Consider the following 55,787-nt stretch of genomic DNA (forward strand, 5'->3'; position numbering starts at 1 on the left):
CGCCGCCACCACCGGCACCCGCCGACCGCTACACTGAACCCCGCCCAAGGTGGGGAAAATCAGTGAGCATCACTGAGGAACTTCGACGAGCCTCGTCAACGGCCTATGGGCGCTTCGCGACGGGACGTTCTATGTCATTGAAGCGAAGAGTGGGGCCGACCCCGGACATCCCGTGTACAAGAAGGATGCCGAGCAACTCTCGAACGCCATGGACTGGTTCCGGCAGCAGTACCCCAACAGTGAGGCGACGCCACTGCTGATCCATCCGGAGGAAAGGTTCGACTCACATGCCGCGATACCGACCGGCTGTCGCGTCGTCACGACGAAGCGGCTTGCCCGGCTCCGAGAGTCCGTGTCGGCCTTCGCGACGGGTCTGGTGGCCAACGACGCCTTCCGCGATCCCGCTCGCGTCACCAGCCTCCTAAACGATCACGGACTGAGCGCGGCCAACTTCGTACGTCGCTTCTCGGTGCCAGGGCGGCACTAACCCGGCGACCTCGCTCCGTCGAGCCGACGATGGACCATAGAAACCATGGTCAGCACATCCAGCAGCTCATCGTCGCTGATCGAACGACTGAGGCGGGGGTCGTGAGCGGTGGGGTTGCGGTAGAGCCCGCCGAGCCCCTTGACCAGGTTCGCGAGGCCAGTCTGCTCGTCTCTTTCGGTTTGGGTTTGCAGAGAGTTGATCGCCAGCGCCGGAGTGCCGCTCTTGCCCAGGGAGAGTGCGGCGTCCACCAGCGTCGCGCCGTCGCCCGATACGCCCGTCATGGTTCTGAGCCTGTCGAAGATGCTCTTTGTCGCTTCCAGGCAGGCGTGGAAATGCGCGCGCTTCAGGACCTCCACCGAGCAGTACCGCAGCACCTCGGAGTGCGTCTTGCGGCGCTGGAGTTCATCACGGATCGAGGTCGCGATGCGCGTCGACTCATCGAGTGTCTGCGCGCGAGCACCTCGCGCCACCTGGCCCTTGTCGTTGACGTGTAGCCCGACAAAGGCGAGTCGCTCGTTGAGGCGGTCCTGGCGCAGCGTGAACAGTTCAGGGCGGTCGCGGTAGCGCACAGGCTCCATCGCGTGCGTGATGAACGTGATAATGCGCTTGGGGCTACGGTCCGTGTTCTGGCGGGCGATGAACGCCTCGGTCAGGCGGTCGCGCTTCGTGGCTCCGGCGAGCGGGTCGGTCATTCTCAGACGGGCAAGCAGGTCTCCGATCTCGCGGCCAGTCAGGCCATGGTCGGTGTCCGCCAGCACGGCAGCGACTTCCCTCAGCACGCCGTGGGACCAAGCCGCCTGGCCGCTCCCGGCGTCCCTGCCGTTCATCCTCTACCGCTTCTTTGCGCGGTCTTCGACCTGCTCGCGACGTGGGTGTTGTAGTCGGCAACAGCCTGATCCACATTGAGACCGTCGACTACGGCGTTCTTTGCGCGCTCCAGCGCGATGTTGCTCAGACCCTGGAACTGAACGTGACCGTTGGCCGTCCGCTTCTCCCTGTAGCACTTGGGGTCAGACCGAAGATCGAGCGCATGGATGACTGCGAGGCCCTGGTGGCGGGTCAGCCCAAGTTTCTCGCCCAGCTTGCTGAGCTTGAGTGAGTAGCGGTCGAACGTGTCCACTTCGCGGTAGGCGATGGCATCCTCACCGTCGTGCGCAGGACGTGCAGCCAGGTCGCCGTGCTTCGGGTCGATCTTCAGGCTGATCTCCTGGACCTGATCCGACGGGCGCGGGCCTCCGACAAGCCGCAGCCCTACGACGCCCGGAAAGACGGTCTCCCACTTGCCCTTCTCCTTCACCGCCCGAAGGGCTCGGTTGATCTCTGCTTCGGTGGGCGGCTCGGCCTCGCTGCGAACCGCGCGGTCCAGGGCCATGAGCGGGAGCAGTCGAGCCCTCGCCTCGGCGCTACGCCTCCTGCCGGGGCGCAGGAGGTCCGCGATCTGCTCGAACTCCTTCCCTACGACCAGACCCACGTCGGTGGGCGGACTGGCGGAGACCGGGAGGACCCGTCCAGGCATCACGTCGGTCAGGTCCTGCCCCGTCAGTCCGAGCAGCACCTTCCGGAAGATGGTCACCGCAGACCGCAGGTGCAGCCACAGCACGTCATCGCTCATAGCGATCACGTCATGAGTGGCGGCGTCGCGGTCCTCCTTCAGCCTGGATCCGCCGATGTGATTGGTGATCAAGCCGGGTCGTAACGCACGAATGCCCCTGTGACCTGGGACGATGGGACTTGCGACAGTTCGATCGACCAGATAACAGGAGCACCCGATAGTGCGAGTCTGCCACAGCATCTCCGCCGTCTTCGATGACCCGAACCTGATCGGCACGGCGGGCTTGGTCCCGGTGATGGCGCTGGCCGAGCAGGCCGGGCTGGCGGACCTGGTGGCCGAGCACGTCACCGTGGCCGGCTCGGCCGGCGCCAACGCTGAGCTGAAGATCGGATCGTTGGTCGCGGGCATGATCGCTGGCGCGGACAGCTTCGAGGACATGGAAGTCGTCCGGCACGGCGGGATGGACAAGCTGTTCGCCGGGTCGCGGGCGCCGACCACGCTGGGCACCCACCTGCGCGCCTACACCTTCGGCCACGTGCGCCAGCTGGACGCGGTCGGCTCCGGTGTCCTGGTGAACCTGGCCGGGCTCGTCCCGGGCCTGCTGGCCGGTGCCGATCAGGTCGCCTACCTGGATGTCGATGACACGATCCGCGCCACCCACGGGTACGCCAAGCAGGGCAGCGGGTACGGCTACACCGGCGTCAAGGGTCTGAACGTGCAGGTCGCGACCCTGTCCACGCCCACGAGCGCACCGGTGCTCGCAGCCACGAGGCTGCGCAAGGGCAACGCCGCCTCGAGCCACGGCGCGGCCCGGTTGATCGCCGACGCCGTGGCCACCGCCCGCCGGGCCGGCGCGACGGGCACCCTGACCGTGCGCGCCGACTCGGCCTACTACAACCACGACGTCGTCGCCGCGACCCGCCGGGCCAGGGCGAGGTTCTCCCTGACCGCCCGACTGGACCCGGCCGTGACCGCGGCGATCTCCCGGATCCCCGAGGGCGACTGGGTGTCCATCAGGTACCCGAACGCGATCTGGGACGAGCACGAGGGCCGGTGGGTCTCCGACGCCCAGGTCGCGCAGACCACCTACACCGCGTTCACCTCCCGCACGAAGTCCGAGCACGTCACCGCCCGGCTGATCGTGCGCCGCGTCAAGCGCCTCAACCCCACGGCGACCAGGACCGGGCAGGACGAGCTGTTCGCGACCTACCGCCACCACGCCGTGTTCACCGACTCACCCCTGACGATGCTCGAGGCTGAGGCGTCCCACCGCGACCACGCGATCGTCGAGCAGGTCATCGCAGACCTCAAGGCAGGCCCGCTCGCCCACGCACCATCAGGGTCCTTCTGCGCCAACGGTGCGTGGACGGTGCTGGCCGCGATCGCGTTCAACCTGACCCGCGCCGCCGGCGTCCTGGCCTCGGCCCGGCACGCCCGAGCCCGGCCCGCGACGATCCGGGACCAGCTGATCAAGATCCCCGCCCGCATCGCCAACCGCGCCAGGCGACTCCACCTGCACCTGCCCACCAACTGGCCCTGGCAGGACGCCTGGCAAGGCCTCTTCGACGCCGCCTACGCCCCCTCCTGACCCCACTCCCTGCCCCTTCGAGGAACGACCCACGTGGAAAAGCCGGGCAGACCGGCGGGATCCCCCTGCCCAGAACCTCGATCCACCTCTCGGAGAACTCAGCTTCATTCCGGACGACGTTCACCAAATCCGCTCGGCGGATCGAGGTTCAGCGCGAGCAGCACCACACGGTCCCCGGCGTCGATAATGCCCAGCGAGGTCTCGGCAACGGAGACGCACTTGCCGAAGTCGAACGAGCGGTCGCTCCCCGAGAACTGAACCTTACGCCGTTCCTCGTAGATCGCGGCCTTCAGCAGCATCTCGAAGGCGTGCGCCGCCATCATCACGGTGGCATGCTCGCGGCCCGCCGGGCTCGGGCGGTTGAACAGTTCAATGGCAATCGTCAGCGACTCGACAGCGGCGGTGACGTACTGGCGCGTCTTGCGGGCTGGCATGCGACCAAAGCCGCGACTAGGGGACGCCAGCGCGTCTGAGCGCCGCAGCGTCCGGGGCCGAATCGTCCTTCACATCTCAAGGCTACTGTCGCCGTGACGCAGTCACCCGGAGGCGCGCGAGCGCCGGCCTGTGACAGTGCTGGAGTAGAGCCGACCTATAAGGCTGCTCTCTCGGCCCGGCGCCGCGGCACCGTGGTCGCCTAATCGGCAGTCGCTGCTGCGCAGGCTGAAACCAGCCTCTTCCGCCAAACAAATTGCTACCCCGGCATATCCAGAAACCTCGCCGGTGGCGGATAGCCCAGCCAGTGTGACCGTAACGCGTTGGGATGACGGCCCCAATCATGAACGCCATCGACTTACCGTGCGGAGGTTTGGAGTCCCCGTGAGGCTAGGAGCTCATGCGCCTTGTGCGCGATATGGTACGCAGCCATGTAAGAATTAGAGAACAGTCCGAAGTCTCCACCGCTGATGAATGTCGCGCGGCCGGAGGAGTCCGCCGGACCATCTTGTGTCATTCCTGATCGACCAATGACTGCGTGCAAGAGTCCGTGCGCCGCGCCCGAACCAGACCTCCACTCCGCCACGACCTCTTTAGCAATATTCTTGTCTCCGAATGTGTCTACCGCAGCCTCCCGGATAACTCTCGTCGTCTCGAATTTGGCTCTGTCGCCGTCGGCTTCCCGCTTTTCCGCGAGTTCTCGTTGACGCATCTCTACGTGGCTGGCCACCAAATCAGTACCGTGGTGCTCGGCCAGTTCTTGGAGCGCACGCAGGTACTTGAGATGCTCGCCTTGCATGTACGTCACGATGTTCCGTGCCCGAGCGATTCGCACCTCCCGCTCCTCCGGTGATAGGACCCATACCGCGCTCGTGGCGCCCACCAACGCCGTGCGCGCCAGCGTTTGGTGAGCGAACGCGTACAGATTGGGCCGGTTCGGGGGACGAACGTCGATATGGGCCCGGATCGCCTGAAGGTGTTCGGCCGCGACGGTGAATCCTGCCCACGCCACCTGCGAGACGCCGAAGGGAGGCCAATCTTCGTCGTCTATCGCTAGGTCACTCCCAGGAACGGGGATGAACGGCCCGCGGACCTTCCGCCAGTCGTCGAGCGCAGAGAATGTGCTTCTGACGACGGCTTCATCGTCTACACCGCCGTCTGAACCGGGGCGGTCTTCGGCGGGTGGATGAGAACCTGCACTCGTGCGGTCTGCCATAACGCAAGACTCCTTCATCCGCCCGGGAGCCGCCTGAAGCCTGTGGGCGTCGGACGGACAGTGCGCAACGCTACCGCTTACTACGTGGCCGTGGAGAGAGCATCCGAGCAGACGCATGAACGCTCTGGCACAGCAGGCGCACCCCTCAGCTCGGATCTCACCGGGCGCGCGTCGGCAACCCGCGCGCTCGCGGTGGTGACCTCCCACCCGCCGGCGACGGCGGATGAGGCCGAAGCTCCCGAACCTCGTGGTCGAGATCATCATCAGTATCTATCCCGCCGGCCGTATGACGTAGAGACCGGGTAGCGCGGTGAAGCTGATCGCAGACGGGGAAATCGAGAAATTGGTGCCGGAGTTGAGGTTGGCGACGTCTGCAACCGCATTCTGGGTTGGCTGGTTCCGGACCAGGAGGCGGTGTGCCCTTTACGCGTCCCGACGAACAGTTCGTGCAACCAACCGGAGTCGTCTATTGCTTCGAGGCAGAAGTCTTGTTCTCTCGCCTGGCGTCGACGAGGACGAGTTTGATCTTGATGCCTTTTTCCTTCGCCAGAGTGGCGATCGTGTCCTCGACGCGCTTGATGCGCGCGGGCGCGAAGTCCTCGTCGTAGTGTCCGATACATAGGTACACGCCGTGGCTGATCTGCTCGGTCTTCATGTATTGGGGCAGCTGGGTCGCGGCACCCTTGAAGAAGCCGCTGCTGCGGATCACTTTGACTTCGAGGAGGGCGCGATCTTCCCAGCCCTTGGAGAATTTGAAGTCGACGGGGCCGCGGCCGCGGTTGACCTCTTGGCTGATGTCAACCTGTGCGGCGCGGCAGGCTTCTGTCCACATCGCGCCGGCGATGGCCTGGATGACCTCTTCTTTTTGCGGGTTGCCGGCGGCCCACAGTGCCCGCCACAGATCAGTGTTCTCGACTGCGTGCTGGAAGCGTGTCGCGAGGAGTTCGACGAACGCCGGGAACTCCCGCTGCTGGGAAGGAACCTCGGCTGAGGTGATGGGCGAGGCTTTACCCACGGCCTCTCCGGTCTCCCGCCAGAAGACCAGGCCTTTCGGGTCCATCTCGACGTCGTAGGGCAGGTGGGGCATCTGTGCTACCAGTCGCAAGTAGTCGGCTGCCTTGTCTGGATACTTGCGGGCGAAGCGTCGTGCCAGCACGCGGCGGTCTGCCTGGTTGAGGCCCTGTGCAATCTCGTAGCTGAAGTCCTGTCGCAGAAGATGAGCTTCGTGGACCTCGGCCCACTTCCAGAACTCGTCCGGGGTCACCGTCGGGATTTCCTTCAAGAACCGCTCGGGTGCGAGCAGTACTCCACCGTCACCGAAGGGCGACTTAGGTAGTTCGATCTTGGCGTCGGGAAGCCACCTGGATCGCTGCCGGTCCCAGCCGAGGTGCTTGACGGTCACTGGCTCCATCAGGATGCCGAGTTTCTTGGACACCTTCTGGGTGTATCGGATGAACCGGTGCTTGAGGATGTTGCAGAGGATGTCGCTGATCCGATCCAGACCGATCCCGCTGGCGAAGAGGTTGAAGCCCGCGATGGACGCGAGGTCTTCAATATGCCCGTACTGGCGTGCGAGGTCGAGGACGCCTGCCATCTCGCGGGCGAACTTGGGGCCCGTCCCGGACCCGTGCGGGGCTCCCATGCTCAGGCCGAGGCAGAACTCGTTGGGTTCGGGGAACCTCAGCAGTTCGAGCGCCTTCTTGTATGCGAGCGAGCTCTGGTTGCCCTTGGATTGCTCGATGAGACGTGCTGCGGCGTCGAAGAAGTCCGTAACTTCCTGCTTGGCACCCGCCCACAGGGGCTTGTTGTCGTCGAACACCAGGAACGGGTCGACGTACAGCGGCGTGTCTTGGTCAAGCAGGGGATTGAACCACGGGCTCTTCTTGCCGTGGGTGACACCGAAGGCGCTGCTGAACCTCATCTCATGCTCCCCTCACCGTGGACCTTTGCTCCGCTGGTCGGCTGCGCGATGGGAGTGCGCTGCCGCACACCGTGCCCGTCCCGCGCGCACAAGTCCGGCATCGGGTCCTCCATCAGGCTGAACCCGCGTGCTCAGTTGGAGCGGGAAGGAGTCGCATTGGTTCTCCCAGGGATCGAGGTGGGCTCAGGGTGTGGGGCCGACGGCTAGGCGCAGCCGGGGCTTGGTCTCGCTGCCGGCCGCGACGATGTCGTCGATCTGCTCGACGGTGAAGCGGCTCGCTCTTGCCAGGTCATCGGTTGTGGTTCCTGCTTGGTTGAGCAAATCGACGGCAGCGCCGAGCAGATACGGGGACTCAGGAGGACCGAGCGGACCGGGTTCGGGGTAACCCTGGCTGCGCAGGTGCTGGTTCGCGCGGCGGTAGCTGTGTTCGCCCCATAGTCCGATGGCGTGGCATCGGTAGGCGAGAGCAGCCAGACTGATGCCCCACTTGGTCTTCGCTTGCAGTAGCGCGTCCCAGTCGACCTTGCGTGGCAGGTCCGGCTCTAGCTCTGGTGTCGGTGCTAGGAACTCCGCAGCGAACTGATGTGCGTGAGTCTCGATGATCTTGGAGCCGGGCTCGACGTCTTGGTGCATCACGAGGTGGCCGAGTTCGTGGGCGGCGTCGAAACGGCTTCGTGCTCGGTCGTCCTTGAGCGGAGAGAGCAGCACCAGGGGTCGGTGGCCGGCTTCAGTGGAGAACGCGTCGACGCGGGGGTCGATCTCCGGTGGCAGGCGCAGGGCGATAATGCCGTGAGCCTCAAGGAGACGAACGACGTGTGGGACTGGCCCCGGTTCCACGCCGAGTCGGGAACGGGTATCGGCGGCGATGGAGGCGATCAGGGCCGGGGAGGGCTCGTCGTCGACTGGCTCGATGATGTCGGTGATCTGGGGGAGGTCGACGTACTGCTCGATGACCTCGATGACGGCCAGTGCGATCTCGGCGAAGGCCAGGGCCTGGTCGCGGGAGATGGCCGGTGTGGCTCGCAGCGACCGGAAGTGCGCATCGCCCGTGGTGACCGCTGTCAAAGGGCGGCCTTGCCGGAAGAACTCGATCGGCACGCCCAAAGCCAACGCCAGCTCTGCTGCGACGGTGTTCGTGGGCCGACCCCCGCGCTCGTACTGGGTGATAGCCGCTGCTGTCACGCTGGTCTGCGCTGCCAGAGCGGTCCGCTGCATCCTGCGTAGGCGCCGCGCAACCGACAGGCGCTTGCCATCGAAGTCGACCAAGGCTCCGCTCGCGCGGCGACGACGTGCCCGTTGACGTGACTCGGACTCGAACGTCACAGTCTGTTGCCTCCTTCCTGCCGGCGCGGCTTGAGCGTCAGAGAGGGCACTGGGGCGGGCTTATCGCCGAAGGTCGATCCGTCGTCGGAACCGGGTCCTTCACCACTGGCCGAGCTGTCTTGGGCGGGCGGTTCGTCCCACCAGACGGGGGTCACCGCGATCCAGCGCTGAGCGCTCGCTGTGGGCAGTCCCAACCACCCCGCAGTCAGTCCCGTCCTCAGCTCCGCACCCCACACCAGGAACACCTCACGACAGTGAATGACCGCTTCAGCAGCGTTCGGCAACGGAAGCTCGAACAGCGGCTCAGCCTGCGGGTCTCGCGACGGCGGGTCGTACGCGGCATGGTTGCGTAGCGCTGCGGCCTGTCTGCCCTCGGAGTCGGCCCAATCGAAGTCCGCCTCGAAACTCGGGTGACGCCCCGACCCGAAGGGTGCCTTCACCAAGCGCACGTCAGCTCGGGGAGTGTGCAGCACCGTAGAGCCGAACTCCTTGCTGGCAACCACCCCCGCGGCTCGGAGCGCGGCACTGTCCGGCACCTCGGCGAGCAACCTGTTGGCCAGATTCCGCGAGGAGAGCACGCTCAAGGTGAAGGCGTCGTCGTACGCCTCCACCGGTTCGTGGCGCTCTCGGTTGATCCGCCACACCTCGGCGACCGCAGCCTGAACGAAGTCGATCAACCCCGCCTCGGCGAAGCTGGTACGGAGCGAGTCCAGGTGGACATGCCCATGTGGGTCCCATGACGTCATGACACCAGTTAAGCAGGCCCGCATGTCAGCCGCCGATGCGACACGCTGATGAGCAAGACCGTGCAACATGTGTAGAAAAATTAAGCAGACGCGCGTGTTGCTGCTTGAGTCCTCTCGCACTCCCTGGCACGCTGGTGCTAGCGGCGGATGTCGTACCCGCCCCCTTCCGAGAGATGAGGTCCCAGCATGGCCAAGAAGCCTGCTAATGCCGGCAAGTCGTGGACAGCCGCCCATGACGCTCAGCTTCGCCGTGAGGCTGCGCAGAACACCCCGACCAGAGTCCTGGGCCTACACCTTGGCCGGACCGAAGACGCCGTGCGCAGCCGGGCCGGCGAGCTGGGTGTCTCGCTGAAGCCGGCCAACCAGAGTCCCTACGGCACCCGCGGCAAGAAGCGCTAGGTAGCGGCACGGCCGGGCTGTGAACGCGAGCGTCGTTGGTCACGGAGTCTCGTAGAGCGGCGGCGTCGGCGCGGAGCAGTTGACGACCACCCAGGCCGGAGGTCGTCGTCCGATCCGTGCGGCATCGGAGACTTGTGCCATGCGCCGAGCACTAGAACACCTGCCGGCCGCAGTGCGGGCGCACGGCCATGTCGGTGTGCAGGACCCGTGCTCCTGGTCGCTTGGAGGACGGGGAGACAGGCTTGGTGGGAGGTGTCACGATCGCCGATCAGGCTGTTGCGGTCCGCGGCTCCAGCAGGGGCGTCTGAGCGCAGCTCGCGGTAGAATTCCTGTACACACCGAGGTGTACTTTCCATTCCTCGACGAGGCCCCGGAGTTCCGCCGCGACGTGCTCGACGGGCTGCGGCAGCCGCTGGAGTCCGGCGAGGTGGTCATCGCCCGTGCCGACCGCCACGTGCGTCTGCCCGCGCGCTTCCAGCTGGTGCTGGCCGCCAATCCCTGTCCGTGCGGCAGCGCGGGCGGACAGTGCGTGTGCCCGCCGTTCCGGCGCAACGGCTACCTCGGACGGCTGTCGGGGCCGCTGCTGGACCGGGTGGACCTCAAGCTCGCGGTGAGCGCCGTGACCCGAGGGGACCTCGCGCTGCCACCGGGCGAGCCGACGGCCGTGGTCTCCGCGCGGGTGGCTCTGGCACGGCAGCGTCAGCAGGAGCGGTGGCACGAGCTGCCCTACCGGCTCAACAGCCAGGTCCCGGGTGCGTTGCTCCGCGAAGCGCCGTGGCGTCCGGCGGCGCGCGAGCGTCGCCCGCTGGAGCTGGCGATGGACCGCGGTGCCCTGACCCTCCGCGGGCTGGACCGGGCCCTGCGGGTGGCCTGGACGCTCGCGGACCTGCGCGGCGCCTCCCGGCCCGGGCTGGACGACGTGACGCTGGCGCTCGACCTGCGCACCCCGACGGGGGTGAGGGTCGCGTGAGCCAGGTGCAGGACCCTGAACGGCGGGCCCGGATGCTGCTCTCGCGGCTCGCTGAGCCCTACGACGAGAAGGTGCAGCAGGTCGTCGCCGAAGACGGGGTGGAGGCCGTCGTGGGCTACGCGCTGGAGGGCGGCAGGGTGCCGGGCGGTCCGGACCTGCACCGGCTGGCCGCTCGCGTCGAGCGGGCCACGACCGTCGACGAGGCCCACGTCGCGAGGCTCGTCGGTGCGAGGGTGCTCGTGCCGGGGGACGAGGAGTGGCCCCACTGCCTCGACGAGCTGGAGCAACCGCCGTGGTGCCTGTGGGTCACCGGTCCGGGGCGCCTGGACGAGCTGGTGCGGCGCAGCGTCGCGGTGGTCGGGGCCCGGGCGAGCACGGCCTACGGCGACCACGTCACCGCCGGGCTGTGCACGGACCTGGTGGGCCGCGGTTTCACCATCGTCTCGGGGGCGGCCTTCGGCATCGACGCCGCTGCCCACCGGGCCGCCCTGGCGGCGGACGGGTGCACGGTGGCGGTCCTCGCGGGGGGTGTCGACGTCGCCTACCCCCGTGCCAACGCCGATCTCATCGAGGGAGTCCGGCGCACCGGCCTGGTCGTGAGCGAGACGCCTCCAGGGGGCGCCCCGGCCCGGATGCGCTTCCTGGCCCGCAACCGGATCATCGCCGGGCTGGCGCAGGGCACGGTGGTGGTCGAGGCGGGACTGCGCTCCGGCGCGCGGTCCACGGTCAAGCACGCCCGCGAGCTGGGCCGCCATGTCATGGCGGTCCCCGGGTCGGTGGAGAGCCTGATGTCTCAGGGTGCCCACGCCGAGATCCGCATGGGGGCAGAGCTGGTCACCGACGGAGCCGAGGTCGCTGAGCTGGTCGGGCACATCGGCGCGGACCTGGCCCCGGTGAAGCGAGGTGGCCGGCAGGCCGCCGACGACCTCACGGAGGAGCTGCGTCGCGTGTGGCAGTGGTTGCGACCCCGCTCCTCCAGCGGGGTCGACGAGGTCATGGTGCGCAGCGGCCTGAGCCTGCCGGAGACGCTCGGCGCGCTGCGCTCGTTGGAGCGGGAGGGCCTGGCCGAGGAGCTCCTCGACGGCTGGCAGCGCCGGCCCACGGGGGTGCGGTGAGCATGGCCGGCCGACCGTGGCGCCAGGTCCTCGCGGTGGCGGTGGCTGCCGCCCTCGGCCTGGTGTGGCCGCTGCCGGCCCCCGCCCAGCCGGCCCCGGTCCACTCGACGACGACCGTGCCGACCCCGCGGCCCGAGGCGGGCATCGCCGGGGCGACGGCCTCCGTGGTGATCGGTGTCCGGACGGCTGCGCCCGCATCCGAGGACCGCGAGCGCACCGCGCTGTGGGGGTGGCCGCTGGCGGGGGAGCCAGGCATCGTGCACGGCTTCGACCCGCCGCGGCAGCGCTGGGGCGCCGGTCACCGCGGGATCGACCTGGCCGGTGTGGCGGGGGAGTCGGTGCTCGCCGTCGACGACGGGGTCGTCACCTTCAGCGGGGTGGTGGCCGGTGTCGGCGTCGTGAGCGTGACCCACCCCAGCGGGCTGCGCAGCACCTACCAGCCGGTGGCCGATCGCGTGGGGCGCGGCGCCCGGGTGGCGCGTGGTGACCGGGTCGGACACCTCGACGAGGGCGGTCACTGCGTGATCCTGGCCTGCCTGCACCTCGGGGCGGTGCGGAACCGGGACGACTACGTCGATCCCACCCCGCTGCTGCTGGGGGTCGAGCTGACGTTGCTGCCGGTCGACCGGTGAGGCAGGCAGACAGCACGACGACGCGGGGTGAGGCACACTCGTCCGGTGACCCAGCCGCGGCGGACCCCAGCTCCCGACACCGGTCTGAGCCGTCACCTCGCGAGGGTGATGGACGACCTGGTGACGATCCCGGGCACCCGCATCGGCATCGGCCTCGACGCCGTCCTGGGGCTGCTGCCCGGGGCCGGGGACATCCTCGGCTCCGGGATGTCGGCGGCCATCATGTACGACGCCGCCCGTCGCCGGGTCCCGCTCCTCGTGCTCGCGCGGATGGCCTGGAACATGCTGCTGGACGCAGCTCTCGGCCTGGTCCCCGTCGTGGGTGACGCCGCGGACGTCGCGCACCGCGCCAACCGGAAGAACTACCGGCTGCTGCAGGCGTCCCTCGCCGAGGGACGCACCTCGACGCGGTCGGGGCCGGTCTACCTCCTGCTCGCGGCACTGCTCATCGTCCTGCCGCTGGTGATCGGGATCGCGATCGGCGTCCTGGTCCTGGTGGCGCTCTGGTCGTTGCTCACCCGGTGACCGCGGGGCGCGACCTGCCGCTGGGCCGGCGTCTGGGTGGCGGCTGCGGGATGCCTCAGGCCCGGGGATGCGCCTGCTGGTAGGCCGCGCGCAGCCGGTCCACCGACACGTGCGTGTAGATCTGCGTCGTGGCCAGGCTGGCGTGCCCCAGCAGCTCCTGGACGGTGCGCAGGTCCGCGCCGCCCTCGAGCAGGTGGGTGGCGGCGCTGTGCCGCAGCCCGTGCGGCCCCATCTGCGGGGTGTCCGGGAGGTGCGCCAGCAGCGCCTGCAGCGTGGAGCGCACCTGCCGTTGGTCCACCCGCCGGCCGCGACGCCCCAGGAAGAGCGCGGCACCGGACTCGGCGGTCGCCAGCCGCGGGCGGCCTCCCGCCAGCCAGAGGGTGAGCGCCTCGGTCGCCGGGGTGCCGAAGGGCACGACCCGCTCCTTGTCGCCCTTGCCGAGCAGCCTCGCCGTGCCAGCCTCGAGGTCCACGTCGTCCACGTCCAGGCCGGTGAGCTCCCCGACCCGCATCCCGGAGGCGTAGAGCAGCTCGAGCATCGCGCGGTTGCGCAGGTGGACCGGGTCGTCGTCGTCAGCGGCCACGGCCGCCAGGTCCAGGAGCTCGCCCGCCTGCGGGGCGCGCAGGACGCCCGGCAGGTGCTTCTCCTTCCCCGGCGCGGCGAGGCGCAGCGACGGGTCGGCGGTGATCCTGCCGGTCTGCTGAGCCCACCGGAAGAACGTCTTCGCCGCCGCCGCGCGCCGGGAGACCGTCGAGCGGGAGGCCCCGGCCGCCCCGATGCTGCCGAGCCAGGCCCGCAGGTCCGGCAGGCGGACCTCGGCGCTCGACCGCACCCCGCGGTCGGCGAGGAAGACGTCCAGCGCGTCGAGGTCGCCGAGGTAGGCGCGCACCGTGTGCACCGACCGACCCTTCTCCACCCGCAGGTGCTGCTCGAAGGCCTGCAGCTGCGCGGCCGCACCCAGCGGGCCGCTCACGTCGCCCGCTCCACCCGCGTGCCGGCGACCCGGTCGTGGACGCCCTGCCCACCCGTCAGCGCCGGGACCGCGCAGGCTGCCAGCAGCCCGAGGGAGAGGACCAGGAAGACCACGGCCCACCCCGTCTGCAGCTCGAAGAGCATCCGGCTGACGCCCAGATGGGCCAGCTGCCAGGGCGACGCCTTGACCAGGTTGCGTCCCCACACGGCTCTCCCGGCGCTCCCGGGTGTCGGCCCGACCACGACGAGGCCCGCCCACCGCTTGCCGAGCATGGCGCACCGGCGCGAGGCCTCGGTGATCGAGAGGTAGAGCCACCACGGCAGGACGGTGATCAGGGTGAAGATCAGGTCGGCGACGAGCAGCCCTCGCACGGACGTCGCCGATACCCCGGGCAGGTCCAGACGGGGCACGAGGAACGCCCCGACAGCCGTGAGCACACCGATCCAGACCCCGATCACCAGCCAGTCCCCGAGCCACGACCGCACGCGCGCCACCGGCGCCGGGCGCCGGGCCGCACCTGACGAGGAGGTGGCGAGGGACGTCATACCGGTGAGGGTGTCAGGCCCGTCCCAGACCCCGCAGACGGCGCGCCGCCTCGCGCAGCACCTCGTCCTGCTTGCAGAAGGCGAAACGGACCAGGCTCCGCACCGGGTCGGGGTCGTCGCAGAAGACCGAGACCGGGACGCCGACCAGCCCGAGCTCCTCGGGCATACGCCGGCAGAAGTCGACCGCGTCGTCCACCCCGTGACCGGCCAGGTCGGCGATGACGAAGTAGCTCCCGCCGCACGGGCTGACCGGCACGTCGACCTCGGCGAGCGCGGCGGCGAGCAGGTCCCGCTTGGCCTGCAGCTGCGCCGCGAAGCCGGTGAAGAAGTCGTCGGGCATCCGGAGCCCGTGCGCGACGGCGGGCTGCACGTGCGTCACCCCGACGAAGGTCAGGAACTGCTTGACCGCCGCCACCGCGTCGACGAGGTGGGCCGGTCCGCTGACCCAGCCGGTCTTCCACCCGGTCAGCGAGAACGTCTTGCCGACCGAGGAGATGGTGAGCGTGCGCTCGAACATGCCGGGGAGGGTGGCGATCGGGGTGTGCCGCCGCCCGTCGAAGACCAGGTGCTCGTAGACCTCGTCCGCGACGACCAGCAGGTCGTGCTCCTGCGCGATCGCCGCGATCCCCTCCAGCTCCTCCCGGCTGAAGACCTTGCCCGTGGGGTTGTGCGGGGTGTTGAGCACGAGCGCCCGGGTGCGCCCGGTGACGGCGGCGCGCATCGCGTCGAGGTCCAGCTCCAGATCCGGGAAGCCCAGCTGCACGGTCCGCCGGACGCCACCGGCCATGGCGACCGCGGCGCCGTAGGAGTCGTAGGACGGCTCGACGAGCAGCACCTCCTCGCCCGGTTCGACGAGCGCGATGAGGGAGGCGGCGATGGCCTCGGTGGCGCCGACCGTCACCAGCACCTGGGTGGCCGGGTCCAGCGGTATGCCGTACCAGTGGTCCTGGTGCTCGGCCACCGCCTGGCGCAGGTCCGGCAGCCCGCGGGCGGGGGCGTACTGGTTGAGCCCGTCGCGCAGCCCCTGCGCCGCGATCTCCCGCATCTGCGACGGTCCGTCGGTGTCCGGGAAGCCCTGCCCGAGGTTGACCGCGTCGAACTCCAGCGCCCGCTGGGTCATCTCCGCGAAGACGCTGGTGCCGAAGGGTCGCAGCCGCTGCACGAGGGGATCGCTCATGCCGACACCGTAACGATTCGGGGCAGGGGCTCCCGGTCCCGTACGATGGGAGGCACGTGCGTCTCGTCCTGCCCTCGGGCAGGTGCGACGCGCGAATTCGCGCCCGGGCGCGACCGGTCCGCACCGCATACCTGCGAGGTATGCCGGCCAGCGGCCGGTGGCGCACCCCGCGGTCCCGACGGATCTCGCACCGAGCCGGCGGGTGGGGAGCGTCCCCGGGCCAGGACACAACTGCAACCGAGAAGAAAGCGAGACCACGGCATGGCCGTCGTCACCATGCGCCAGCTCCTGGAGAGCGGCGTCCACTTCGGGCACCAGACCCGTCGCTGGAACCCCAAGATGAAGCGCTTCATCATGACCGAGCGCAACGGCATCTACATCATCGACCTGCAGCAGTCGCTGACCTACCTCAACGAGGCCTACGACTTCGTCAAGCAGACCGTCGCGCACGGCGGGTCGATCCTGTTCGTCGGCACCAAGAAGCAGGCGCAGGAGTCCATCGCCGAGCAGGCGACCCGCGTGGGGATGCCCTACGTCAACCACCGCTGGCTGGGCGGCATGCTCACCAACTTCCAGACCGTCTCCAAGCGCCTCACCCGCATGAAGGAGCTCGAGGAGATCGACTTCGACGACGTGGCCGGCAGCGGCCGCACGAAGAAGGAGCTCCTCATGATGAGCCGCGAGTACGAGAAGCTCGCGAAGACCCTCGGCGGCATCCGCGACATGCAGAAGGTGCCCTCGGCCGTGTGGGTCGTCGACACCAAGAAGGAGCACCTCGCGGTCACCGAGGCCCGCAAGCTCGGCCTCCCGGTCATCGCGATCCTCGACACCAACTGCGACCCGGACGAGGTCGACTACAAGATCCCGGGCAACGACGACGCCATCCGCTCGGTCACGCTGCTGACCCGCGTGGTCGCCGACGCCGTCGCCGACGGCCTCATCGCCCGCTCCGGCGGTGGCAGCGAGTCCGGCGCCGAGAGCGAGGGCGCCGAGAACGAGCCGATGGCCGAGTGGGAGCGCGAGCTGCTCGCCGGCGCGGAGGAGACCTCCGAGCAGACCCCCGCCGAGACCGCCCCCGCCGCGGAGGCGCAGGCCGCAGCGACGGAGGACGCCGGGGCGACGCCGGCCGCGACCGAGCAGGCCGACGAGGCGCAGGTCGACACGCAGGCCGACGAGGCCCAGCCGGTCGAGGCCGACGCCCAGACCACCCAGTCCTGACGCACCGTTCGACGAAGGAGCACAGAAGCACTCATGGCGAACTACACCGCCGCTGACATCAAGGCGCTGCGCGAGTCCACCGGCGCCGGGATGATGGACGTCAAGAAGGCGCTCGACGAGGCCGACGGCGACACCGCGAAGGCTACCGACCTGCTGCGGGTCAAGGGGCTCAAGGGCGTCACCAAGCGTGAGGGCCGCTCGGCCACCAACGGTCTGGTGCGCGCCCAGGTCGACGGTGGCGTCGGCACCCTGGTCGAGGTCAACTGCGAGACCGACTTCGTCGCCAAGGGCCCGAACTTCGGCGAGCTGGCCGACCGCGTCCTGGCCCAGGCCGTCGCGGTCGGGGCCACCGACGCCGACGCCCTGCTGGCCTCGGAGCTGGACGGCAAGACCGTCAAGGAGGTCCTCGACGACGCCAACGCCACCATCGGCGAGAAGATCGAGGTGCGCCGCGTCGCCCGCGTCGAGGGCGACCAGGTCGTGTCCTACCTGCACAAGACGATGCCGGACCTGCCCCCGCAGATCGGCGTCCTCGTCGCCACCACCGGTGGGGACGAGCAGGTCGCCCGCGACATCGCGATGCACGTCGCGGCCTTCTCCCCGTCGGTGCTCACCCGGGACGAGATCGACGCCGAGACCGTCGCGAGCGAGCGGCGCATCGCCGAGGAGACCGCCCGTGAGGAGGGCAAGCCGGAGCAGGCGCTGCCCAAGATCATCGAGGGTCGCGTCAACGGCTACTTCAAGGAGAACGTGCTGCTCGACCAGCCGTTCGCCAAGGACAACAAGAAGACGGTCGCCAAGGTGGCCGACGAGGCCGGGGCGCAGGTGACCGGCTTCGCCCGCTTCAAGGTCGGCGTCTGACGCCAGCCTGAGCGGTCGCCGGAAGGCCGGGTCCCCGTCGGGGCCCGGCCTTCCGGTCGTCCGGGATGGCGGTCAGAGCCCGAGCACGTGCGCCGCCCGGGTATGCCAGCGGGCCTGGTTCACCAGGGCGTCGCGCTCGCCGGCGTCGTGGAGCAGGCCCAGCACCAGCATCCGGAAGAGCAGCCCGCGCGCGACATCGCCGGTCGGGATGTCCAGGGACGGGTCGGCTCGTGGCGGCCTCTCAGCACGTCCCCTGCCCGCCGCGGACCGGGCGGGTCTCACCCCGCAGCCCGAACGACTCGAGCACGGACGGGGAGGGGCTGCGCATACCGGCAGTGTGCCGGGAGCCGGGGCCAGGGCGGTGCGGATCGCCGCTCCTGGGGTGGTGTGGCAGGATCGAGCGACCGCCCGGCACGACCTCAGGAGGATCCGCATGACCACGACGGTGCCCGAGCACGAGACCGCCGCCGCGCCCGAGTCCGACGACTCCCCCAGGCGGGTCCTGCTCAAGCTGTCGGGGGAGGCCTTCGGGGGCGGCAACGTCGGCGTGGACCCGGACGTGGTCAAGGGGATCGCGCACCAGATCGCCGACGCCCACCGCTCCGGGGCGGAGATCGCGGTCGTCATCGGCGGCGGCAACTTCTTCCGCGGGGCCGAGCTGCAGCAGCGGGGGATGGAGCGGGCGCGGGCGGACTACATGGGGATGCTCGGCACCGTCATGAACTGCCTGGCGCTGCAGGACTTCCTGGAGAAGGAGGGTGTCGACACCCGGGTGCAGACCGCGATCACTATGGGCCAGGTCGCCGAGCCCTACATCCCGCGCCGCGCCATGCGCCACCTGGAGAAGGGCCGCGTCGTGATCTTCGGCGCCGGCGCCGGTATGCCCTACTTCTCCACCGACACCGTGTCGGCGCAGCGGGCGCTGGAGATCAAGTGCGACCAGGTGCTCATGAGCAAGCACGGCGTCGACGGGGTCTACACCGCCGACCCGCGCACCGACGCCGACGCCCGCAAGCTGGACCGGCTCACCTTCTCCGAGGCGCTCACCGGCAACCTGCGGGTGGTGGACGCCGCCGCCTTCAGCCTGTGCATGGACAACGCGCTGCCGATGCTCGTCTTCGGCATGGACGGCGAGGACTCCATCACCCGCGCCATCAAGGGTGAGAGGATCGGCACACTCGTCACGGCGGGCTGACCCGCCGCCGCACACCGACCAGCCGCACGGGCGGCATACGCGATAAGGAGCACGACATCATGTCCGAGGTCGTCGAGATGGCCCTCCTGGAGGCCGAGGAGAAGATGGACAAGGCGCTGGACGTGGCGCGCGAGGACATGGCGTCCATCCGCACCGGCCGGGCCCACCCCGGCATGTTCAGCAAGCTCGAGGTGGACTACTACGGCGCGCCGACGCCGCTGCAGCAGCTGGCCAGCTTCAGCATCCAGGACGCCCGCACCGTGCTCATCACCCCCTACGACAGGGGCGCGATGAAGGACATCGAGAAGGCGCTGCGCGAGGCCGACCTCGGCGCCAACCCGAGCAACGACGCAACGCCATCCGCATCGTCATGCCGCAGCTCACCGAGGAGCGTCGCCGGGAATACATCAAGCTGGCGCACACCAAGGGCGAGGAGGCCAAGGTGTCGGTCCGGCACGTGCGGCGCCACGCCAAGGACCAGATCGACAAGGCCGTCAAGGACGGCGAGATCGGCGAGGACGAGGGCACCCGGGGGGAGAAGGACCTGGAGTCGCTGACCAAGCGGCACGTGGACGTCGTCGACGACATCCTCAAGCACAAGGAGGCCGAGCTGCTCGAGGTCTGAGCAGCCCGAGCCCCGGCGACCACCCACCCTCATGACGGAGCCCACCTCCGGCGCCCCGGCCCAGACCGGGGAGGCGCCGGCGACCCGTCGGGAGGCGCGCGCCGCGCAACGCGCCGCGCGTGCCGCGGAGCCCGGCCGTACGCCACGGGCCGGGCGCAACCTGCCCGCCGCCATCGGCGTGGGGGTCTTCCTGGGCGGCCTCATCATCGCCAGCCTGGTCTTCTGGAAGCCGGCCTTCGTCTACCTCGTCACCGCCGCCGCGGTCGTCGGCGTGTGGGAGCTCGTCGGGGCGCTGCGCAGCGGCCGGGTGTCCCCGCCGCTGGCGCCGGTGCTCGCCTCGGTCGGGCTGGTCCCGCTCGCCTACTACGGCGGTGCCGACGCGCTCGCCGTCGGCTTCGCGACCGCGGCCGCCCTCGTGCTGGCCTGGCGCAGCGTCGGCGACCCGGAGGACGCGGCGCGGGACGTCGCCGGCGGGGTCTTCATCGTGGCCTACGTGCCGCTGCTTGCCGGGATCACCTCGCTGATGCTCGCCCAGCCGGACGGGGTGGGCCGCATCATCACGTTCATGCTGGTCACGGTGGCCTCGGACACCGGAGGGTATGCCGTGGGCGTGCTGCGGGGGCGGACGCCGATGGCACCCTCGCTGTCGCCGAAGAAGTCGTGGGAGGGCTTCGCGGGGTCGGTCGTCACCAGCGCCCTGGTGGGCGTGGCCTGCGTGACGTTGATCCTCGACGGACCCTGGTGGGCGGGTGCCGTCGTCGGCGCCATCGCCGCAGCCTTCGCCACCGTGGGTGACCTGGCGGAGTCGGCGATCAAGCGCGACCTCGGCATCAAGGACATGGGCAGCATCCTGCCGGGCCACGGTGGCGTCATGGACCGGCTGGACTCGCTCGTCGTCACCGCGCCGGTCTGCTGGGCGCTGCTGCGGCTCTTCGTCTGAGGGATGCGGCAGGTCGGGGCCCGACCTGAGACACTGGGGGCGCCATGACCACCGAGCTCCCCACCCCCTCCACCGACCGCCCCGCCCCGGGCCAGCTGACCTTCCGCGCGCCCCGGCGCGGCAAGGCGCCCACCCACCTCGCCGACCACGACCTGGCCGGGCGCAAGGACTGGGCGCGCGAGCTGGGCATCCCCGCCTTCCGTGCCGACCAGGTCAGCCGCCACTACTTCGAACGGCTCGTCACCGACGCCGAGCAGATGACCGACCTGCCGAAGGCCGGGCGCAGCGAGCTCGTCGACGGGCTGCTCCCGCCGCTGCTCACGCCGGTCCGCACGCTGTCGGCCGACGACGGGGCGACGCTCAAGCAGGTCCACCGCCTGCACGACGGGGCGATGGTGGAGTCGGTGCTCATGCGCTACCCGGGTCGGGTGACGATGTGCATCTCCAGCCAGGCCGGGTGCGGCATGAACTGCCCGTTCTGCGCGACCGGTCAGGCCGGTCTGACGCGCAACCTGTCCACCGCGGAGATCGTCGAGCAGGTCGTCGCCGCCGCCCGCGCGCTGCGGCACGGGGACCTCTGTGGAGGCGCGGAGGAGAGCGACGAGGGTGGCGGTGACGTCCAGGAGGCGCTGCGGGTGTCCAACGTCGTCTTCATGGGGATGGGCGAGGCGCTGGCCAACTACAAGGCCTCGCTCGGTGCCGTCCACCGGCTCGTCGAGGCGGCTCCGGAGGGGCTGGGTATGTCGGCGCGCGGGATCACCATGTCCACCGTGGGGCTGGTGCCCGGGATCGACCGGCTGGCGGGAGAGGGCATACCCATGACCCTCGCGCTGTCCCTGCACGCGCCGGACGACGAGCTCCGCGACGAGCTGGTCCCGATCAACACCCGGTGGAAGGTGGACGAGGCGCTGGACGCCGCCCGACGCTACTTCGAGGCGACCGGGCGACGCGTCTCGATCGAGTACGCCCTCATCCGGGACATCAACGACCAGGCCTGGCGCGCCGACCTGCTCGGGGACAAGCTCACGCCCGCGGCCGCGGCTGGGTGCACGTCAACCCCATCCCGCTCAACCCGACGCCCGGGAGCAGGTGGACCGCCTCGCGCCGGGGTGTCGAGCAGCAGTTCGTCGAGCGTCTGCTGGCCCACGGCATCCCCACGACGGTGCGGGACACCCGCGGCTCGGACATCGACGGCGCCTGCGGCCAGCTCGCCGCCTCGGTCTGACGCCGGGGTTATCTTGGGGGAGAACGACGACGAGGGGGTCGACCGATGCCGGAGGACGTGGCCAACCCGCGCAAGGCCGAGCTGCGCCGCCTGGTGGAGCGCGCGGAGACGATCGAGCAGGAGCTCGACGACGTGCTGAGGCCGGCCCGGGACGCCCTGGCCGCCGGCGCCTGGGTGTCATCCGCCGCGCGGCCGTTCGAGGAGGGGCTGCAGGAGGCCCGACGAGATCTGCTCCGTGGCGCGGAGGCCACCACCACGGCCCTCCGGGCCGAGTGGTCGACCACGCCGGCCCGGATCCCGGCGGGGGAGCCGAGGTAGTCGTGCCCCTCACCCAGATCCACCTGGCGGCGATGCGGCGGCTCATCGAGGACGTGCGGGCCGTCGGCGACGAGGGCGAGAGCATACACCGGGAGCTCTCCGGGTTGCTGGACCAGGCGGACCTCGGCTCTAGGGACGCCGCTCCGGTGCGGACGGCCGGGGACTGGCTGATCTCGCAGGTGCCGATGCTGCGCCGCAGGCTGGCGCTGGCGGAGGAGGTCGAGGCCTCGACGCCGGGGATCCAGGCCAGCGTGCAGATCGACGAGTCGCAGCTGTCCGAGCTCACACCCGAGGAGGCCGAGGAGCTCGCGCAGGAGCTCGCCGACCAGATCGCCGACGGCCCGCACACGCAGCGGCTGGCCGACCAGCTCGGCGAACATGCGAGCGACCCCTACTTCGCCTCGGCGCTGCTCGACGCCCTGTCCCCGGAAGAGCTGGCCGCATACCTGGAGTCCGTGGACATGGAGGTGCAGCGGACCGGACAGGCCGACCTCGACTACGCCCGCACGCACGGGGGCGTCATGAGCGGGCTGCGGCTCGCCCTGCAGACCGCTGCCCGGGAGGAGGAGCTGCCCGACGGGTATGCCGAGCTCTCGCCGAGGTGATCATGACCGGGGACGGCGAGGACGCCGTCGCGCTCGCCGACTTCCTGTCCACCCAGGGGCTGCACGACGATATCGCCGTCCCCACCGCGGACGCCCGGGCGGTGATCGAGGGATACCACGAGCTGGTGGACGAGGGCGTCCTCGCCGACCCACCCGCCGCCTACCTGCGCGAGTGGCTCCAGCACGTCCAGGCCCAGGGCGGTGATCCGGTCGCGCTGGCGCAGCAGGAGGGTGTCGACGACCGGACCTTCGACACCTGGTTCGGCGATGGTGACATCGATCTCGTCCTCGACGACGGCGCGGCCCTGGCAGCGACGCCCCACGGCATCTTCATGGCGGTGGGAGAGGACCGGCTCATGCCCAGCACGACGGATCTGTTCGCCTACGAGGGTGGGACCATGTGGGGCGAGATCTTCATGGTCAACGACGAGTCGAGCGACCCGGCGGCACGGCTGAGGGACATGGTCGAGAACGACACCAAGGACCCGCCCGACTCGATCCATCCGTTGTGGCGGGTGCTACGCCACGAGGAGGTGCACGCCCAGCAGTGGGCACGGTACGGCTACTCGGGCTTCATCGCACGCTACCTGTGGCACAACCCCCTGGACCCGTGCGGTCACCCGATGGAGGAAGAGGCCGGTTTCGAGGACCGGGGATACTTCCAGTGCGTCGACTGATGCCCCGGGCGACCGTGGCTCCGCTCTTCCTGGTAGCTCTGGCGGGATGCTGGAGCGCGCCCGAGGATCCCGAGGGATCCCTCGTCGGTCTGCGCCAGGTCGACGGCCGGCTCGAGTTCTGGGCCGGGCGTGAATGCGCTGGTGTGGCCGGCGTGGACGTCACCGTGGGCGAGGACGCAAGCACGGACGCGCAGGAGTGGGGGATGGTCGCCGACGCGGGCACCGGGACGGTGGAGACCGTGGTGGTGGGGCAGCCGCCACCTGGCTTCAGCGGGGACGCTCACACCCCGACGAGCGGGGAGCAGGGTCCGGTCACCGTGGTGGTGCGCGGTGAGGACGGCACGGCCTTCTCCAGGACCACGTGGTCGGGGATGGATCTCGCGCCGCCCGCGGACGACCCGTCGGCCTGGCTCACGCCGGACGGGGAATGGGTCACCGAGGGCGATGCCGAACGCCTCGCCGACGACGGGATCGTCGCGCCGCTCTGCAGCTCCTGAGGACTGCGGGACATTCGCGCCGCCCCGGGGCACCCCGGTGCTCAGCCGCGCCCGGTCACCAGGTCGGCAGCCTCCTCGACGGTGTCGACGAGGTGCAGCGCGGCGCCCATGGACCGGCCCTGACCGAGTGCCTGGAGCAGCGGCCAGACCGGCAGCCGCTCGGTCCAGTGCTCGCGGCCCACCAGCACCACCGGCGCAGGTCCCTCCTCCCATGCGTCCACCTCGTAGTAGAGCCGGGTCGCCATCTGGAAGATCTCCTGCACCGTGCCGGCCGCGCCAGGCAGGACGACGAGGCCGCCCCGCGAGTGCGCCAGCAGCAGGTCCTCACGCAGCGCGTTGCTGAAGAACTTCGCGATGAGCTGGCCGAAGGCGTTCGGCGGCTCGTGGCCGTAGTACCAGGTCGGGATGCCCACGCTGCGCAGCCGACGCGGCACGACCGCCTCGCCCGACCTCGCCCGCAGCCCCAGCGCGGGCTCCACCCACGCGCGGACGTCCGGCGCGAAGCCGGGCACCCGGCCGAGGGAGTCGAGCGCGGTCTGCAGCAGCTCCTCGTCCGCGGCCCAGGCGCCGAGGTTGGCGGCCTCCATCGCCCCTGGCCCGCCACCGGTGAGCACCACCGCGCCGTCCTGGGCGAGGCGGTGCCCTAGCAGTGCAGCGGCGGCGAACTCCGGGGTGCCCCGTTGCAGCGCGTGCCCACCCATGACGCCGACCGCCCGCCGGTCGGTCAGCACCCCGGCGAGGGCGTCGGACATCGCGTCGTCGTGGATGGCGCGCAGCGCGGTGACGTAGGCGTCGTGCCGCAGTGCGGCGTCCTCGAACCAGCGGTAGGCCCGGGCGTCGGGCGTCTGGGCGTACCCGTCCTGCTCGAGGCCGGCATACAGCTCCTCGGCGGTGTAGAGGTGCCCGCGGTAGGGGTCGATCGGCGCCTGCGGTGCCGCGGGGAAGACCAGGGCCCCGCCGGCCCGCAGGTGGGCCTCCACCTCGTCGTCGAGCTGGCCGCCCAGGACCACCAGGCCACCCAGGTCCGCGCGCCCGAGGAGCAGCTCCCGGTCGGCGGTGAGGTCCAGGCCCTGCACCCGCAGCGGGGGGATCGGCCCGTCAGACTCCAGCCATCGCCGCCAGGTCGCCCGGTCCTCCACCTCGCGCGGGCCGTCCCCGGCCCGCGGCTCCACCCTGCGGTAGCGCACCTCCGCCGTGGGCCCGGCACCGACCCGCAGGTCGGAGACGTCCTCGCTGACGGGCTGGCGGCGCTGCATACCTCGCGACCCTATCCGCCGCCCGTCGCAGGATCGGGACCGCCGGACGGCGACGTGTGGCGCGGCGTCCGGCGCGGGTGTGTGATGGACCCATGAGCGCGATCAGCGACCCGGCGTCCCCGCAGGCCTACCGAGACCTATGCGCCGGGAGCCTGACCGACCCGGTCGACTTCTGGGGCGGGGCCGCCGGGCTCGTCGACTGGATCCACCGACCCGCCCAGGTCCTCGACGACAGGGACCCGCACTTCCCCCGCTGGTTCCCCGACGGGACCCTGAACGTCTGCTACAACGCCCTCGACCGTCACGTCGTCCACGGGCGCGCCGACCAGACCGCGCTGATCTACGACAGCCCGGTCACCGGCACCACCCGGCGCTACACGTATGCCGAGCTGCTCGACCTCGTGGCCCGCTGCGCCGGCGTGCTGCGCGACCTCGGCGTGGGGCAGGGGGACCGCGTCGTGGTCTACCTGCCGATGGTGCCGGAGGCGGTGATCACGATGCTGGCCTGCGCCCGGATCGGTGCAGTCCACTCCGTGGTCTTCGGTGGCTTCGCCCCGGCCGAGCTCGCCGCCCGGATCGAGGACGCCCGGCCCACCGTCGTGGTGTCCGCCTCGTGCGGCATCGAGCCCTCCGGCGTGGTGCCCTACAAGCCCATGCTGGACGCCGCCATCGAGCGCTCCGGGCATACCCCCGACCACTGCGTCGTCGTGCAGCGCGAGCAGCAGCCGTGCGAGCTGGGGGAGCGCGACCTCGACTGGGCCACGCTGATGCACCCGGACGCCGTCGCGCCCGCGGCGTGCGTGCCGGTGCGCGCGACCGACCCGCTCTACGTCCTCTACACCTCGGGGACCACGGGCCGGCCCAAGGGCATCGTGCGCGACAGCGGCGGGTATGCCGTCGCGCTGCGCTGGTCGATGACGCACCTCTACGGCGTGCAGCCGGGCGAGACGTGGTTCTGCGCCTCCGACGTCGGGTGGGTCGTCGGCCACTCCTACATCGTCTACGCCCCGCTGCTCACCGGGGCGACCACGGTCCTCTACGAGGGCAAGCCGGTCGGCACCCCGGACGCGGGAGCCCTCTGGCGGGTGGCCGCCGAGCACGGCGCCGTCGCGGCCTTCACCGCCCCGACGGCGATCCGGGCGGTCACCAAGCAGGACCCGGCCGGGGAGCTGATCGGCGGCCACGACCTGTCCGGCTTCCGCGCGCTCTTCCTCGCGGGGGAGCGGCTCGACCCGGACACCTGGTCGTGGGCGACCGAGCACCTCGGGGTGCCCGTCGTCGACAACTGGTGGCAGACGGAGACCGGCTGGCCGATCGCGATCAACCCGGTCGGGCCCGACGGCGCGCTCTTCGAGATCCGTCCGGGCAGCCCCGGACCGCCGACCGTGGGCTACGACGTCCGCGTGCTCGACCCGCAGGGGGTGGAGGTACCGGCCGGCACGGAGGGCGCCATCTGCCTGCGGCTGCCGCTGCCGCCCGGGACGTTGCCCACGCTGTGGCAGGACGACCAGCGCTTCGTCGACTCCTACCTGTCCGCCCACGAGGGCTACTACCTGTCCGGGGACGGAGGGTATGTCGACGACGACGGCTACGTCTTCGTCATGGGGCGCACCGACGACGTGCTCAACGTCGCCGGTCACCGGCTCTCGACCGGCTCGCTGGAGGAGGCGCTGGCGGGGCACCCGGCGGTGGCCGAGTGCGCGGTCATCGGCGTCGCCGACGACCTCAAGGGCCAGGTCCCCCGGGCCCTGGTGGTGCTCAAGTCGGGGACCGACACCGGTGAGGCCGGGGCGGCCCGGCTGCGGGAGGAGCTCGTCGCGCGGGTGCGCTCCGAGGTGGGGGCGGTCGCCGCGCTGCGGCGAATCGACGTCGTGGACGCGCTGCCCAAGACCCGGTCGGGCAAGATCCTGCGGCGCACGATGCGGCAGATCGCCGACGGGGAGACGCCGATGGTGCCGTCCACCATCGAGGACCATGGCGTCCTCGACACCCTGCGGACGGTCCTCCGCGGGTAGCGTCGGCGTACCGGTCCGTGACGGACGACGTCCCGGGCCTGTGGACAAGTTCTGCGGCGGAGCCGCCGACCTGCCTAGCCTCGACACCGAGCCGGACGCTCCAGGTCCGGACCGACAGGGAGGGGCGCAGATGGCAGACGTCGTGCGCGTGGACGGCGACCAGCTGGCCGCCGCGGCGCAGCAGCAGGACGGGGCAGGGGCCGCGCTGGAGGACCTCGCCGACGGGGTCGCGCGGGTGCTGACGATGGTCGCGCACGGGGCGGGCGAGGGTGCGCTGGCGCAGGCTGCCCAGGCCGTGACCGGGCGCTGGCGCGGCGGGCTGCACGAGTTGGGGCAGCAGTGCAGGTCGCTCGCGCGGGCCACCCGGCAGGCGCGGGAGGACTACCTGCTCGTCGAGCGGCTCCTCAGCGGCGGGTGGCGTGCGCACGGACCGGCGGGGTGGACGCCGTGACCGGCTCGGTGCTGACCGTCTCGCCGGAGGAGCTGGAGCGGGCAGCACGGTTGCTGCGCGAGGCAGGAGCCCAGATCGAGTCCGTGGCCGAGCAGGTGCTGGGCAGCAGCCCCACGGAGGGCGGATGGTCGGGCCTGGCCGCGTGGCAGGCCCGCGCCCGCGTGCAGACCGTGCACCGGGTGACCCGGTCCGCGGCACGGCCCTCGCAGCACGCTGCGCGCGCCGTGGCCGAGTGCGCCTCGGCGGCACGTGGCGCCACCGAGGAGGTGCTCCGGTGGCAGCGGGCCGGGGAGCGCGCGGCGGGGGAGTCTGCGGCCCTGCGTGCGCCCGGGCCGCCGCCGGAGCCTGCGCTCGAGGCCCTGTGGCGGCGACGGCTCGAGCAGCTGGAGCAGGAGGTGCAGACCGCGCACCGGCGGGTCCAGGAGGTCGAGGAGGACTTCCGCACCACGCAGGAGCGCAGCGCGCAGCAGGTCCGGGAGGCCGTGGACCTCTTCGACGACGTGCGCCGGGTCGCCGAGGTCCCGAAGAAGGCACTCGCCGCCGTGGGGTATGCCTGGGGCACCGTCGAGCGGGTGGTGCGGACCACGCAGGTGGTGATCCACAGGGCCCGGGCCCGGTGGGCCCGCGCCCTGCAGGTGCGTCAGGTGGCCCTGCGGCGCGCCCAGCGGGCGCTGGCCCGGCTGCGCGCGCTGGGCCGGCTGCGGGACGCGCCGAAGCTGCTGTCGCGGGTCCGTCTGGTCCCCGGTCCGGTCGGGATGGTCGCGGCGTGGTTCACGGCCTGGTCGGACGTGAAGGACGGCGGCGGCTACTCCGGGTGGCGGGGCGACGTCACGCGGGTGCTGGCCGGTGGTGGGTTGATCGGGGGTGTGCTCGTCGTGGCCACCCCGGTCGTGCCCGTGGCCGGCCCGATCGGAGTGGGGCTGCTGGCCGCCTACCAGGCGTGGTCGGCCGGCAACGCCGCGGTCGACGGTGCCGTCATCGCCGCTCGCTACCTGCGCCGGGAGGCCCCGCGGCTGGCGCGGCGGGTGGGGGAGGCGACGGTGCGGGCGCACGGCCGGGCGCTCACCCGGCTGCGGTCGGCGCGGGTGGCGCTCGGCCGCGCCAGGAGCGCCCTGACCCACGAGGTCGGGCGCCGGGTCTCCGACGTCCGCGAGACGGTGGCGCCGGTGCTGGAGCCGCTGCGCGACCCGCGCCACCGGGTCGTGGGGCTGCCGCCCGGGGCGCCGCTGCGCCTCCCCGCCCGGGAGCTGGTCGACCAGGTCGTCGGGCGGCTGCCCGACATCGAGCCGGTCCGGGACTGGTGGCGTCAGCTGGGGGACCCGATCCTCATGCCGGTCGTCCCCCTCCCACAGAAACTCCCGGTGCCGGTGGACCTGGGCCGGTGGGGACCGTGACCGGCGTCGATCCCTCCGCGGCCGAGGTGCCGGGCGTGGGCACCGGCCCGCTGCTCGTGGTCACGCCCGAGGAGCTCGACCTGCTCGAACGGGCGCACGCGGCCCACCTCGGGCTCGACCCGCAACCTGAGCCGCTGACGGAAGGCGCAGACCTCCAGCGGCGCGAGGGTGCCCGGGACGAGGCGCTGCGCTCGCTCCAGGGGCGTGGCCTGCTCGACGCCCACGGTCGGCTCGTCGAGGACCAGCCGCTGGCCGAGCTGGTGCTCCTGCTGCTCGACGTGCGGCTCGGCGCCCGCGCGCTCCTGGTCGTCGAGCGGCGGCTGGCAGGCGCGGAGGACCGTCCCGACCTGCGACTGCTGCACCTGATCGAGGCCGGGGGAGTGGTCGAGGACCAGCACCACACCGGCTGGCACGGTCTCAACCTGTGCCTCGAGCCGTCCGAGCTGGCCGACCGGGCCCTCGCGCCGGTGCTGCCACCGGACGCGGTGGCCGGGCAGGGCGAGGCGATGGTCCTCGACCTCGGCGATCCCGACGCCGCGGCGGCGCGGTTGCGGGCATCGGTGCTCGCGGAGCTCACCTTGGTGCGGCCCGAGCCCGTCGCGGGCGCGGAGCCCGGTCCAGGGTCCACCCCCGAGGTCGGCCCGGAGGAGTCGGTCCTGCTGGCGGTCGGCGAGCACGGCTGCCACCTGGCCCGGCCCGGGACCGGCACCGACGGGGAGGTCGGCGGGCCGGTCTTCGAGCCCGTCACGCCCGGCGACGTGCGTGACCTCGTGGGGGGGTGGGTGGAGCGCGTCGTGGAGCCGGTCGCGCCGGACGGCATACCGTAGGCCGGTGAGCGACCACGCCCCCGAGCCGCAGCAGGGCTGCTGACCCGCACCGTGCTGCTGCGGATGGCGGTCTTCCTCAGCCTCAGCGCCGGGACGCCCGCCTCGATCGCCCCGGTGCGCGGCCCGCTCCGGCTTGACCAGTGCGCCGCTGTGCACGCGGTGCGCCACTTCCTGGACACGGGACGGCTGACGATGGCGCAGGCCGAGACCGAGCTCGACGCCATCCGGGCCCTCCCGCACCCCTACCCCCGCCTGGGTGCGTCACCTCGGCCTCATGGGGGTGTCGGTCGAGATCTCGCTCATCCTGCAGCCCGGCCTGCCCGACGTCGCCGTCGCCGCGCTCGGGTCACCCGTGGTGAGCCTGCTCCTCACGCAGTCCGGGCGGCACACGCTGCTCGGCTCGCTGCTGCCCTCGCTGGCCGCCTTCGCCGTGGCGCTGCTGGGACGCTTCCGGGAGGACGTGCCGCGGCTCGTGGCCTTCCTGCCCTCCTTCTGGCTGCTCGTCCCCGGGACCGTGGGTCTCAGGGGGGGGTCAGCCAGATCGGGGTCGGCACCGGGGACGGCGCGACGCTGCTGGGGACCGTCGGGATCGTGGCCTCGATCGCGCTCGGCCTGCTCATCGGCTCCGCGCTGGCGCTCCCGGTGTCCCGGCCGCCACCTGGCGGCGCCGCACGGCACAATGAACCGGTGAGTCCACGGAGCCTGACCCTGCTCGGGTCGACCGGATCGATCGGCACCCAGGCGATCGACGTCGTCCGCGCCCACCCGGACCGGTTCCGGGTGCAGGCGCTCGCCGCGGGCGGGGGAGACCTGAGATCGCTCGCCCGGCAGGCGGCCGAGCTGCGGGTCGACCAGGTGGCGATCGCCAGGGACGACACCGGCGCGCGTTCCGAGCTGGCCGACGCCCTGGACGAGGCGGCCCGGGCCGCCGGGCTCCGGGCATACCGTCCCGAGATCCACACCGGGCCGGACGCCGCCGAGCGGGTGGCGGGCCAGGGTGCGGACGTCGTGCTCAACGGCATCACCGGGAGCATCGGGCTGCGTCCCACCCTCGCCGCGCTCGCCGCCGGGAGCACGCTGGCCCTCGCCAACAAGGAGTCCCTGATCGTCGGGGGCACCCTGGTGACGCGGGCGGCCCGACCCGGCCAGATCGTGCCGGTCGACTCCGAGCACAGCGCCATCGCCCAGGCGCTGCGCGCCGGGGCGCGCGGCGAGGTCCGCAGGCTCGTGCTCACCGCCAGCGGGGGTCCCTTCCGTGGTCGGTCCCGCGCCGAGCTGGCCGACGTCACGCCGCAGGAGGCGCTGGCCCACCCCACCTGGGACATGGGGCAGGTAATCACCACCAACTCCGCGACACTGGTCAACAAGGGCCTGGAGGTGATCGAGGCGCACCTGCTCTTCGACGTGCCCTTCGACGCGATCGAGGTGGTGGTGCATCCCCAGTCGATCGTGCACTCCATGGTCGAGTTCGTGGACGGCTCGACCCTCGCGCAGGCCTCGCCGCCGACGATGCACATCCCCATCGCCCTCGGTCTGTCCTGGCCGGAGCGGTTGGCCGACGTCGCTCCGGCGTGCGACTGGACCCGGGCCTCCACGTGGGACTTCCTGCCGCTGGACGACGAGGCCTTCCCCGCGGTGCGGCTGGCCGAGCAGGTGGGACGGATAGGGGGCACCGCTCCCGCGGTCTACAACGCCGCCAACGAGGTCTGCGTCGCCGCCTTCCACGAGCACCGCCTGCCCTTCCTCGGCATCGTCGACGTGGTCGCCGAGGTCGTCGACGAGCACGTCGGCGGGAACTCCGCGTCGCCGTCAGGGGTTGACCTGACGGTGGAGAAGGTGCTCGCCGCCGACGGCTGGGCGCGCGAGGCCGCCGCGCGTAGCATCGACCGACGTCCCCGGGACTGACGAGGAGTTCGCCGCATGCTGTACCTGCTCGGTGTGGTCGTGGTCTTCGTCGGCATCGCCGCGTCGATCGCGCTGCACGAGATCGGGCACCTCGTCCCGGCCAAGCTCTTCCGCGTGCGGTGCACGCAGTACATGGTCGGCTTCGGCCCGACACTGTGGTCGACCCGGCGCGGGGAGACGGAGTACGGCCTCAAGGCGATCCCGCTCGGTGGCTACGTCCGGATGATCGGGATGTTCCCGCCCCGCCCCGGTGACGACGGACGGGTGCGCGCGAGCAGCTCCAACCCGCTGCACCTCATGATCGAGCAGGCCCGCCAGGACTCGCTGGAGGAGGTCCGGCCCGAGGACACCGACCGCGTCTTCTACAAGCTGCCGGTGTGGAAGCGGGTGGTCGTCATGGCGGGCGGCCCGCTGATGAACCTCGCGATCAGCGCCGTGCTCATCACGCTACTGATGACGATGCAGGGCCCCGCCTTCGTCCGACCGGTCGTCAGCGAGGTCGCTCCCTGCGCCAACACCGTCGTCACCGACGAGGACTGCACCGGGCAGGAGCCCTCGCCCGCGGCCGCAGCCGGTTTCGAGGTCGGGGACACCATCGTCTCGGTCGACGGCACGCCCGTGGACGACTGGGCCGACACCACGTATGCCATCCAGAACGCCGGCGAGCAGGCCACCTTCGTGGTGGACCGGGACGGTGCCCGGCAGGAGCTGACGGCGGATCTGGTGCTGCGGGAGCGCCCGCTGGTCGGCGCGGACGGGCTGCCCGTGCTCGACGAGCAGGGCGAGAACGTCTACGGGGAGGTCGGCTTCCTCGGCGCCTCGCCCACGATCGTGCACGAGCCGCAGCCGATCACCGCGGTCCCCGGCATGGTCGGGGAGATGTTCACCGGCACGGCACGCATCGTGCTCACGCTGCCGCAACGTCTCGTGGACGTCTCCCAGGCGGCCTTCGGCACCGAGGAGCGCGACCCGAACGGACCGATGTCGGTGGTGGGTGTCGGCCGGGTCGCCGGCGACGTCACGCAGAACGGCATCGAGGGCTTCGTGGAGAGCGCCGGGGAACGCTTCTGGCTGCTGGTCTCGGTCCTCGCCTCGCTCAACATGGCGCTGTTCGTGTTCAACCTCATCCCGCTGCTGCCGCTGGACGGCGGCCACGTCGCCGGGGCCCTCTGGGAGGGGGCGAAGAAGACCTGGGCGCGGATCTTCCGGCGTCCGGACCCGGGTCCGGTCGACACCGCGGCCGCGCTCCCCATCGCCTACGCCGTCGCCATCGGTCTGCTCGGCATGACCGTCCTGCTCATCTACGCCGACATCGTGCGGCCGATCCAGCTCGGCTGAGGTGTCCAGCGACCACCCAGGGATCCGTCAGCGATGGGTGCGACAATGACCGCATGACTGCTGGTGTCCCCATCTCCCTCGGTATGCCCTCGGCCCCGCCGCCCGTGCTCGCGCCCCGCCGTCCGACCCGCAAGATCAAGGTCGGCAAGGTCGAGGTCGGGGGCGACGCACCGGTGTCGGTGCAGTCGATGACCACGACCCCGACGACCGACATCAACGCCACGCTGCAGCAGATCGCCGAGCTGACGGCCACCGGCTGCGACATCGTCCGGGTGGCCTGCCCCACCCAGGACGACGCCGACGCCCTGCCCGCCATCGCGCAGAAGTCCCAGATCCCGGTCATCGCCGACATCCACTTCCAGCCGAAATACGTCTACGCCGCGATCGACGCGGGCTGCGCGGCCGTGCGGGTCAACCCCGGCAACATCCGCAGGTTCGACGACCAGGTCAAGCAGATCTCGCAGGCCGCCAAGGACGCGGGGGTCTCGCTGCGCATCGGTGTCAACGCCGGGTCGCTGGACAAGCGGCTGCTGGAGAAGTACGGCAAGCCCACGGCCGAGGCGCTCGTCGAGTCCGCGGTGTGGGAGGCCAGCCTCTTCGAGGAGCACGACTTCCACGACTTCAAGATCTCGGTGAAGCACAACGACCCGGTCGTCATGGTCCGGGCCTACGAGATGCTCTCCGAGCGGGGGGACTGGCCGCTGCACCTCGGCGTCACCGAGGCCGGCCCGGCCTTCCAGGGCACGATCAAGTCCTCGGTCGCCTTCGGCTCCCTGCTCTCGCGGGGCATCGGCGACACGATCCGGGTCTCGCTGTCGGCCCCGCCGGTCGAGGAGGTCAAGGTGGGCAACCAGATCCTGCAGAGCCTCAACCTCAAGCCCCGCAAGCTGGAGATCGTGTCCTGCCCGTCCTGCGGTCGCGCGCAGGTCGACGTCTACACCCTGGCCGACGAGGTGACCGCCGGTCTGGAGGGCATGGAGGTCCCGCTGCGCGTCGCGGTCATGGGGTGCGTCGTCAACGGCCCCGGCGAGGCCCGGGAGGCCGACCTCGGTGTGGCCTCCGGCAACGGCAAGGGCCAGATCTTCGTCAAGGGCGAGGTCATCAAGACGGTGCCCGAGAGCCAGATCGTCGAGACCCTCATCGAGGAGGCCTCCCGGATCGCCGAGGAGATGGGCGAGGGTGAGGCCGGGGACGAGGTCGCCGGCTCGCCGACCGTCACCGTCGGGTAACCCGCTCGACACACGGGACCGGTAACGTCTGGTCATGGCGCCCGACCCCATCAGCCGGCAGACCGCCCGCCAGTCGACGTGGCACGAGGTGTGCCAGGCCTACCACTTCGTGGAGCGGGCCGACCTCACGGTGGTGCACGAGCACATGCCGCCGGGCACGGCGGGCAATCCGCACAGCCACCAGGCTCGCGCCAGTTCTTCTACGTCCTGGCCGGGACGGGCACGATGACGCTCGGCCAGCGCGAGGTGCCGGTGCCGGCGGGGTCGGGCATCGAGGTGCCACCGCGCACGCACCACTACATGCGCAATGACGCCGAGGACGACCTGGAGATGATCGTCGTCACGGCACCCCGGGCGAGCGGCACGCCGCACGTCAGGGAGCGTCCGCTGGGCCGGGACCGTGGCGGGCTCGTCGTGGGCTCCCACCTGCGCCACACGCGCTCCGGCGACCTCTCGACGGTGGTGCGCTTCGAGGAGGCCATGGACACCAGCCCCTTCCTCGGGCAGGGCGGCCTCGACTGGCACAGCGCGGCGCTGGACGACCCGGACCTGGAGCACTGGGTGCTGGTGGACCGGCTCGACCGGGTCATCGCCTTCGGCGTCCTCGTCGGCGTGAGCGAGGGCGACGTCGTCGAGATCCGGCGCATGGTGGTCGCGCCCGAGGGCCGGGGGCAGGGCCTGGGCCGGTTGCTGCTGCGGCAGCTGCTCGAGCACGCCCTGGCCAACCCCGGGGTGCACCGCGTGTGGCTCGACGTCAGCGCTGACAACACCCGCGCGCGGTCGCTCTACCGCGCGGTCGGATTCGTGGAGAAGCAGCCACCCGACTGGGCCACGCTGCTCGAGAACGGCGTCTACATGGAGTGGGGGGACACCCGCCTATCCTGAGGCGGTGAGTGCGCCCGGATTCCTGCCCCTGCGACAGCTCGTGCTGGTCGACCTGCTGGGGCTGCTGCTCGCGGTGCGGCCGGGGGAGCGTGCCGTCGTGGCCCTGGACGGGCCGGACGGGGTGGGCAAGAGCCATCTGGCGCGCGAGCTCGCGGCGCTGGCACCGCACGTGGCCGGCCGGGAGCTGCACGTGGTCTCGGTCGACGGCTTCCACCACCCCGCCGCGCACCGGCACGCCCGCGGCAGTACGGGGACGACCTGCTACGAGGACTCCTACGACTACGACGCCCTGCGCCGGGCTGTCCTGTGGCCGTTCCGCGCCGGCCAGGACGTCGTGCCGGCCGTCTTCGACGTCGCCCGCGACGTCCCGGTCTTCCCCGAGCCGGTGCCCCTGGCCGCGGACGCCGTGCTCCTCGTCGAGGGCGTCTTCCTGCGCCGCCCCGAGCTGCGCGGCGAGTGGGACGCCACCGGTCTGGTCAGCGCCCCGCCCTCGGTGACCGTGCCGCGCGGCAACGCCCGCTTCCCCCGCCTCGCCAGGGCGGACGATCCCGCCGACGAGTCCAACGCGCGCTATGTTGAGGCCCAGGAGATCTACCGGCTGCAGTCCCGCACCTGGGCCCCCGACTGGATCCTGGACAACACCGACCTCCAGCGCCCCGAGCTGGTCTGGCCGGACCCCGACGAACCGCAGTGGTTCGAGCAGTGACGAGGAGCTGACCGCATGCCCCTGGCGCCCGTGCCCTACCGCGTGTCCCGGACGACCCGCATCGAGGCAGCACCCGAGCGGGTCTTCACCGAGCTCGTCGACTTCCGCCGCTGGCGGGACTGGTCGCCGTGGGAGGGTGTGGACCCCGACATGGAGCGCTCCTACTCGGGTCCGAAGTCGGGCGTGGGCTCGGGGTATGCCTGGGACGGCGACAAGCAGGCGGGGTCGGGGTCGATGACCATCACGAGTGCGCAGCGCCCCTCGCGGGTGGACCTGGACCTCCACTTCGAGAAGCCGTTCCCCTCCGACAACGTCATCCGCTTCGACCTGGACCCGGAGGACGGGGGTGCGGCGACGATGGTGACCTGGAGCATGTCGGGGGAGCACACCGGCCTCATGCGCGTCCTGGGCCGGGTGATGTCGATGGACAGGCTGGTCGGCAAGGACTTAGAGAAGGGACTGGCCCAGCTCAAGGACCTCATCGAGCCCTGACCCACCGAGCGCCGCTCGTGGTTGCTCTGCGCCCCACCGAGCGTCGCTCGTGGTTGCCGGAGGGCAACCATTCGCGACGCTCGGTGGGTCAGAGGACCTTGGCGAGGAAGTCCTGGGTGCGGGCCTGCTGCGGGTGGCCGAGCACCTCGCGCGGGTCGCCCTCTTCGACGATGACGCCGTCGGCCATGAAGACCAGCTTGTCGCCGACCTCGCGGGCGAAGCCCATCTCGTGCGTGACGACCATCATCGTCATGCCCTCGGCGGCCAGCGTCTTCATGACGTCGAGCACGTCGCCGACGAGCTCGGGGTCCAGGGCCGAGGTCGGCTCGTCGAAGAGCATCATGTCCGGGTCCATCGACAGCGCCCGCGCGATGGCGACCCGCTGCTGCTGGCCACCGGACAGGTGCGCCGGGTAGGCGTCGACCTTCTCGGTCAGCCCGACCCGCTCCAGGTTGGCCCGCGCGACCTGCTCGGCCTCCTTGCGCCCGCGCTTCTTCACCCGCTGCTGGGCGATGGTGAGGTTGCGCAGGACGGTCATGTGGCTGAAGAGGTTGAACTGCTGGAAGACCATGCCGATCCGGGAGCGGACGCGTCCAGCTCGGTCTCCGGGTCGGTGATGTCGATGCCCTCGATGAGCACCTGTCCGGCGGTGGGCTCCTCCAGCCGGTTGACGCACCGCAGCAGCGTGGACTTGCCCGAGCCGGACGGGCCGATGACGCAGACCACCTGGCCGGATTCCACGTGGAAGTCGATGCCGGTGAGCACCTCGTTGTCGCCGAAGGACTTGTGCAGGTCGCGGACCTCGATCGCGGGGGCGCCCGGGTCGACCTGCTGGGTGGGGTGGAGTGCCGTCATGTCAGCGGGACCTCTTCTGTCGGCGCTCCAGCCAGGCGACCAGCTGGGTGAGCGGCAGCGTGATCGCGAGGTAGAGCAGGCAGGCGAAGACCAGCGACGTCGCCGTCCCGGTGGAGGGTCCGCTGGTCATGAAGTCCCGGGCCATCGTCGTGAGCTCCTTCTCGTTGACGGCCATCCCGACGACGAAGAGCAGCGAGGTGTCCTTGATGAGGATGACCAGCTCGTTGGTCAGCGGGGGGACCACGATGCGCAGCGCCTGCGGCATGACGACGGTGGCCATGGTCCAGGGACCGTTCATGCCCAGGGACCGGGCCGCCTCGGTCTGCCCCTTGGGGACCGCCTCGATGCCGGCGCGCAGCGTCTCGGCCATGTAGGCGCCGGCCACGAGCATGAGGGCGACCAGCCCAGCGCCGATGGTGCCGCCCGGGGGGCGCCATCCGAAGGCGATGGGCACACCGAAGGCCATGAAGAGGATGACGACCAGGGCAGGCAGCCCGCGGAACAGCTCGATGTAGGCGGTGGCCATCCAGCGGAACGGGGCGATGGGTGCCAGCTTCATCAGCACGAGGACCAGCGCCAGCACGAAGCCGCCGACGAAGGAGATCAGCGTGTAGAGGACGGTGTTGCGCGCGCCGACGGTGACGAAGTCCTGCCAGTTCTCGGTGAAGCCCTCGCGCATGAAGAAGTTGCTCGCGATCGCCTCCCGGTCGGCGACCAGGACGAGGCCACCGACCAGGAGGACGAAGAGGGCGTACAGCGAGAGCCGGACACCCCGCTGCCGCTGGGTGCGGGTCAAGGAAGGCATCTGCGTCGTCGACTCAGCCCTCGGCGCTGAAGTAGGTGTCGTAGATGGTGTCGTAGTCGCCGCTGTCGCGCAGCGCGCTCAGCTGCTCGTTGACCGCATCCACCAGGCCGGTATTGTCCTGCTGCATGGCGAAGCGTACTGCTCGTCGGTGGAGTACTCCTCGACGATCGTGAAGCCGCCCTGGCGGGCGTTCTCCACGTTGACCGGCAGGTCCTGCAGGATGGCGTCGACCTGGCCGGCCTGGATCGCCTGGAACATCTCGGGGTTGCCCGGGAAGGCGGTGATGGTGGCGTCCGCGGCGTTCTCCTGCGCGTAGGCCTCGCCGGTGGTCGACTGCTGCACGGCGACCCTGGCCCCGGCGAGGTCGTCGATGCTGGCGATGTCGGAGTCCTCGGGGACGAGCAGCGACTGCTGGGAGTCGTAGTAGCCCTCGGAGAAGGCGAGGTTCTGCTGCCGGTCCTCGGTGATCGTCATGGCCGAGGCCGCGACGTCGCAGTCACCGGAGTTCAGCGCCAGGCCCGACTCGAGGGCGTCGAAGGAGGAGTCCTTGACCTCGAGCTCCAGCTCGAGCCCGTCGGCGATGGCCTGCATCAGGTCGATGTCGAAGCCGCTGTAGCCGGACTCGGTGGAGGAGTCCTCCATCTCGAACGGCTCGTAGGGGACCTCCGAACACACCGTCAGCGTGCCCTCGGTGATGAGCTCCATCTCGGCGGTGCCGGCCTCACCGCCGGAACCGGAGTCGTCGGAGCCACCGTCGTCGGAGCCGCAGGCGGTGAGGGAGAAGGCCAGGGCGCTGGCCGCGATCACGGGAAAGAGCGAGTTCTTCGTCATGGGCGCACCATACGTCCGGCCCGGGCGAGACATGCTCACCCGGGCCGGATCGTGACCGAATCGATGCCTGTCAGGCGTCGTCCGCGGCCTCCTCGACCGCCTCCTCGGCGGCCTCGGCGTCCTCGTCCATCCAGTCGAAGGTCTTGGTGACCGCCTTCTTCCACTGGCGCAGGAGCCGCTCGCGCTCGGCCTCCTTCATCTGCGGGCTCCAGCGCTGGCCCTCCTCCCAGTTGTCCACGACGTCCTGCTCACCGGAGAAGAAGCCGACGGCGATGCCCGCGGCATACGCCGCGCCCAGCGCCGTCGTCTCCGCCACCTTCGGGCGGACCACGTCCACGCCGAGGATGTCGGCCTGGAACTGCATGAGCGTCTCGTTGGCGACCATGCCGCCGTCGACGCGCAGCTCGGTGAGGTCGACGCCGGAGTCGGCGTTCATCGCGTCGGACACCTCCCGCGTCTGGAAGGCGGTGGATTCCAGCGCCGCCCGGGCGATGTGATTCTTGTTGACGTAGCGCGTCAGCCCGACGATCGCGCCGCGGGCGTCGTCCTTCCAGTAGGGCGCGAAGAGCCCGGAGAAGGCCGGCACGATGTAGCACCCGCCGTTGTCGTCGACCTGGGTCGCGAGATTCTCGATCTCCGGGGCCTCCTTGATGAGCCCGATGTTGTCCCGCAGCCACTGCACCAGCGAACCGGTCACGGCGATCGAGCCCTCGAGGGCATACACCGCATCCTGGTCCCCGATCTTGTAGCAGACCGTGGTGAGCAGACCGTTCTCGCTGGGGACGATCTCGGTGCCGGTGTTGAGCAGCATGAAGTTGCCCGTGCCGTAGGTGTTCTTGCTCATGCCCTTCTCGAAGCAGGCCTGCCCGAAGGTGGCGGCCTGCTGGTCACCGAGGATCCCGGCGATCGGCACCCTGAGCTTGGTGCTCTCGCCGTAGACCTCGGCCGAGGACTTGATCTCCGGCAGCATGGAGGTGGGTATGCCCATGTCGCCGGCGACCTTCTCGGACCAGGAGAGCGACTTCAGGTCCATGAGCATGGTGCGAGAGGCGTTGGTCACGTCGGTGACGTGCACACCGCCCTCCGTGCCACCGGTGAGGTTCCACAGCACCCAGCTGTCGGTGTTGCCGAAGAGCAGGTCCCCGGCCTCCGCGCGGTCCTTGGCCCCCTCGACGTTGTCGAGGATCCACTTGACCTTGGGGCCGGAGAAGTAGGTCGCCAGCGGCAACCCGCAGATGTCCTTGTACTTGTCCGCGCCGTCGTCACCACCCAGCTCGGCGACGATCTTGTCGGTCCGGGTGTCCTGCCAGACGATGGCGTTGTAGACCGCCTCACCGGTGTTCTTGTCCCACACCACCGCCGTCTCGCGCTGGTTGGTGATGCCGATCGCCGCGAGGTCGTCGTTGCCGAGACCGCCCTTGCCGAGCGCGGTGCCGATGACCTCCTTGGTGTTCTCCCAGATCTCGGCCGGGTCGTGCTCCACCCAGCCGGCCTTGGGGAAGATCTGCTCGTGCTCCTTCTGACCGACCGAGTGGATCTCGCCGCTCTTGGTGAACACGATGGCTCGGGTGCTGGTCGTTCCCTGGTCGATGGCCAGGACGTAGTCAGCCATGGACTTGCTCCTTCACGTCGTTGTGCATGGTCGATGGGGGAGTGCGGTCAGCCGTAGAGGGCAGCCACGAGACCGGCGATGACACCGCCGATGAGCGGCCCGACGACCGGCACCCAGGAGTAGCTCCAGTCGCTGCTGCCCTTGCCGGGGATGGGCAGGACCGCGTGCGCGATGCGGGGGCCGAGGTCTCGTGCGGGGTTGATGGCATACCCGGTGGGTCCACCGAGGCTGGCGCCGATGCCGACGACGAGCAGCGCCACCGCGAGCGGGCCGAGCTCGTTCGGCGTGTTGCCGAACATGATGACGACGAAGACCAGCACGAAGGTGCCGATGATCTCGGTCGCGAGGTTCCACCCGTAGTTCCGGATCTCCGGCCCGGTGGAGAAGACGCCCAGTTTCGCCGCGGGGTCGCCGTCGGCGTCGAAGTGCTGCTTGTAGGCGACCCAGCACAGCACCGCGCCGAGGAAGGCGCCGAGCATCTGGGCGGCGAGGTAGACGACCATGTTGCCGACGTTGGCGGCGACACCGGGCGCGAACTCCTCGGCCCCGTTGGCCAGCAGACCCACGGTGACCGCCGGGTTGATGTGCGCCCCGGACTTGTAGGCGGTGAACACGCCGGCGAAGACGCCGAGGCCCCAGCCGAAGTTGATGAGCAGCCAGGCGGCGCTGGCACCACCGCCGGTGCCCTTGGTCTTGGGCAGGATCGCGTTGGCGACCACGCCGCAGCCCAAGAGCAGCAGCATCATGGTGCCGAGCACCTCGGAGACGAAGATCTCTCCCACGGGATGTTTCCTTTCGTGTCACCTACGGGTCCGGGCGGGCGCTCGGTCCCGTCAGTCGGACGCCTCGGCGCCCGAGCCCATCGCCTGCAACGGGGCGACCTCACCGAGGTCCGCTCGCACGCGGGCGGCGCTCTGGTCGTCCGGCTCGGCCGCCGCGGCGATCTCCGCCTCGGCGCGCGCCGTGTAGGCCTCGATCTCGGACTGCGTCCGCGCCTCGTCCCACCCGAGCTCGGCCGCGGCGATCGCCGCGATCTCGGGCACGGCGTGCAGACCCTTGTCGGGGGCCTCGTAGATGAGTCGGGTGCGGCGCATCATGAGGTCCTCGAGGTGCAGCACGCCCTCGGTGCGGCAGGCGTGGGCGACCTCGGCCCGCAGGTAGGCCGTCGAGTGCTCGAGCGTCTGCGCGAGCGAGGGATCCTGCTCGATCATCGCCAGGAGCTCCTCGAGGAGCGAGCCGTAGCGGTGCAGCAGGTGGTCGGTCATCTGCTCGGACCAGCCGAACTGCTCGCGCAGCGCGGGCATCCGGCGGCGCATCGCGGCCTCGCCCACAGCGCCGAGCAGCGGGATCTGGTCGGTGATGCAGGGCAGCTCCGCGGCGCGACCGCCGAGGGCGAAGTCGACGGCGTCCTTGGCCATGACGCGGTAGGTCGTGAGCTTGCCGCCACCGATGACGGTGAGGCCGGGCACCGGGCTGGCGACGGTGTGCTCCCGGCTGACCTTCGCCGAGTCGGTGCCCTCCTTGGTGCCGGGCTGGAGCAGCGGCCGCAGACCGGCATACCAGCGACGACGTCGTCGCGGGTGAGCGTGGTCTTGAGGACCGCGTTGGCGTGGTCCAAGACGTAGTCGATGTCCGCCGCCGTGGCCACCGGGTTCTGCCGGTCCAGCTCCCACGGCGTGTCGGTGGTGCCGAGGATCCAGTAGCGCGACCACGGGATGAAGAAGAGCACCGACTTCTCGGTCTGCAGGAACAGTCCTGAGGTGCCCTGGATGCGCTCGCGCGGGATGACCAGGTGTATGCCCTTGGACGCCAGGACGTTGAGCCCGCCGTCGGTGTCGGCCAGGTCGGAGACGTCGTCGGTCCACACCCCGGTGCAGTTGATGATGTGCCGGGCGCGCGCCTCGAAGCGCTCCCCGGTCTCGAGGTCGGCCAGCTCGGCCCCGATCGCGGTGCCGTGCTCGTCCTTGACGACGCGGACCACCTCGGTCCGGCTGGCGGCGTGCGCGCCGTAGGTGTGGGCCGTCCGGACCAGCGTCGACACGAGCCGTGCGTCGTCCACCGTCGCGTCGTAGTACTTCACGGCACCGATCGCGGTGTCGTGCCGCAGGTCCGGGAACTGCTTGCTCAGGCCGCCTCGCGTCGTGTGCTGGTGGATGGGCAGCGCACGGCGCCCGGGCATGATGTTGGCGAGCAGGTCGTAGAGGGTGACGCCGGCTCCGTAGTAGGCGCGCTGCCAGACGCGGTGCTCCAGCGGGATGAGGAAGGGCATCGGCTTGACCAGGTGCGGTGCCAGGGTCTTGAGCAGCAGCCCGCGCTCGGTGAGCGCTTCGTGGACCAGCTTGAAGTCCAGCATCTGCAGGTAGCGCAGGCCGCCGTGCACCAGCTTGGTGGACCACTGCGAGGTCCCCGAGGCCCAGTCCTGGGCCTCGACGATGGCGGTCGACAGGCCGCGGGTTGCGGCGTCCAGGGCGGTCCCCGCCCCGGTCACGCCACCGCCGATGACCAGCACGTCGAGCGGTTCACCACCCGTCGCGGAGTCGCGGAGCGCCCGGAGGGCCTGCTCGCGGCTGGCGGGGCTGAGTGCTCGTGGCTGCATGTGGTCGCCTCTCGTGTCCGTGGTGATGCTGCGCGCTCACGATCCTGCCGTGCGGTGCCGCACCGCGCAACAGCGCCGTGGGGTCGGAGCCGGGGCCGCACCGGTGTCGCCCCCTCGACGGTCGTGCGGCAGGCTGGGGGCATGCTGCGCACACTGGGCTCCGGGACCGGGGGCGTGCGGGCCTACGGGCTCCAGGACGTCCGGCGTGCCCTGGACGTGTGCGCGCAGGACCCGGTGACCAACGTCTTCGTCGCGGCGCGGATCCAGGAGAGCGGCCTGGTGGGCACGCGTGGCCCGCTGTTCGGCTACGAGGCCGCGGGGGAGCACGCGCTGTGCTGGTGCGCGGCCAACGTCGTCCCCGTGGCGGCGAGTCCTCGGGCGATCGGCGCCCTGGTCGGCAAGGTCGTGAAGCGGCGTGCGTCCGCCAGCTCGATCTTCGGCCCGGTGGACCAGGTGCTCGACCTCTGGTCCCGGTTGGAGCCGCACTGGGGAGCGGCCCGCGAGGTGCGGGAGAACCAGCTGGTCCTGACGATGCAGGAGCGCCCCTCCGTCCTGGGCGTGCCGGTCGATCCACGGGTGCGCCCCGCCCGGATCGACGAGCTGGACCTCGTGGTGCCGGCGGCGGCCGCCATGTTCACCGAGGAGATCGGCTACCCGCCCTACCGCGGCAGCAGCGGGGCATACCGTCGCGCCGTGGCGGGGCTCATCGAGCAGGGCCACACCCTCGTCCGGGTGGAGGACGGCGAGGTCGTCTTCAAGGCCGACCTGGGGTCGGTGGCTCTCGGTGCGGCGCAGGTCCAGGGGGTCTGGGTCCACCCCGACTGGCGCGGCCGAGGTCTGGCCGCACCCGCGATGGCCGCCGTGGTCGAGCACACGATCGCGCACGTCGTTCCCGTGGTCACGCTCTACGTCAACGACTTCAACGCCCCCGCGGTCGCGACCTACCGCCGGGTCGGGTTCGTCCAGACGGGCACCTTCGCCACCGTGCTGCTCTGACCCGCCGGCTCAGCCGGTGAGCCGCGCGTGCAGGAAGGTCCAGGCCAGCGCGTGCCAGGTCGCCCACTGCGCCGCCGTGCTGGCCCCGCCGTGACCACCCTCGGTGTTCTCCCAGTAGGTGACGTCCCGGCCGTGCTCCTCCAGCAGCGCCGCCATCTTGCGCGCGTGGCCGGGGTGCACCCGGTCATCCCGGGTGGACGTGGCGAGGTAGACCGGAGGTGTCGGGCGGTCCGGGTCGAAACGCTGGTAGGGCGAGAAGGTGCGCAGCCACTCCCACTGCTCGGGATCGTCGGGGTCGCCGTACTCCGCCATCCAGGACGCCCCGGCCAGCAGCTCGTGGTAGCGCGCCATGTCGAGCAGCGGCACCTGGCACACCACCGCCCCGAAGTCCTCGGGATAGCCGGTGAGCATGTTGCCGACCAGCAGGCCGCCGTTGCTCCGCCCGGTCGTGCCGAGGCGGGGGACCGAGGTGACGCCCCGGGCGACCAGGTCGCGCGCGACCGCGACGAAGTCCTCGTAGGCCCGGTGCCTGCTCTCCTGCAGCGCCGCCTGGTGCCAGCGCGGCCCGAACTCCCCACCGCCGCGGATGCCGGCGACGACGTGGACGTGGCCGTGCGCCAGCCACGCCCGACCCACGATCGGGTCGTAGGCGGGTGTGAGGGCGTGCTCGAAGCCGCCGTAGCCGTGCAGGACCGTCGGGGTGGAGCCGTCCGCGGGCAGGTCGGCGGGACCCACCTGCCAGTAGGGAACCGGTGTCCCGTCGGCGGACGTCGCCCACTCCTGGGTCACCGTGAGCCCGGTCGCGTCGAAGCGCTCCGGTGCGGCCTTGAGCACCACGACCTCGACGTCCGTGCCTGCACCTGTCCGGACCAGCGACAGCCGCATGGGCTGCAGGAAGCCGGTCGTCACGAGCCACAGGTCGTCGCTGCGGTGCTCGTCGAGGGCCGCCACGCTCGCGGTGCGCAGGTCGATCCCGAGCGACGCGCTGAGTTCGCGGGTCTCCCAGCCGTGATCCCCGAGGCGGTGCGACTGGACGGTGTGCCGGACGTCGACCAGCGTCGTCGTCACGAGCCGGTTCGCGGTCCACACGAGATCGACCAGCGCGGAGCGGTCGTCGGGGGCGACCAGCGTCGTCCACGCCGCCGACCGGACGTCGTCGAGGACCTCCGTGAGCGGGGCCACCACGAGTGAGCCGGCGGCGAGGTCGCCCGCGCCGGACGGGCCCGCGTGCTCCTCGGGGCTTGGGTCCCACGGATGCCGCAGCCGCACGGCCACGTGGTCGCCGTGGACCGAGGTCTCGGCGCTCTCCGGGAGGTCGAGCCGCCGCACTCCGTCCTCGGTGAGCACCAGCGTGTGACCCCGGTAGAACGCCAGCGCGTGGTGGAGCACCGTCGTCCCGCGCGTCTGGTCGTGCTCGACGAACAGCCCCAGGTCCTCCTCGGGGATCGTGTGGACGACCTCGGCCTGCGCCATCGGGGTGCCGCGGCGCCAGAGGCGGGCCGTCCGGGGGTAGCCCGAGCGGGTCGCGCCCGTCGGGTCGTCCGCGGTGGTGAGGTAGACGTGGTCCCGGTCCCGCCAGGTCAGGCTGCCCTTCGCCTCGGGCTTGGCGAAGCCCTCCGGCGCCGGGACGAACTCCCCGGTCGTCAGGTCCAGCTCGCGGGTGGTGCCGGCGTCCGAGCCGCCCCGGGACAGGTGCACGAGGGCGCGGTCGGCGTCGGGCCGGTGCACCCGGGCTCCCTGCCAGACCCACGGGACGTCCTCCTGCGCCGCCAGCGCGTCGACGTCGACGAGCACCTCCCAGCGCGGGTGCTCGGTGCGGTAGGACTCCCAGGTGGTGCGTCGCCAGACGCCGCGAGGGTGCTCGGCGTCGGTCCAGAAGCCGTAGAGGTGGTCACCGACCTGGGCGACGAGAGGTATGCGGTCGCTCGCCTCGAGCGCGTCCTGGATCCCGGCGCGCAGCTCGTCGTGGAGGGGGTGCGCCTGCAGCGTCTGCTCGCTGGTCGCGCTGCGCTCGCGGACCCACGCGAGGGCGGCATCCGACTCCACCTCCTCGAGCCAGCGGTGCGGATCGGCGGGGGAGGCGGTGGTCGTCATCCGGCTATGCCATCACACCGCGGTGACGGACCCGCGCAGCAGCCAGGCGATGGCCGGACCGACGCGCTCGGCCCAGGCGGCCTCGACGTGCCGGGCGCCGGAGTCGTAGACGTAGCGGACGGGCACACCGGCTCGCCGCAGCGAACCCAGCAGGCGCTCCGCGTCGAGGACGTACCGCTGCTGGATCTCCGGGTCGCCCGGCTCCTCCTGGCCGCCCACGTCCAGGTAGACCCGACCCGGGACCGTGACGGCCCTCGTCACGGCGGCGTCCTCGACGTCGGCCAGCGCCTGCTCGCCCGGCCACCAGAAGGCCGGGGAGAAGAGCCCGGCGCCGCCGACCACGTCCGGCCTGCTCGCCCAGAGGTCGGCGCTCACCACCGCGCCGAGCGAGCTGCCCGCGACGACGGTGTGCTCGGGCCCGGGCCGGGTGCGCAGGACGTCGTCGACCGCCGGCTTGAGCTCGTCGAGCAGGAACCGTCCGTAGTCGGCCGCCCGTCCGCCGCCGTGCTCCGGGTGCGCGTAGCGGGTGTACTCCTCACCGCGCAGCTCGGGATGACAGGGCACCGCGACGACGACCGCCTCGATGCCCTCGGCCGCCAGGCGGGTCATGGCACGGTCCACGTGCCACACCTCCCCGGCGAAGGAGGCCCGCGGGAGGAACATGTTGTGCCCGTCGTGGAGGTAGAGCACCGGGTAGCGGTCCGACGAGCCGTCATAGTCGGGCGGCAGCCAGACGTACACCTCGCTGCGCCGGTCCAGGTGGGGCAGCTCCAGGTCTGGCCACATCCGCAGGTCACCGAGGATCCCGTCCTCGCGGACGGGCAGGAGGTCCGAGGCGTCGAGCTGCATCGCCCCAGGCTAGGACAGGCCCGTCGGGTGGGCGTCTGTCGGAACGGTCTTCTGAGGTGTGGTGTCGGTCCCGTCCCGGGCCGACACCACACGAGAGACAAAGGAGTCCTCATGAGCCTGTCCCGTCGTCGAGGGACGCTGGCCGCCGCTGCGGCCGGTGCCCTGGTCACGTCCGCCCTGGTGGCGGCACCCTCGGGTGCCGCACCGTCGAAGAACGGGTGCGACAACCGCAGCAACAACACCTACGCCAAGCTCCTGGAGTGCGTCCGTGTCGACGGTGTCATGGAGCATCTCGAGGCCTTCCAGCAGATCGCGGACGACAACGGGGGCAACCGCGCCTCCTTGACGCCTGGCTACGACGCCAGCGTCGACTACGTCGTCGAGGTGCTGGAGTCGGCGGGGTGGTCGGCCGACGTGGTGCCCTTCACCTACGACGCCGTCGACTCCACCCTCGAGCAGCTCGCCCCGCAGCAGGCGGAGTGGCCGCACGCCGACGCCACGGGGACCGGTGAGGGTGACGTCACCGCGGAGGTGGTGCCGGTCGACATCAACCTCGACCCGCCGCGCGCGAACTCCAGCGGCTGCCAGGCCGAGGACTTCGCGGGCTTCCCCAGCGGCGCGATCGCGCTCGTCCAGCGGGGGTCGTGCCCGTTCGCCGACAAGGCGGTCAACGCCGAGGCGGCCGGTGCCTCCGGGGTCGTCATCTTCAACCAGGGCGACACCGACGCCGCCGACCGGACCGGCGTGCTCAACCCGACCCTGGGTGGTGACGGCGTCGTCGACATCCCGGTCGTCGGCACCTCCTACGCCGCCGGCGAGTCGCTCGCACAGGAGGGCTCCACGGCCCGGATCGCCGTCGACTTCTACGACGCGACGTCATACAACGTCATCGGCGAGCTCGCCGGACGCACCGACGGCAACGTCGTCATGGCCGGCGCGCACCTCGACTCGGTCCCGGCCGGCCCCGGCATCAACGACAACGGGTCCGGCTCGGCCGGCCTGCTGGAGGTGGCCGAGCAGATGTCCAAGAGCCGCCCGCACAACACCGTGCGCTTCGCGTGGTGGGGTGCCGAGGAGCTGGGCCTCCTGGGCTCCCGCGCCTGGGTCGACCAGCGCAGCGCGGCGGAGCTCGACGAGATCGCGCTCTACCTCAACTTCGACATGATCGGGTCGCCGAACTACTACCTCGGCGTCTACGACGCGACCAGTCCAGCTTCGCCGCACCGGTCGTCGTCCCCGAGGGCTCGGAGGACATCGAGGAGACCTTCGAGTCGTTCTACACGCTGCGCGGTGAGCCCTACGACGACTCCGCCTTCAGCGGCCGGAGCGACTACCAGGCGTTCATCGACAACGGCATCCCCTCCGGTGGGCTCTTCACCGGCGCCGAGGTCGTCAAGACGCCGGAGCAGCAGGAGATCTGGGGCGGCGTCGCGGGCGAGTCCTTCGACCCGTGCTACCACCAGGAGTGCGACACCATCGACAATTTGGACGAGGGCGCCCTGGACGTCAACGCCGACGCGGTGGCCTTCGCGGTCTTCCGCTACGCCGCGTCGACCGAGGCGGTGAACGGCGTCCCCGGGCGTGCGGTCCCCGGGAAGTTCGAGATCCCGGCCCCCGCCGGTCCCGAGCACACCTTCGCCGGTCCGCTGGGTGGCGACGACCACGACCACGAGGACGAGCACCAGTGAGGCACTGAGCCACGCTGTTCGAGCGAGGCCCGGCGGGCACACGCCCGCCGGGCCTCCGGTCTGCCAGGACCTAGGCTGCGCGGTATGCCGCTCGACGTCGACGCCGTCCGTGCCCAGTTCCCCTCGCTCGCCGGAGGGACCGCGTTCTTCGACGGACCCGGCGGCTCGCAGACCCCCGCCGTGGTCGCCGCGGCCGTGGCGAGCACGCTGACCAGCCCGCTGTCCAACCGCGGCACGGTGACGGACTCCGAGCGCCGGGCCGAGGAGACGGTGCGCGCGGCGCGGTCGGCCCTGGGGGACCTGCTGGCTGTCGACCCGGCGACCGTGATCTTCGGCCGCAGCATGACCGCGCTGACCATGGACCTCGCCCGCACCCTCGCCCGGTGCCAGGGCTGGGGTCCGGGCGACGAGGTGGTCGTCACCTCCCTGGACCACGACGGCAACATCCGTCCCTGGGTCACCGCCGCGCTCGCGGTCGGCGCGACCGTCCGGTGGGCCGAGGTGGACCCTGCCACCGGCGAGCTGCCGGTGGAGGCCGTGACCGCCGTCCTGTCCGACCGGACGCGCCTGGTCGCGGTGACCGGTGCCGCCAACCTCATCGGCACCCGGCCCGACCTGCCGGCGATCAGCGCGGCAGCCCACGAGGTCGGAGCCCTCGTCCACGTCGACGCCGTCCACCTGGCGGCCCACGACCGGATCGACACCGCCGCCCTGGGCGCCGACCTGCTCTCCTGCTCGCCCTACAAGTTCTTCGGGCCGCACCTCGGCGTGCAGACCGGCCGCGCCGAGCTGCTGGAGCGGCTCCGGCCGGACAAGCTGCTGCCCTCCACCGACGCCGTCCCCGAGCGGTTCGAGCTCGGCACGCTGCCCTACGAGCTGCTCGCGGGAGCGACGGCCGCGGTCGACCTCATCGCCTCGCTGGGGGAGGGGTCCACCCGGCCGGAGCGGCTCACCTCCGCCTTCACCGTGATCGAGGAGCACGAGGACGGCATGCGCCGACGCGCGGAGGAGGGGCTGTCAGCGATCCCGGGGCTCACCCTCTGGTCGCGGGCGCAGCGCCGGACCCCGACGCTGCTGTTCACCGTCGACGGCGTGGACCCGGCGGCGATCCACCGGCACCTCGCGAGCCTGGACGTCAACGCGCCGGCCTCGCATTTCTACGCCTGGGAGCTGTCCCACCGCCTCGGTCTCGGCGCGGCCGGCGGCGTCCGGGCCGGCATGGCGCCCTACACCACGGCGAGAGAGGTGGACCGCCTCGTGGACGGTGTCGCGCAGGCGGTCTCCGCCTGAGAGACGCCCGCGCAAACCCGTCGAATCGGGAGCCGCGCGCCGGGTACCCTCGTAGCGCCGGTGCGCACCGGCATACCGCGACGAATCCCCTGCCACCCCGAGGAGTGCCCCCACGTGGTCATGCGCCTGTCGACCCTGTTCCTGCGGACCCTGCGCGAGGACCCGGCCGACGCCGAGCTGCGCGGGCACAAGCTGCTCGTGCGGGCCGGCTACATCCGGCGGGCGGCCCCGGGCATCTACTCCTGGCTGCCGCTGGGTCTGAAGGTGCTGCGCAAGGTCGAGGCGATCGTCCGTGAGGAGATGGACGCGATCGGCGGCCAGGAGCTGTCCTTCCCCGCGCTGCTGCCGCGCGAGCCCTACGAGGCGAGCGGCCGGTGGACGGAGTACGGCGACAACCTCTTCCGGCTCCAGGACCGCAAGGACAACGACATGCTGCTCGGCCCCACCCACGAGGAGCTGTTCACCCTCACCGTCAAGGACATGTTCAGCTCCTACAAGGAGCTGCCGCTCACGCTCTACCAGATCCAGACGAAGTACCGCGACGAGGCCCGGCCCCGGGCCGGGCTGCTGCGCGGCCGCGAGTTCATCATGAAGGACTCCTACTCCTTCGACGTGGACGACGCCGGTCTCGAGGAGGCCTACCAGCGTCACCGCGAGGCCTACGTCAGGATCTTCGACCGGCTCGGCTTCGACTACGTCATCGTGCACGCCGACTCCGGCGCCATGGGTGGCTCGGCCAGCGAGGAGTTCCTCGCCGTCAGCCCCGTCGGGGAGGACACCTTCGTGCGCTGCGAGGCGTCCGGGTATGCCGCCAACGTCGAGGCCGTCGTCGTGCCGCAGGCGCCCGCGGTGGACGCGGCGGTCGTCGAGGCGACCCCGGCCGCCCACGTCGAGGAGACCCCGGACAGCCCGACCATCGCGACCCTCGTCGCCCAGGCCGATGCGCTGCACCCGCGCACCGACGGCCGGGCCTGGACCGCCGCCGACACGCTCAAGAACGTCGTCGTCATGCTCGAGCACCCGGACGGGACGACCGAGCCGCTGGCCATCGGCCTGCCCGGTGACCGCGAGGTCGACGCCAAGCGGCTGGAGGCCCAGGTCGCGCCCGCCGCCTGGCGCCCGTTCGAGGAGGCCGACTTCGCCGCGTACCCGATGCTGGCCAAGGGCTACATCGGCCCGGGCGTTCTCGGGGAGCAGCGCAGAAGCGGCATCAGATACCTCCTCGACCCCTCCGTCGCGCAGGGCTCGGCCTGGGTCACCGGCGCCGACGAGCACGGCAAGCACGTCTTCGACCTCGTGCTCGGCCGTGACTTCACGGCCGACGGGACGATCCAGGCGGGCGAGATCCGGGAAGGCGACCCCAGCCCCGACGGGGCCGGGCCGCTCACCCTGGCCCGCGGTATCGAGATGGGCCACATCTTCCAGCTCGGCCGGAAGTACGCCGAGGCCCTGGACCTCCGGGTGCTGGACCAGAACGGCAAGCTGGTCACCGTCACGATGGGTTCCTACGGCGTCGGGGTCTCTCGCGCCGTGGCGGCGGTCGCCGAGGCGACCCATGACGAGATCGGTCTGGTCTGGCCCCGCAACCTGGCGCCCGCGGACGTGCACGTCGTCGCGACCGGCAAGGACCAGGCGGTCTTCGACCACGCCGAGGGTCTGGTCGCCGAGCTCGAGGGCGCCGGTCTGGAGGTCATCTACGACGACCGGCCCAAGGTCAGCCCCGGCGTGAAGTTCAAGGACGCCGAGCTGCTCGGGGTGCCCACCATCGTCGTCGTCGGCAAGGGCCTCGCCGACGGCGTGCTGGAGGTCAAGGACCGGCGCACCGGTGACCGGCGCGAGGTGGCGGTGGCGGACGCCGTGGCGGCGGTGCGAGCGCAGGTCGGTGGCGCCGACAGCGGCGACGCTCCCGCTCGCGGCTGACGGCATACCCCGACGTGCTGGAGAGCCTGGACCTGGAGCCACGGGTCCTCGTCTTCCTCGCCCTGGCGGGCCTCGCCGCGGGCTTCATCGACGCGGTCGTCGGTGGCGGTGGGCTGGTGCAGCTCCCGGCGCTGCTCGTCGGCCTTCCCGGCGCGACGCCGGTGCAGCTGCTCGCCACCAACAAGCTGGGTTCGATCTGCGGCACCACGGTGAGCTCGGTCACCTACTTCCGCCGTATCCGCCCGGACCTGCGCACGGCGGTCCCCCTCGCCCTGGCGGCCTTCGCCGGCAGCGCGGGTGGCGCGGCCCTGGCCTTCCTCATCAGCAAGGAAGCCTTCAACCCCATCATCCTCGTGGTGCTCGTGGCGGTCGGGGCCTACACCCTGCTCAAGCCGTCCATGGGACAGCTGCAGGCGCTGCGCTTCGGCCATGCGCGTCGCAAGCACGTGGGGACGGCGGTCGTCATCGGGGTGGTCGTCGGGGCCTACGACGGCGCCCTCGGGCCGGGCACCGGCTCGTTCTTCGTCTTCGCCCTGGTCAGCGCCCTGGGGTATGGCTTCCTCGAGGCGAGCGCGAAGGCCAAGATCGCTAACCTCGCCACCAACCTCGCGGCGCTCGTCGTCTTCGTCCCGCAGGGCGCCGTGATCTGGTCGGTCGGCCTGCTGCTCGGAGCCGCCAACGTCCTCGGGGGCTACCTCGGGGCACGCGTCGCGGTGGCGCGCGGCAGCGGCTTCGTCCGGGTCGTCTTCGTGGTCATCGTGGTCGCCTTCATCCTCAAGATCGGCTGGGACACCGCGCGCCAGCTTCTCGGCTGACGGCTCACGGCGGCATCGGGCGGGCACCGCACCCGCCGAGCAGGTCCACGGCCGAGGTCGTGCGCTCCCACGTCGGGGTGTCCGGTCCCACGAGCCGGATGACGTGGGTCGCACCGTCGGCAGGGTCGATCTCGACCCGGGTGGGGTGGTAGGCGAGCCCGGTGCTCAGCCGCCCCTCGTCGTCCCGCCGCACGGTCACGACCGCCACCATGCCCTCCTGGGTGCCGGGGGCCAGCGCCGGGTTGACGTCGAAGCCCTGGTTGGACAGGACGTTGCCCAGGCCGTGGATGACGTGCTGGTCCCCGATCCGCTCGCAGGGCTGGATCACGTGGGCGTGGGTGCCCAGGAGGAGGTCGATGTCGGGCGACTCCAGCAGCTCGCGTGCGAGCCGGGTCTGGTCCTGCGTCGGGATGACCTGGTACTCCTGGCCCCAGTGCATCGACACGACCACCACGTCGGCGCCCTCGCGGCGCGCGGCCCGGGCCTGCTCCCGGATGCCCTCGCCGCCGATCGAGGGCCACGACGCGAGCTCGAGCCAGGGTGCCTCGGCGGGGATGTGCGTCGTCGGGCTGCCGTCGTTGGGGTAGGTGTAGGTGTAGGCCAGGTGGGCCACGGTGACGGGGTCACCCGAGGCGACCGGGACCCGGTAGGTCTCCGCCCGGCCGGCGCGGTCCCGGGACGCGGTCGGCCCGGCATACCCCAGACCGGCGTCCCGGACCACCGCCTCGGTGGTCGCGAGTCCCTCGAGCCTCTGATCCATCGTGTGGTTCGACGCGAAGTCGCACCCGTCGATCCCCGCACCGGCCAGCGCTGTCGCGAGCTCGGGCGGGGTGTTGAAGGTCAGGATCCCGGGCGCGGTCAGCGACGAGTGGTCCGACGACAGCGGCGTCTCGAGATGGCACAGGGCGAGGTCGGCCTCCGACAGCAGTGGGGAGACGTCGTCGAACATGGGGGAGTAGTCGAAGACGTCCTCGCCGCCGGACTGCCGGGCGAACTCGCGGGCCGACTCGTTGACGGCGTGGTGGGCCAGGACGTCCCCGGTGGCGGCGATGGTGATCTCGAAGGGTCGCTGCGCGGAGGGGCGCTGCGTGCTCGTGGCCGACTCCGGTGCCGCTGAGGTCGACGTCGGGGAAGTGGCCGGGGCCTGCTGGCCGTCGTCGGAGGGAGCGGGTGGGGACTGCGTCGGGGGATTCGACCGGGTCGGGGCCGTCGTCGGCGGTCCGTCCTGCGGGGGCGGCCCGGTGCAGCCGAGCACCGCCATCGGGCCGAGCAGGACCACGGCCAGCCGCGGGGCGGCTGTCGGGGTTCTGCGTGAGGCCCTCATGGGGCGTAGCCGGTGCCCCAGCGGTCGACGTAGCCCTCGACGTCGTCCTCGCGCAGGGCTGCCCCGAGCGCGGCGGTCTGCTCCCGGTCGACGATGTTGACCGACTGTCCCTGGATCTTGTCGAAGCCGGTGATCGGCACCATGAGCGAGATGGTGTCCTCGGGGTCGAGCTCGCGCAGCAGCGGGGTGAGGGCGACAAAGTCCTGGAGGTCGATGTCGCCGGTGACCTTGACGTTGCCGTGCAGGTGTGCGACCAGCTCGGGGAAGGCGCGGGGGTCGTCCGCGAGCCGCTCCTGCAGCCGGCCCATCATGCCGACAAGGACGGCGCGCTGCCGCTCGGTGCGGTCGAGATCACCCAGCGGGAGACCCTTGCGTTGCCGGCTGTAGATGAGCCCGTCGGTGTTCTCCAACCACAGTGGTCCCTCGTCGAAGACGACCTGGCGCCCGGTGGAGCCGACCGTGACGGAGGAGGCGTGCTTGTTGTCGACCTCGAAGCCCTCGAGCCAGCGGGTGAGGTTGATGAAGCCCTGGAAGTTGGACTGGACGACGTAGTCGATCTCGACCCCGCCCAGCAGGTCGGAGACGGTGCGGCGCAGGGTGTCGGTCCCGCCCTGGGCGAAGGCGGCGTTGATCTTGCCCTGCCCCATCCCGGGGATGTCGACCCACATGTCGCGGGTGAGCGAGACGAGGGCCACCTCGCTCCGGTCCTCCGGCAGGTGCATGAGCATGATCGTGTCCGACGCGCCGCTCATCGACGCGGGGTCCCGGGAGTCGGTGCCGATGAGCAGGATCGTCACCGGCCCGTCCGCCAACGGCGAGTCGGGGGTGGTCTCGCGCGGCTCCGCGGAGCTGGTCGTCCCGGGTGTCATCGTCGCGGTCGCCGCCGTCGTCGCCGCCGTCTCCGCCCCCGTCGTGCCCTGCGCGGCGCTGTCGGGAGGCGTGCTCGTGGTCGGGGTGGCCGTGGTCGTGGCATCCTCCTGCGCCACCGGTGCCGAGGTGGCCGAGTTCTCCGAGGTGGGGGTCGTGGCATCCCCCGTGGCTGCTGCGGTGGTCGGAGCCGTGTCGGAGGTGACCTGCTCGCCCGGGCCGCAGCCGACGAGCAGCAGCGACAGGGTGAGACCGGCGGTGACGAGTGAGGTGCGCACGCCCCCATCCTCGCAAACTCCGGCCCCGGTCCGAGCCTCACGGCAGGGCGGCCGGGTCCTCGGTCGGCAGCCCGCAGACGGTGCCGTGGCAGACCACGGCCGCCGTCGGCGGGGGAGCGGCCGGCCCGTCGGTAGACCGGTGCAGGACCAGGGTCCCGACGGGTGCCCGGCGCGTGGTCGCCGCGAGCTCTGGCGACGCCGAGGGCCCGAGCCGGACGACCGTGGGTCCCGCGGTCAGCTCCTCGGCCGCGACGAGGGACCACCCGGTGAACCGGGGCGCCTGCCGGGCCTGCTCGCTGACGTGCGTCAACGCGTCCCGTGCCGCCTCGAAGCATCCGGGAGGTCCGCCCTGGGCGCCCAGGCGCACGAGGGCCACCGCGATCGCGGAAAGTCCTCCCGGCTCCGCGTTGTCCCCGGTCGTCGTCGGGTCCAGCACCAGGCGGTCTGCGTCGGTCCCGGTGCCGGCGACGGATCCGTCCGGCCGCACGAAGAGCGACCGTGCGGCCGTGATCAGGTCATCGGCCGCCGCCAGCCAGGACGGGTCGCCGGTCGCCCGGTGCAGCGCGAGCAGACCGTCGGCGAGGTTGCCGTGGTCCTCGGCCACGGCAAGGGCGCCACCGACGGTCCCGTCCCGCGAGCTGCGCCGCAGCCGACCCTCGACCACGTGCTCGCGCAGGAGGAAGCGCGCGCACCGGGCCGCGACGTCG

53 protein-coding genes and 6 pseudogenes (1 of these 59 running past the window's edge) are annotated in these 55,787 nt (G+C 71.3%); 36 read left to right on the plus strand and 23 right to left on the minus strand.

All coding sequences use genetic code 11. The features are described 5' to 3' along the window. Positions 1–172 precede the first annotated feature (172 nt). Positions 173–487 carry a hypothetical protein gene (locus tag BJF80_RS15745; protein ID WP_006591166.1) on the plus strand — a complete coding sequence of 105 codons (315 nt, stop codon included), beginning with the start codon at positions 173–175 and terminating at the stop codon, positions 485–487. Here the strand turns inward: BJF80_RS15745 and BJF80_RS15750 are convergent. Both BJF80_RS15750 and BJF80_RS15755 read right to left on the minus strand, forming a co-directional pair. Beyond that, positions 484–1,314 (minus strand): TIGR02391 family protein, encoded by an 831-nt coding sequence (locus BJF80_RS15750; protein WP_006591167.1) that lies wholly within the window; start codon positions 1,312–1,314, stop codon positions 484–486. The genes BJF80_RS15745 and BJF80_RS15750 overlap by 4 nt on opposite strands. After that, positions 1,311–2,171 (minus strand): DUF8611 domain-containing protein, encoded by an 861-nt coding sequence (locus tag BJF80_RS15755; RefSeq protein ID WP_237767667.1) that lies wholly within the window; start codon positions 2,169–2,171, stop codon positions 1,311–1,313. Before BJF80_RS15755 ends, BJF80_RS15750 begins: the two co-directional genes overlap by 4 nt. Positions 2,172–2,259: 88 nt before the next feature. Here BJF80_RS15755 and BJF80_RS15760 point away from each other — a divergent pair, with 88 nt between their 5' ends. After that, positions 2,260–3,627: an IS1380 family transposase gene (locus BJF80_RS15760; RefSeq protein WP_075815047.1), complete on the plus strand. Its 1,368-nt coding sequence runs from the start codon at positions 2,260–2,262 to the stop codon at positions 3,625–3,627. 104 nt (positions 3,628–3,731) lie between these two features. Here the strand turns inward: BJF80_RS15760 and BJF80_RS15765 are convergent, their stop codons facing one another. From BJF80_RS15765 to BJF80_RS15780, 5 genes are all read right to left on the minus strand, one after another. Further along, on the minus strand, positions 3,732–4,061 hold the full coding sequence (locus BJF80_RS15765) for a DUF3644 domain-containing protein (protein ID WP_075815049.1): 330 nt from the start codon (positions 4,059–4,061) through the stop codon (positions 3,732–3,734). Positions 4,062–4,417: 356 nt separating this feature from the next. Continuing rightward, positions 4,418–5,275 carry a hypothetical protein gene (locus tag BJF80_RS18605; protein ID WP_006591169.1) on the minus strand — a complete coding sequence of 286 codons (858 nt, stop codon included), beginning with the start codon at positions 5,273–5,275 and terminating at the stop codon, positions 4,418–4,420. Positions 5,276–5,741: 466 nt separating this feature from the next. Then, entirely contained in the window at positions 5,742–7,196 is a 1,455-nt protein-coding gene (locus tag BJF80_RS15770; RefSeq protein ID WP_202817236.1) for a DUF8370 family protein, read from the minus strand. Between the two features lie 183 nt (positions 7,197–7,379). After that, a complete protein-coding gene (locus tag BJF80_RS15775; RefSeq protein ID WP_006591174.1) occupies positions 7,380–8,519 on the minus strand; it encodes a helix-turn-helix domain-containing protein in 1,140 nt (379 codons plus the stop codon). Further along, positions 8,516–9,265 (minus strand): hypothetical protein, encoded by a 750-nt coding sequence (locus BJF80_RS15780; protein WP_006591175.1) that lies wholly within the window; start codon positions 9,263–9,265, stop codon positions 8,516–8,518. The genes BJF80_RS15775 and BJF80_RS15780 overlap by 4 nt, the downstream gene beginning before the upstream one ends. 186 nt (positions 9,266–9,451) lie before the next feature. Here BJF80_RS15780 and BJF80_RS15785 point away from each other — a divergent pair, with 186 nt between their 5' ends. The 5 genes from BJF80_RS15785 (at position 9,452) to BJF80_RS15805 (ending at position 12,906) form a co-directional block, all read left to right on the plus strand. After that, a complete protein-coding gene (locus tag BJF80_RS15785; protein WP_006591176.1) occupies positions 9,452–9,664 on the plus strand; it encodes a hypothetical protein in 213 nt (70 codons plus the stop codon). Between the two features lie 343 nt (positions 9,665–10,007). Then, complete coding sequence (locus tag BJF80_RS15790) at positions 10,008–10,634, plus strand: ATP-binding protein (protein WP_075815051.1); 627 nt, start codon at positions 10,008–10,010, stop codon at positions 10,632–10,634. Beyond that, on the plus strand, positions 10,631–11,749 hold the full coding sequence (gene dprA, locus BJF80_RS15795; protein WP_075815053.1) for a DNA-processing protein DprA: 1,119 nt from the start codon (positions 10,631–10,633) through the stop codon (positions 11,747–11,749). The genes BJF80_RS15790 and dprA overlap by 4 nt, the downstream gene beginning before the upstream one ends. 2 nt (positions 11,750–11,751) lie before the next feature. After that, a complete protein-coding gene (locus tag BJF80_RS15800; protein WP_083673746.1) occupies positions 11,752–12,381 on the plus strand; it encodes a M23 family metallopeptidase in 630 nt (209 codons plus the stop codon). A 45-nt stretch (positions 12,382–12,426) separates the two neighbouring features. Beyond that, positions 12,427–12,906, plus strand: a complete 480-nt coding sequence (locus BJF80_RS15805) for a DUF4112 domain-containing protein (protein WP_237767668.1) — start codon at positions 12,427–12,429, stop codon at positions 12,904–12,906. A gap of 55 nt (positions 12,907–12,961) precedes the next feature. Here the strand turns inward: BJF80_RS15805 and BJF80_RS15810 are convergent, their stop codons facing one another. From BJF80_RS15810 to BJF80_RS15820, 3 genes are read right to left on the minus strand one after another with little or no spacing between them, the layout of a single operon-like run. Then, the gene (locus BJF80_RS15810; protein ID WP_075815057.1) at positions 12,962–13,879 is read right to left on the minus strand and encodes a tyrosine recombinase XerC; all 918 of its coding nucleotides are present in this window, start codon (positions 13,877–13,879) and stop codon (positions 12,962–12,964) included. Continuing rightward, a complete protein-coding gene (locus tag BJF80_RS15815; protein WP_075815059.1) occupies positions 13,876–14,424 on the minus strand; it encodes an RDD family protein in 549 nt (182 codons plus the stop codon). Before BJF80_RS15815 ends, BJF80_RS15810 begins: the two co-directional genes overlap by 4 nt. A 13-nt stretch (positions 14,425–14,437) precedes the next feature. After that, positions 14,438–15,601, minus strand: a complete 1,164-nt coding sequence (locus BJF80_RS15820; RefSeq protein WP_075815061.1) for a pyridoxal phosphate-dependent aminotransferase — start codon at positions 15,599–15,601, stop codon at positions 14,438–14,440. Positions 15,602–15,862: 261 nt separating this feature from the next. On the opposite strand from BJF80_RS15820, the gene rpsB reads away from it, so the two are divergent. Further along, positions 15,863–16,819: a 30S ribosomal protein S2 gene (gene rpsB / locus BJF80_RS15825; protein WP_075815063.1), complete on the plus strand. Its 957-nt coding sequence runs from the start codon at positions 15,863–15,865 to the stop codon at positions 16,817–16,819. Positions 16,820–16,852: 33 nt separating this feature from the next. Next, positions 16,853–17,680: a translation elongation factor Ts gene (tsf, locus tag BJF80_RS15830; protein ID WP_022926095.1), complete on the plus strand. Its 828-nt coding sequence runs from the start codon at positions 16,853–16,855 to the stop codon at positions 17,678–17,680. A 72-nt stretch (positions 17,681–17,752) separates the two neighbouring features. Here the strand turns inward: tsf and BJF80_RS18610 are convergent, their stop codons facing one another. Next, entirely contained in the window at positions 17,753–17,962 is a 210-nt protein-coding gene (locus tag BJF80_RS18610) for a hypothetical protein (RefSeq protein WP_143554154.1), read from the minus strand. Positions 17,963–18,113: 151 nt separating this feature from the next. On the opposite strand from BJF80_RS18610, the gene pyrH reads away from it, so the two are divergent. The 8 genes and pseudogenes from pyrH to BJF80_RS15870 all read left to right on the plus strand — a co-directional run bounded on the left by pyrH (position 18,114) and on the right by BJF80_RS15870 (position 23,762). Continuing rightward, a complete protein-coding gene (gene pyrH / locus BJF80_RS15835) occupies positions 18,114–18,875 on the plus strand; it encodes a UMP kinase (protein WP_022926093.1) in 762 nt (253 codons plus the stop codon). A 173-nt stretch (positions 18,876–19,048) separates the two neighbouring features. Continuing rightward, positions 19,049–19,500 (plus strand): annotated as a pseudogene (frr, locus tag BJF80_RS15840) (ribosome recycling factor). Positions 19,501–19,531: 31 nt separating this feature from the next. Continuing rightward, positions 19,532–20,440: a phosphatidate cytidylyltransferase gene (locus tag BJF80_RS15845; protein ID WP_075815065.1), complete on the plus strand. Its 909-nt coding sequence runs from the start codon at positions 19,532–19,534 to the stop codon at positions 20,438–20,440. Between the two features lie 44 nt (positions 20,441–20,484). Further along, positions 20,485–21,665 (plus strand): annotated as a pseudogene (rlmN, locus tag BJF80_RS15850) (23S rRNA (adenine(2503)-C(2))-methyltransferase RlmN). Positions 21,666–21,710: 45 nt separating this feature from the next. Continuing rightward, entirely contained in the window at positions 21,711–21,983 is a 273-nt protein-coding gene (locus tag BJF80_RS15855; protein WP_075815067.1) for a hypothetical protein, read from the plus strand. A gap of 2 nt (positions 21,984–21,985) precedes the next feature. Next, a complete protein-coding gene (locus tag BJF80_RS15860; RefSeq protein ID WP_075815069.1) occupies positions 21,986–22,588 on the plus strand; it encodes a hypothetical protein in 603 nt (200 codons plus the stop codon). 2 nt (positions 22,589–22,590) lie between these two features. Then, a complete protein-coding gene (locus BJF80_RS15865; protein WP_143554155.1) occupies positions 22,591–23,265 on the plus strand; it encodes a hypothetical protein in 675 nt (224 codons plus the stop codon). Continuing rightward, a complete protein-coding gene (locus BJF80_RS15870) occupies positions 23,265–23,762 on the plus strand; it encodes a hypothetical protein (RefSeq protein WP_075815073.1) in 498 nt (165 codons plus the stop codon). Before BJF80_RS15865 ends, BJF80_RS15870 begins: the two co-directional genes overlap by 1 nt. A gap of 41 nt (positions 23,763–23,803) precedes the next feature. Here BJF80_RS15870 and BJF80_RS15875 read toward each other — a convergent pair whose 3' ends face one another. Then, positions 23,804–25,018 (minus strand): LOG family protein, encoded by a 1,215-nt coding sequence (locus BJF80_RS15875; RefSeq protein WP_083673747.1) that lies wholly within the window; start codon positions 25,016–25,018, stop codon positions 23,804–23,806. 92 nt (positions 25,019–25,110) lie between these two features. On the opposite strand from BJF80_RS15875, the gene BJF80_RS15880 reads away from it, so the two are divergent. From BJF80_RS15880 to BJF80_RS15930, 12 genes are all read left to right on the plus strand, one after another. After that, positions 25,111–27,033: an AMP-binding protein gene (locus BJF80_RS15880; protein ID WP_075815075.1), complete on the plus strand. Its 1,923-nt coding sequence runs from the start codon at positions 25,111–25,113 to the stop codon at positions 27,031–27,033. Positions 27,034–27,163: 130 nt separating this feature from the next. Next, complete coding sequence (locus tag BJF80_RS15885; RefSeq protein WP_143554156.1) at positions 27,164–27,484, plus strand: WXG100 family type VII secretion target; 321 nt, start codon at positions 27,164–27,166, stop codon at positions 27,482–27,484. Then, the gene (locus BJF80_RS18960) at positions 27,472–28,878 is read left to right on the plus strand and encodes a hypothetical protein (RefSeq protein ID WP_158068553.1); all 1,407 of its coding nucleotides are present in this window, start codon (positions 27,472–27,474) and stop codon (positions 28,876–28,878) included. Before BJF80_RS15885 ends, BJF80_RS18960 begins: the two co-directional genes overlap by 13 nt. After that, positions 28,866–29,705, plus strand: coding sequence for a hypothetical protein (locus tag BJF80_RS15895; protein ID WP_075815081.1), 840 nt, complete (start codon positions 28,866–28,868; stop codon positions 29,703–29,705). Before BJF80_RS18960 ends, BJF80_RS15895 begins: the two co-directional genes overlap by 13 nt. Before the next feature lie 256 nt (positions 29,706–29,961). After that, complete coding sequence (locus BJF80_RS15900; protein WP_143554157.1) at positions 29,962–30,396, plus strand: threonine/serine exporter family protein; 435 nt, start codon at positions 29,962–29,964, stop codon at positions 30,394–30,396. Then, a complete protein-coding gene (gene dxr / locus BJF80_RS15905; RefSeq protein ID WP_083673748.1) occupies positions 30,393–31,610 on the plus strand; it encodes a 1-deoxy-D-xylulose-5-phosphate reductoisomerase in 1,218 nt (405 codons plus the stop codon). The genes BJF80_RS15900 and dxr overlap by 4 nt, the downstream gene beginning before the upstream one ends. Positions 31,611–31,625: 15 nt before the next feature. After that, the gene (locus BJF80_RS15910; protein ID WP_075815085.1) at positions 31,626–32,948 is read left to right on the plus strand and encodes a M50 family metallopeptidase; all 1,323 of its coding nucleotides are present in this window, start codon (positions 31,626–31,628) and stop codon (positions 32,946–32,948) included. 53 nt (positions 32,949–33,001) lie between these two features. Beyond that, positions 33,002–34,177, plus strand: coding sequence for a flavodoxin-dependent (E)-4-hydroxy-3-methylbut-2-enyl-diphosphate synthase (gene ispG / locus BJF80_RS15915; protein ID WP_075815087.1), 1,176 nt, complete (start codon positions 33,002–33,004; stop codon positions 34,175–34,177). A 34-nt stretch (positions 34,178–34,211) separates the two neighbouring features. Next, on the plus strand, positions 34,212–34,406 hold the full coding sequence (locus BJF80_RS21695; RefSeq protein WP_414899302.1) for a hypothetical protein: 195 nt from the start codon (positions 34,212–34,214) through the stop codon (positions 34,404–34,406). Beyond that, positions 34,403–35,062, plus strand: a complete 660-nt coding sequence (locus tag BJF80_RS15920) for a GNAT family N-acetyltransferase (protein ID WP_414899303.1) — start codon at positions 34,403–34,405, stop codon at positions 35,060–35,062. The genes BJF80_RS21695 and BJF80_RS15920 overlap by 4 nt, the downstream gene beginning before the upstream one ends. 4 nt (positions 35,063–35,066) lie before the next feature. Next, a complete protein-coding gene (locus BJF80_RS15925) occupies positions 35,067–35,768 on the plus strand; it encodes a nucleoside/nucleotide kinase family protein (RefSeq protein ID WP_075815091.1) in 702 nt (233 codons plus the stop codon). A gap of 15 nt (positions 35,769–35,783) precedes the next feature. Next, entirely contained in the window at positions 35,784–36,260 is a 477-nt protein-coding gene (locus BJF80_RS15930) for an SRPBCC family protein (protein WP_083673750.1), read from the plus strand. Between the two features lie 88 nt (positions 36,261–36,348). Here the strand turns inward: BJF80_RS15930 and BJF80_RS15935 are convergent. The 6 genes and pseudogenes from BJF80_RS15935 to BJF80_RS15960 all read right to left on the minus strand — a co-directional run bounded on the left by BJF80_RS15935 (position 36,349) and on the right by BJF80_RS15960 (position 42,959). Then, positions 36,349–37,115 (minus strand): annotated as a pseudogene (locus BJF80_RS15935) (amino acid ABC transporter ATP-binding protein). Between the two features lies 1 nt (position 37,116). Then, on the minus strand, positions 37,117–37,920 hold the full coding sequence (locus BJF80_RS15940) for an amino acid ABC transporter permease (protein WP_075815093.1): 804 nt from the start codon (positions 37,918–37,920) through the stop codon (positions 37,117–37,119). A gap of 78 nt (positions 37,921–37,998) precedes the next feature. Continuing rightward, positions 37,999–38,751 carry an ABC transporter substrate-binding protein gene (locus tag BJF80_RS15945; protein ID WP_237767669.1) on the minus strand — a complete coding sequence of 251 codons (753 nt, stop codon included), beginning with the start codon at positions 38,749–38,751 and terminating at the stop codon, positions 37,999–38,001. Between the two features lie 70 nt (positions 38,752–38,821). Next, on the minus strand, positions 38,822–40,363 hold the full coding sequence (glpK, locus tag BJF80_RS15950) for a glycerol kinase GlpK (protein WP_075815095.1): 1,542 nt from the start codon (positions 40,361–40,363) through the stop codon (positions 38,822–38,824). Positions 40,364–40,410: 47 nt separating this feature from the next. Then, a complete protein-coding gene (locus BJF80_RS15955; RefSeq protein WP_075815097.1) occupies positions 40,411–41,145 on the minus strand; it encodes an MIP/aquaporin family protein in 735 nt (244 codons plus the stop codon). A gap of 51 nt (positions 41,146–41,196) precedes the next feature. After that, positions 41,197–42,959 (minus strand): annotated as a pseudogene (locus BJF80_RS15960) (glycerol-3-phosphate dehydrogenase/oxidase). Between the two features lie 141 nt (positions 42,960–43,100). Here BJF80_RS15960 and BJF80_RS15965 point away from each other — a divergent pair. Beyond that, positions 43,101–43,955 carry a GNAT family N-acetyltransferase gene (locus BJF80_RS15965; protein ID WP_075815099.1) on the plus strand — a complete coding sequence of 285 codons (855 nt, stop codon included), beginning with the start codon at positions 43,101–43,103 and terminating at the stop codon, positions 43,953–43,955. Between the two features lie 9 nt (positions 43,956–43,964). On the opposite strand, the gene BJF80_RS15970 is transcribed toward BJF80_RS15965, so the two are convergent. Both BJF80_RS15970 and BJF80_RS17970 read right to left on the minus strand, forming a co-directional pair. Continuing rightward, a complete protein-coding gene (locus BJF80_RS15970; protein WP_083673751.1) occupies positions 43,965–46,049 on the minus strand; it encodes a prolyl oligopeptidase family serine peptidase in 2,085 nt (694 codons plus the stop codon). Between the two features lie 12 nt (positions 46,050–46,061). Further along, positions 46,062–46,898 (minus strand): alpha/beta hydrolase, encoded by an 837-nt coding sequence (locus BJF80_RS17970; RefSeq protein ID WP_083673752.1) that lies wholly within the window; start codon positions 46,896–46,898, stop codon positions 46,062–46,064. A 282-nt stretch (positions 46,899–47,180) separates the two neighbouring features. Between BJF80_RS17970 and BJF80_RS15975 the strand changes: the two are divergent. The 6 genes and pseudogenes from BJF80_RS15975 to BJF80_RS15990 all read left to right on the plus strand — a co-directional run. Then, positions 47,181–48,032, plus strand: a pseudogene (locus tag BJF80_RS15975) (M28 family peptidase); the annotation flags it as partial. After that, a pseudogene (locus tag BJF80_RS20920) lies at positions 47,960–48,364 on the plus strand (M28 family peptidase); the annotation flags it as partial. The pseudogenes BJF80_RS15975 and BJF80_RS20920, both read left to right, overlap by 73 nt. A 96-nt stretch (positions 48,365–48,460) precedes the next feature. Continuing rightward, the gene (locus tag BJF80_RS20925; protein ID WP_269087418.1) at positions 48,461–48,586 is read left to right on the plus strand and encodes a hypothetical protein; all 126 of its coding nucleotides are present in this window, start codon (positions 48,461–48,463) and stop codon (positions 48,584–48,586) included. Between the two features lie 84 nt (positions 48,587–48,670). Further along, complete coding sequence (locus BJF80_RS15980; RefSeq protein ID WP_075815101.1) at positions 48,671–49,876, plus strand: cysteine desulfurase-like protein; 1,206 nt, start codon at positions 48,671–48,673, stop codon at positions 49,874–49,876. 120 nt (positions 49,877–49,996) lie between these two features. Then, positions 49,997–51,796, plus strand: a complete 1,800-nt coding sequence (locus BJF80_RS15985) for a proline--tRNA ligase (protein WP_075815372.1) — start codon at positions 49,997–49,999, stop codon at positions 51,794–51,796. A 14-nt stretch (positions 51,797–51,810) separates the two neighbouring features. Beyond that, on the plus strand, positions 51,811–52,611 hold the full coding sequence (locus BJF80_RS15990; RefSeq protein ID WP_075815103.1) for a TSUP family transporter: 801 nt from the start codon (positions 51,811–51,813) through the stop codon (positions 52,609–52,611). Positions 52,612–52,615: 4 nt separating this feature from the next. Here the strand turns inward: BJF80_RS15990 and BJF80_RS15995 are convergent, their stop codons facing one another. The 3 genes in view from BJF80_RS15995 to BJF80_RS16005 are tightly spaced (at most 37 nt apart) and all read right to left on the minus strand, a layout consistent with a single transcriptional unit that may run on beyond the window. Continuing rightward, positions 52,616–53,935, minus strand: coding sequence for a CapA family protein (locus tag BJF80_RS15995; protein WP_083673753.1), 1,320 nt, complete (start codon positions 53,933–53,935; stop codon positions 52,616–52,618). Then, positions 53,932–55,080: an LCP family protein gene (locus BJF80_RS16000; RefSeq protein WP_075815107.1), complete on the minus strand. Its 1,149-nt coding sequence runs from the start codon at positions 55,078–55,080 to the stop codon at positions 53,932–53,934. Before BJF80_RS16000 ends, BJF80_RS15995 begins: the two co-directional genes overlap by 4 nt. A 37-nt stretch (positions 55,081–55,117) precedes the next feature. Further along, positions 55,118–55,787 carry the end of a thioredoxin domain-containing protein gene (locus BJF80_RS16005; RefSeq protein WP_075815109.1) on the minus strand. Its footprint extends 1,271 nt past the window's final position, so the window shows 670 of its 1,941 coding nt (coding positions 1,272–1,941); its start codon lies beyond the right edge, outside the window; it ends in the stop codon at positions 55,118–55,120.

Origin of the sequence: Serinicoccus sp. CUA-874, from assembly GCF_001942225.1 — a bacterium.
GTDB lineage: Bacteria > Actinomycetota > Actinomycetes > Actinomycetales > Dermatophilaceae > Ornithinicoccus > Ornithinicoccus marinus.

Bases quoted from the DNA above. Each gene is read 5' to 3' on its own strand.
- BJF80_RS15750 (WP_006591167.1), bottom strand. From the start codon at position 1,314: ATGAACGGCAGGGACGCCGGGAGCGGCCAGGCGGCTTGGTCCCACGGC.
- BJF80_RS15765 (WP_075815049.1), bottom strand. From the start codon at position 4,061: ATGCCAGCCCGCAAGACGCGCCAGTACGTCACCGCCGCTGTCGAGTCG.
- BJF80_RS18605 (WP_006591169.1), bottom strand. From the start codon at position 5,275: ATGGCAGACCGCACGAGTGCAGGTTCTCATCCACCCGCCGAAGACCGC.
- BJF80_RS15770 (WP_202817236.1), bottom strand. From the start codon at position 7,196: ATGAGGTTCAGCAGCGCCTTCGGTGTCACCCACGGCAAGAAGAGCCCG.
- BJF80_RS15780 (WP_006591175.1), bottom strand. From the start codon at position 9,265: ATGACGTCATGGGACCCACATGGGCATGTCCACCTGGACTCGCTCCGT.
- BJF80_RS15785 (WP_006591176.1), top strand. From the start codon at position 9,452: ATGGCCAAGAAGCCTGCTAATGCCGGCAAGTCGTGGACAGCCGCCCAT.
- BJF80_RS15800 (WP_083673746.1), top strand. From the start codon at position 11,752: ATGGCCGGCCGACCGTGGCGCCAGGTCCTCGCGGTGGCGGTGGCTGCC.
- BJF80_RS15815 (WP_075815059.1), bottom strand. From the start codon at position 14,424: ATGACGTCCCTCGCCACCTCCTCGTCAGGTGCGGCCCGGCGCCCGGCG.
- BJF80_RS15820 (WP_075815061.1), bottom strand. From the start codon at position 15,601: ATGAGCGATCCCCTCGTGCAGCGGCTGCGACCCTTCGGCACCAGCGTC.
- rpsB (WP_075815063.1), top strand. From the start codon at position 15,863: ATGGCCGTCGTCACCATGCGCCAGCTCCTGGAGAGCGGCGTCCACTTC.
- tsf (WP_022926095.1), top strand. From the start codon at position 16,853: ATGGCGAACTACACCGCCGCTGACATCAAGGCGCTGCGCGAGTCCACC.
- pyrH (WP_022926093.1), top strand. From the start codon at position 18,114: ATGACCACGACGGTGCCCGAGCACGAGACCGCCGCCGCGCCCGAGTCC.
- BJF80_RS15845 (WP_075815065.1), top strand. From the start codon at position 19,532: ATGACGGAGCCCACCTCCGGCGCCCCGGCCCAGACCGGGGAGGCGCCG.
- BJF80_RS15855 (WP_075815067.1), top strand. From the start codon at position 21,711: ATGCCGGAGGACGTGGCCAACCCGCGCAAGGCCGAGCTGCGCCGCCTG.
- BJF80_RS15865 (WP_143554155.1), top strand. From the start codon at position 22,591: ATGACCGGGGACGGCGAGGACGCCGTCGCGCTCGCCGACTTCCTGTCC.
- BJF80_RS15870 (WP_075815073.1), top strand. From the start codon at position 23,265: ATGCCCCGGGCGACCGTGGCTCCGCTCTTCCTGGTAGCTCTGGCGGGA.
- BJF80_RS15875 (WP_083673747.1), bottom strand. From the start codon at position 25,018: ATGCAGCGCCGCCAGCCCGTCAGCGAGGACGTCTCCGACCTGCGGGTC.
- BJF80_RS15880 (WP_075815075.1), top strand. From the start codon at position 25,111: ATGAGCGCGATCAGCGACCCGGCGTCCCCGCAGGCCTACCGAGACCTA.
- BJF80_RS15885 (WP_143554156.1), top strand. From the start codon at position 27,164: ATGGCAGACGTCGTGCGCGTGGACGGCGACCAGCTGGCCGCCGCGGCG.
- BJF80_RS15910 (WP_075815085.1), top strand. From the start codon at position 31,626: ATGCTGTACCTGCTCGGTGTGGTCGTGGTCTTCGTCGGCATCGCCGCG.
- ispG (WP_075815087.1), top strand. From the start codon at position 33,002: ATGACTGCTGGTGTCCCCATCTCCCTCGGTATGCCCTCGGCCCCGCCG.
- BJF80_RS21695 (WP_414899302.1), top strand. From the start codon at position 34,212: ATGGCGCCCGACCCCATCAGCCGGCAGACCGCCCGCCAGTCGACGTGG.
- BJF80_RS15920 (WP_414899303.1), top strand. From the start codon at position 34,403: ATGACGCTCGGCCAGCGCGAGGTGCCGGTGCCGGCGGGGTCGGGCATC.
- BJF80_RS15930 (WP_083673750.1), top strand. From the start codon at position 35,784: ATGCCCCTGGCGCCCGTGCCCTACCGCGTGTCCCGGACGACCCGCATC.
- BJF80_RS15940 (WP_075815093.1), bottom strand. From the start codon at position 37,920: ATGCCTTCCTTGACCCGCACCCAGCGGCAGCGGGGTGTCCGGCTCTCG.
- BJF80_RS15945 (WP_237767669.1), bottom strand. From the start codon at position 38,751: ATGACGAAGAACTCGCTCTTTCCCGTGATCGCGGCCAGCGCCCTGGCC.
- glpK (WP_075815095.1), bottom strand. From the start codon at position 40,363: ATGGCTGACTACGTCCTGGCCATCGACCAGGGAACGACCAGCACCCGA.
- BJF80_RS15965 (WP_075815099.1), top strand. From the start codon at position 43,101: ATGCTGCGCACACTGGGCTCCGGGACCGGGGGCGTGCGGGCCTACGGG.
- BJF80_RS15970 (WP_083673751.1), bottom strand. From the start codon at position 46,049: ATGACGACCACCGCCTCCCCCGCCGATCCGCACCGCTGGCTCGAGGAG.
- BJF80_RS17970 (WP_083673752.1), bottom strand. From the start codon at position 46,898: ATGCAGCTCGACGCCTCGGACCTCCTGCCCGTCCGCGAGGACGGGATC.
- BJF80_RS15980 (WP_075815101.1), top strand. From the start codon at position 48,671: ATGCCGCTCGACGTCGACGCCGTCCGTGCCCAGTTCCCCTCGCTCGCC.
- BJF80_RS15985 (WP_075815372.1), top strand. From the start codon at position 49,997: ATGCGCCTGTCGACCCTGTTCCTGCGGACCCTGCGCGAGGACCCGGCC.
- BJF80_RS15995 (WP_083673753.1), bottom strand. From the start codon at position 53,935: ATGAGGGCCTCACGCAGAACCCCGACAGCCGCCCCGCGGCTGGCCGTG.